The 54,165-nt window shown below is 74.1% G+C and carries 60 protein-coding genes and 1 pseudogene (2 of these 61 only partly in view); 18 read left to right on the plus strand and 43 right to left on the minus strand.

Going from position 1 to position 54,165, the window contains the following annotated elements; translation table 11 throughout:
* From ABZ479_RS05115 to ABZ479_RS05125, 3 genes are all read left to right on the plus strand, one after another.
* A protein-coding gene (locus ABZ479_RS05115; RefSeq protein WP_500459990.1) for a SpoIIE family protein phosphatase crosses the window boundary here: on the plus strand, positions 1-1,972 show its 3' portion. Its footprint begins 470 nt before the window's first position; the window shows 1,972 of its 2,442 coding nt (coding positions 471-2,442); the start codon falls outside the window, past its left edge; the stop codon is at positions 1,970-1,972.
* Positions 1,973-2,103: 131 nt separating this feature from the next.
* The gene (locus ABZ479_RS05120; RefSeq protein WP_500459992.1) at positions 2,104-2,703 is read left to right on the plus strand and encodes an ALF repeat-containing protein; all 600 of its coding nucleotides are present in this window, start codon (positions 2,104-2,106) and stop codon (positions 2,701-2,703) included.
* A gap of 84 nt (positions 2,704-2,787) precedes the next feature.
* Positions 2,788-3,468, plus strand: a complete 681-nt coding sequence (locus ABZ479_RS05125; protein ID WP_500459993.1) for a DNA alkylation repair protein — start codon at positions 2,788-2,790, stop codon at positions 3,466-3,468.
* Between the two features lie 124 nt (positions 3,469-3,592).
* Here ABZ479_RS05125 and ABZ479_RS05130 read toward each other — a convergent pair whose 3' ends face one another.
* Positions 3,593-4,225 carry a response regulator gene (locus ABZ479_RS05130; protein WP_500460212.1) on the minus strand — a complete coding sequence of 211 codons (633 nt, stop codon included), beginning with the start codon at positions 4,223-4,225 and terminating at the stop codon, positions 3,593-3,595.
* Positions 4,225-5,487: a sensor histidine kinase gene (locus ABZ479_RS05135; protein ID WP_500460213.1), complete on the minus strand. Its 1,263-nt coding sequence runs from the start codon at positions 5,485-5,487 to the stop codon at positions 4,225-4,227. Before ABZ479_RS05135 ends, ABZ479_RS05130 begins: the two co-directional genes overlap by 1 nt.
* 240 nt (positions 5,488-5,727) lie before the next feature.
* Between ABZ479_RS05135 and ABZ479_RS05140 the strand changes: the two genes are divergently transcribed.
* Positions 5,728-6,465: an ABC transporter ATP-binding protein gene (locus ABZ479_RS05140; RefSeq protein WP_500459995.1), complete on the plus strand. Its 738-nt coding sequence runs from the start codon at positions 5,728-5,730 to the stop codon at positions 6,463-6,465.
* The gene (locus ABZ479_RS05145; protein ID WP_500459997.1) at positions 6,459-8,951 is read left to right on the plus strand and encodes an ABC transporter permease; all 2,493 of its coding nucleotides are present in this window, start codon (positions 6,459-6,461) and stop codon (positions 8,949-8,951) included. Before ABZ479_RS05140 ends, ABZ479_RS05145 begins: the two co-directional genes overlap by 7 nt.
* A gap of 103 nt (positions 8,952-9,054) precedes the next feature.
* Here the strand turns inward: ABZ479_RS05145 and aceE (ABZ479_RS05150) are convergent, their stop codons facing one another.
* Both aceE (ABZ479_RS05150) and ABZ479_RS05155 read right to left on the minus strand, forming a co-directional pair.
* The gene (gene aceE / locus ABZ479_RS05150; protein ID WP_500459998.1) at positions 9,055-11,757 is read right to left on the minus strand and encodes a pyruvate dehydrogenase (acetyl-transferring), homodimeric type; all 2,703 of its coding nucleotides are present in this window, start codon (positions 11,755-11,757) and stop codon (positions 9,055-9,057) included.
* 117 nt (positions 11,758-11,874) lie between these two features.
* Positions 11,875-12,618, minus strand: coding sequence for an SDR family oxidoreductase (locus tag ABZ479_RS05155; RefSeq protein ID WP_500459999.1), 744 nt, complete (start codon positions 12,616-12,618; stop codon positions 11,875-11,877).
* 397 nt (positions 12,619-13,015) lie between these two features.
* Here ABZ479_RS05155 and ABZ479_RS05160 point away from each other — a divergent pair, with 397 nt between their 5' ends.
* Together ABZ479_RS05160 and ABZ479_RS05165 are read left to right on the plus strand one after the other, a co-directional pair.
* The gene (locus ABZ479_RS05160; protein WP_500460215.1) at positions 13,016-13,396 is read left to right on the plus strand and encodes a cupin domain-containing protein; all 381 of its coding nucleotides are present in this window, start codon (positions 13,016-13,018) and stop codon (positions 13,394-13,396) included.
* Positions 13,393-14,037, plus strand: a complete 645-nt coding sequence (locus ABZ479_RS05165) for a TetR/AcrR family transcriptional regulator (RefSeq protein WP_500460000.1) — start codon at positions 13,393-13,395, stop codon at positions 14,035-14,037. Before ABZ479_RS05160 ends, ABZ479_RS05165 begins: the two co-directional genes overlap by 4 nt.
* A 52-nt stretch (positions 14,038-14,089) precedes the next feature.
* Here ABZ479_RS05165 and ABZ479_RS05170 read toward each other — a convergent pair whose 3' ends face one another.
* The 6 genes from ABZ479_RS05170 to ABZ479_RS05195 form a co-directional block, all read right to left on the minus strand.
* Positions 14,090-15,064 carry an alpha/beta fold hydrolase gene (locus ABZ479_RS05170; RefSeq protein WP_500460002.1) on the minus strand — a complete coding sequence of 325 codons (975 nt, stop codon included), beginning with the start codon at positions 15,062-15,064 and terminating at the stop codon, positions 14,090-14,092.
* Positions 15,061-15,249, minus strand: coding sequence for a hypothetical protein (locus ABZ479_RS05175; protein WP_499611833.1), 189 nt, complete (start codon positions 15,247-15,249; stop codon positions 15,061-15,063). Before ABZ479_RS05175 ends, ABZ479_RS05170 begins: the two co-directional genes overlap by 4 nt.
* A 178-nt stretch (positions 15,250-15,427) precedes the next feature.
* Positions 15,428-15,955: a hypothetical protein gene (locus ABZ479_RS05180; RefSeq protein ID WP_500460003.1), complete on the minus strand. Its 528-nt coding sequence runs from the start codon at positions 15,953-15,955 to the stop codon at positions 15,428-15,430.
* Between the two features lie 107 nt (positions 15,956-16,062).
* A complete protein-coding gene (locus ABZ479_RS05185) occupies positions 16,063-16,401 on the minus strand; it encodes an ArsR/SmtB family transcription factor (protein ID WP_500460004.1) in 339 nt (112 codons plus the stop codon).
* A 99-nt stretch (positions 16,402-16,500) separates the two neighbouring features.
* Positions 16,501-16,959: a hypothetical protein gene (locus ABZ479_RS05190; RefSeq protein WP_500460006.1), complete on the minus strand. Its 459-nt coding sequence runs from the start codon at positions 16,957-16,959 to the stop codon at positions 16,501-16,503.
* A gap of 111 nt (positions 16,960-17,070) precedes the next feature.
* The gene (locus ABZ479_RS05195; RefSeq protein WP_500460216.1) at positions 17,071-17,742 is read right to left on the minus strand and encodes an ABC transporter ATP-binding protein; all 672 of its coding nucleotides are present in this window, start codon (positions 17,740-17,742) and stop codon (positions 17,071-17,073) included.
* Between the two features lie 191 nt (positions 17,743-17,933).
* Here ABZ479_RS05195 and ABZ479_RS05200 point away from each other — a divergent pair, with 191 nt between their 5' ends.
* Complete coding sequence (locus ABZ479_RS05200) at positions 17,934-18,719, plus strand: GNAT family N-acetyltransferase (protein ID WP_500460007.1); 786 nt, start codon at positions 17,934-17,936, stop codon at positions 18,717-18,719.
* Positions 18,720-18,758: 39 nt separating this feature from the next.
* On the opposite strand, the gene ABZ479_RS05205 is transcribed toward ABZ479_RS05200, so the two are convergent.
* Genes ABZ479_RS05205 through ABZ479_RS05215 form a run of 3 tightly spaced genes read right to left on the minus strand, consistent with a single transcriptional unit; the run spans position 18,759 to position 20,329 of the window.
* A complete protein-coding gene (locus tag ABZ479_RS05205) occupies positions 18,759-19,154 on the minus strand; it encodes a VOC family protein (protein WP_500460008.1) in 396 nt (131 codons plus the stop codon).
* A gap of 54 nt (positions 19,155-19,208) precedes the next feature.
* Complete coding sequence (locus ABZ479_RS05210) at positions 19,209-19,733, minus strand: GNAT family N-acetyltransferase (RefSeq protein WP_500460218.1); 525 nt, start codon at positions 19,731-19,733, stop codon at positions 19,209-19,211.
* A gap of 17 nt (positions 19,734-19,750) precedes the next feature.
* A complete protein-coding gene (locus tag ABZ479_RS05215; RefSeq protein ID WP_500460009.1) occupies positions 19,751-20,329 on the minus strand; it encodes a helix-turn-helix domain-containing protein in 579 nt (192 codons plus the stop codon).
* 244 nt (positions 20,330-20,573) lie between these two features.
* On the opposite strand from ABZ479_RS05215, the gene ABZ479_RS05220 reads away from it, so the two are divergent.
* Complete coding sequence (locus tag ABZ479_RS05220) at positions 20,574-21,602, plus strand: Gfo/Idh/MocA family protein (protein ID WP_500460011.1); 1,029 nt, start codon at positions 20,574-20,576, stop codon at positions 21,600-21,602.
* Between the two features lie 474 nt (positions 21,603-22,076).
* Here the strand turns inward: ABZ479_RS05220 and ABZ479_RS05225 are convergent, their stop codons facing one another.
* The 5 genes and pseudogenes from ABZ479_RS05225 to ABZ479_RS05245 all read right to left on the minus strand — a co-directional run bounded on the left by ABZ479_RS05225 (position 22,077) and on the right by ABZ479_RS05245 (position 27,246).
* Entirely contained in the window at positions 22,077-23,603 is a 1,527-nt protein-coding gene (locus ABZ479_RS05225; protein ID WP_500460219.1) for a glutamate synthase subunit beta, read from the minus strand.
* A gap of 137 nt (positions 23,604-23,740) precedes the next feature.
* Entirely contained in the window at positions 23,741-25,477 is a 1,737-nt protein-coding gene (locus ABZ479_RS05230) for an MFS transporter (protein WP_500460012.1), read from the minus strand.
* A gap of 31 nt (positions 25,478-25,508) precedes the next feature.
* Complete coding sequence (locus ABZ479_RS05235) at positions 25,509-25,988, minus strand: MarR family winged helix-turn-helix transcriptional regulator (protein WP_500460014.1); 480 nt, start codon at positions 25,986-25,988, stop codon at positions 25,509-25,511.
* Between the two features lie 119 nt (positions 25,989-26,107).
* Positions 26,108-26,439 (minus strand): annotated as a pseudogene (locus tag ABZ479_RS05240) (ISL3 family transposase); the annotation flags it as partial.
* Between the two features lie 12 nt (positions 26,440-26,451).
* Positions 26,452-27,246, minus strand: coding sequence for an alpha/beta fold hydrolase (locus tag ABZ479_RS05245; RefSeq protein ID WP_500460015.1), 795 nt, complete (start codon positions 27,244-27,246; stop codon positions 26,452-26,454).
* Positions 27,247-27,323: 77 nt separating this feature from the next.
* Here ABZ479_RS05245 and ABZ479_RS05250 point away from each other — a divergent pair, with 77 nt between their 5' ends.
* Positions 27,324-27,686: a MerR family transcriptional regulator gene (locus tag ABZ479_RS05250; protein WP_500460016.1), complete on the plus strand. Its 363-nt coding sequence runs from the start codon at positions 27,324-27,326 to the stop codon at positions 27,684-27,686.
* A 115-nt stretch (positions 27,687-27,801) separates the two neighbouring features.
* On the opposite strand, the gene aceE (ABZ479_RS05255) is transcribed toward ABZ479_RS05250, so the two are convergent.
* The 4 genes from aceE (ABZ479_RS05255) to ABZ479_RS05270 all read right to left on the minus strand — a co-directional run bounded on the left by aceE (ABZ479_RS05255) (position 27,802) and on the right by ABZ479_RS05270 (position 32,425).
* The gene (aceE, locus tag ABZ479_RS05255; RefSeq protein ID WP_500460017.1) at positions 27,802-30,477 is read right to left on the minus strand and encodes a pyruvate dehydrogenase (acetyl-transferring), homodimeric type; all 2,676 of its coding nucleotides are present in this window, start codon (positions 30,475-30,477) and stop codon (positions 27,802-27,804) included.
* A 135-nt stretch (positions 30,478-30,612) separates the two neighbouring features.
* A complete protein-coding gene (locus tag ABZ479_RS05260; protein WP_499609895.1) occupies positions 30,613-31,239 on the minus strand; it encodes a GntR family transcriptional regulator in 627 nt (208 codons plus the stop codon).
* 92 nt (positions 31,240-31,331) lie between these two features.
* Positions 31,332-31,484, minus strand: coding sequence for a hypothetical protein (locus ABZ479_RS05265; protein WP_500460019.1), 153 nt, complete (start codon positions 31,482-31,484; stop codon positions 31,332-31,334).
* A gap of 140 nt (positions 31,485-31,624) precedes the next feature.
* Positions 31,625-32,425 (minus strand): exodeoxyribonuclease III, encoded by an 801-nt coding sequence (locus tag ABZ479_RS05270; protein ID WP_500460020.1) that lies wholly within the window; start codon positions 32,423-32,425, stop codon positions 31,625-31,627.
* Between the two features lie 71 nt (positions 32,426-32,496).
* On the opposite strand from ABZ479_RS05270, the gene ABZ479_RS05275 reads away from it, so the two are divergent.
* The 3 genes from ABZ479_RS05275 to ABZ479_RS05285 are packed head-to-tail and all read left to right on the plus strand — an operon-like array spanning position 32,497 to position 33,785.
* Positions 32,497-32,997: a GNAT family N-acetyltransferase gene (locus tag ABZ479_RS05275; RefSeq protein ID WP_499609886.1), complete on the plus strand. Its 501-nt coding sequence runs from the start codon at positions 32,497-32,499 to the stop codon at positions 32,995-32,997.
* Positions 32,998-33,006: 9 nt separating this feature from the next.
* Positions 33,007-33,393: a PPOX class F420-dependent oxidoreductase gene (locus ABZ479_RS05280; RefSeq protein ID WP_500460022.1), complete on the plus strand. Its 387-nt coding sequence runs from the start codon at positions 33,007-33,009 to the stop codon at positions 33,391-33,393.
* On the plus strand, positions 33,390-33,785 hold the full coding sequence (locus ABZ479_RS05285; RefSeq protein ID WP_500460023.1) for a (2Fe-2S) ferredoxin domain-containing protein: 396 nt from the start codon (positions 33,390-33,392) through the stop codon (positions 33,783-33,785). Before ABZ479_RS05280 ends, ABZ479_RS05285 begins: the two co-directional genes overlap by 4 nt.
* Before the next feature lie 178 nt (positions 33,786-33,963).
* Here ABZ479_RS05285 and ABZ479_RS05290 read toward each other — a convergent pair whose 3' ends face one another.
* On the minus strand, positions 33,964-34,134 hold the full coding sequence (locus tag ABZ479_RS05290; protein WP_018560806.1) for a hypothetical protein: 171 nt from the start codon (positions 34,132-34,134) through the stop codon (positions 33,964-33,966).
* A 291-nt stretch (positions 34,135-34,425) separates the two neighbouring features.
* Positions 34,426-34,860, minus strand: coding sequence for an ATP-binding protein (locus ABZ479_RS05295; protein WP_500460024.1), 435 nt, complete (start codon positions 34,858-34,860; stop codon positions 34,426-34,428).
* Positions 34,861-34,985: 125 nt separating this feature from the next.
* On the opposite strand from ABZ479_RS05295, the gene ABZ479_RS05300 reads away from it, so the two are divergent.
* From ABZ479_RS05300 to ABZ479_RS05310, 3 genes are all read left to right on the plus strand, one after another.
* On the plus strand, positions 34,986-35,849 hold the full coding sequence (locus tag ABZ479_RS05300) for a Sco1979 family transcriptional regulator (RefSeq protein ID WP_500460025.1): 864 nt from the start codon (positions 34,986-34,988) through the stop codon (positions 35,847-35,849).
* Between the two features lie 5 nt (positions 35,850-35,854).
* The gene (locus ABZ479_RS05305) at positions 35,855-36,094 is read left to right on the plus strand and encodes a DUF397 domain-containing protein (protein ID WP_499609870.1); all 240 of its coding nucleotides are present in this window, start codon (positions 35,855-35,857) and stop codon (positions 36,092-36,094) included.
* 108 nt (positions 36,095-36,202) lie between these two features.
* Complete coding sequence (locus ABZ479_RS05310) at positions 36,203-36,442, plus strand: hypothetical protein (RefSeq protein ID WP_018560802.1); 240 nt, start codon at positions 36,203-36,205, stop codon at positions 36,440-36,442.
* A gap of 27 nt (positions 36,443-36,469) precedes the next feature.
* Here the strand turns inward: ABZ479_RS05310 and ABZ479_RS05315 are convergent, their stop codons facing one another.
* Complete coding sequence (locus tag ABZ479_RS05315) at positions 36,470-37,612, minus strand: glutathione-independent formaldehyde dehydrogenase (protein ID WP_500460026.1); 1,143 nt, start codon at positions 37,610-37,612, stop codon at positions 36,470-36,472.
* A gap of 140 nt (positions 37,613-37,752) precedes the next feature.
* Here ABZ479_RS05315 and ABZ479_RS05320 point away from each other — a divergent pair, with 140 nt between their 5' ends.
* The gene (locus ABZ479_RS05320) at positions 37,753-37,950 is read left to right on the plus strand and encodes a hypothetical protein (protein ID WP_499609863.1); all 198 of its coding nucleotides are present in this window, start codon (positions 37,753-37,755) and stop codon (positions 37,948-37,950) included.
* Positions 37,951-38,035: 85 nt separating this feature from the next.
* Here the strand turns inward: ABZ479_RS05320 and ABZ479_RS05325 are convergent, their stop codons facing one another.
* Both ABZ479_RS05325 and ABZ479_RS05330 read right to left on the minus strand, forming a co-directional pair.
* Positions 38,036-39,061: an MsnO8 family LLM class oxidoreductase gene (locus tag ABZ479_RS05325; RefSeq protein WP_500460220.1), complete on the minus strand. Its 1,026-nt coding sequence runs from the start codon at positions 39,059-39,061 to the stop codon at positions 38,036-38,038.
* A 62-nt stretch (positions 39,062-39,123) separates the two neighbouring features.
* On the minus strand, positions 39,124-39,702 hold the full coding sequence (locus ABZ479_RS05330) for a dihydrofolate reductase family protein (RefSeq protein WP_500460027.1): 579 nt from the start codon (positions 39,700-39,702) through the stop codon (positions 39,124-39,126).
* 141 nt (positions 39,703-39,843) lie between these two features.
* Between ABZ479_RS05330 and ABZ479_RS05335 the strand changes: the two genes are divergently transcribed.
* Positions 39,844-41,418 carry an MFS transporter gene (locus tag ABZ479_RS05335; RefSeq protein WP_500460028.1) on the plus strand — a complete coding sequence of 525 codons (1,575 nt, stop codon included), beginning with the start codon at positions 39,844-39,846 and terminating at the stop codon, positions 41,416-41,418.
* A 30-nt stretch (positions 41,419-41,448) separates the two neighbouring features.
* Here ABZ479_RS05335 and ABZ479_RS05340 read toward each other — a convergent pair whose 3' ends face one another.
* From ABZ479_RS05340 to ABZ479_RS05415, 16 genes are all read right to left on the minus strand, one after another.
* Entirely contained in the window at positions 41,449-41,910 is a 462-nt protein-coding gene (locus ABZ479_RS05340) for a DUF5709 domain-containing protein (RefSeq protein WP_499609854.1), read from the minus strand.
* Positions 41,911-42,150: 240 nt separating this feature from the next.
* Positions 42,151-42,612, minus strand: a complete 462-nt coding sequence (locus ABZ479_RS05345; RefSeq protein ID WP_499609851.1) for a hypothetical protein — start codon at positions 42,610-42,612, stop codon at positions 42,151-42,153.
* Between the two features lie 290 nt (positions 42,613-42,902).
* Entirely contained in the window at positions 42,903-43,274 is a 372-nt protein-coding gene (locus ABZ479_RS05350) for a low affinity iron permease family protein (RefSeq protein WP_500460030.1), read from the minus strand.
* A 92-nt stretch (positions 43,275-43,366) separates the two neighbouring features.
* Positions 43,367-44,356: a hydrogenase expression/formation protein HypE gene (gene hypE, locus ABZ479_RS05355; RefSeq protein WP_500460221.1), complete on the minus strand. Its 990-nt coding sequence runs from the start codon at positions 44,354-44,356 to the stop codon at positions 43,367-43,369.
* 79 nt (positions 44,357-44,435) lie between these two features.
* Positions 44,436-45,560, minus strand: coding sequence for a hydrogenase formation protein HypD (gene hypD, locus ABZ479_RS05360; protein WP_499609845.1), 1,125 nt, complete (start codon positions 45,558-45,560; stop codon positions 44,436-44,438).
* Positions 45,557-45,853, minus strand: a complete 297-nt coding sequence (locus ABZ479_RS05365) for a HypC/HybG/HupF family hydrogenase formation chaperone (protein WP_499609842.1) — start codon at positions 45,851-45,853, stop codon at positions 45,557-45,559. Before ABZ479_RS05365 ends, hypD begins: the two co-directional genes overlap by 4 nt.
* Positions 45,853-48,228: a carbamoyltransferase HypF gene (hypF, locus tag ABZ479_RS05370; protein WP_500460031.1), complete on the minus strand. Its 2,376-nt coding sequence runs from the start codon at positions 48,226-48,228 to the stop codon at positions 45,853-45,855. The genes ABZ479_RS05365 and hypF overlap by 1 nt, the downstream gene beginning before the upstream one ends.
* On the minus strand, positions 48,228-49,019 hold the full coding sequence (gene hypB / locus ABZ479_RS05375; RefSeq protein WP_500460032.1) for a hydrogenase nickel incorporation protein HypB: 792 nt from the start codon (positions 49,017-49,019) through the stop codon (positions 48,228-48,230). The genes hypF and hypB overlap by 1 nt, the downstream gene beginning before the upstream one ends.
* Positions 49,020-49,024: 5 nt before the next feature.
* On the minus strand, positions 49,025-49,423 hold the full coding sequence (locus ABZ479_RS05380) for a hydrogenase maturation nickel metallochaperone HypA/HybF (protein WP_500460033.1): 399 nt from the start codon (positions 49,421-49,423) through the stop codon (positions 49,025-49,027).
* 155 nt (positions 49,424-49,578) lie between these two features.
* Entirely contained in the window at positions 49,579-49,683 is a 105-nt protein-coding gene (locus ABZ479_RS05385) for a DUF6893 family small protein (protein ID WP_499609831.1), read from the minus strand.
* Positions 49,684-49,735: 52 nt separating this feature from the next.
* A complete protein-coding gene (locus ABZ479_RS05390) occupies positions 49,736-50,254 on the minus strand; it encodes a hydrogenase maturation protease (protein WP_500460035.1) in 519 nt (172 codons plus the stop codon).
* The gene (locus ABZ479_RS05395) at positions 50,251-51,615 is read right to left on the minus strand and encodes a hypothetical protein (protein ID WP_500460037.1); all 1,365 of its coding nucleotides are present in this window, start codon (positions 51,613-51,615) and stop codon (positions 50,251-50,253) included. Before ABZ479_RS05395 ends, ABZ479_RS05390 begins: the two co-directional genes overlap by 4 nt.
* Positions 51,612-52,262, minus strand: a complete 651-nt coding sequence (locus ABZ479_RS05400) for a DUF6084 family protein (RefSeq protein ID WP_500460038.1) — start codon at positions 52,260-52,262, stop codon at positions 51,612-51,614. The genes ABZ479_RS05395 and ABZ479_RS05400 overlap by 4 nt, the downstream gene beginning before the upstream one ends.
* The gene (locus tag ABZ479_RS05405) at positions 52,259-52,909 is read right to left on the minus strand and encodes a DUF5947 family protein (RefSeq protein ID WP_500460040.1); all 651 of its coding nucleotides are present in this window, start codon (positions 52,907-52,909) and stop codon (positions 52,259-52,261) included. The genes ABZ479_RS05400 and ABZ479_RS05405 overlap by 4 nt, the downstream gene beginning before the upstream one ends.
* Positions 52,906-53,427, minus strand: coding sequence for a NifU-related iron-sulfur-binding protein (locus tag ABZ479_RS05410; protein WP_500460041.1), 522 nt, complete (start codon positions 53,425-53,427; stop codon positions 52,906-52,908). The genes ABZ479_RS05405 and ABZ479_RS05410 overlap by 4 nt, the downstream gene beginning before the upstream one ends.
* Positions 53,424-54,165 carry the 3' end of a nickel-dependent hydrogenase large subunit gene (locus ABZ479_RS05415; RefSeq protein WP_500460042.1) on the minus strand. It continues 1,043 nt past the right edge of the window, so the window shows 742 of its 1,785 coding nt (coding positions 1,044-1,785); its start codon lies off the right edge, out of view; its stop codon occupies positions 53,424-53,426. Before ABZ479_RS05415 ends, ABZ479_RS05410 begins: the two co-directional genes overlap by 4 nt.

Genomic DNA, 54,165 nt, shown 5'->3' on the forward strand with positions numbered 1-54,165 from the left:
CGACGTGATGGAGGAGCACGACGGCGTCCCGAGCGACCGGCGGCTCGGCCGGCGGTTCGTGGACGTCCTGGCCGGCGCCAAGGCCGGCGCCCTCGAAGCGGTGATGCGGCAGGTGCTGAGGAGCGGCACCACCAAGGTGCACGAGTACCGGACGTGGCTGCCGGTGAGCAAGGGCCGGGAGCATCCGTTCGCGGCGTCCTTCCACTGCCTGCAGGGCGCCGACGGCGAGTCGCTCGGTGTCTGCGTCATCAGTGCCGACGTCGTCGAGAGCCGGCTGGTGCGCGAGCGCCTCGCCGCCGTCGGCGAGGCCAGCGCCCGTCTGGGCAGCACCCTGGACGTGATGCAGACCAGTCAGGAACTGGCCGACCTCGCCGTGCCGTTGCTCGCGGACTACGTGGCCGTGGACCTGGAGCAGTCGGTGCCCTTCAGCGAGGGCCCGCCGGCGCGCGTCGACCTGGCGCGCGGGCGCCTGCCCGTCCTGCGGAGGGCCGGTCTGGCCTCCGTGCACCCGGGTGCCCCGGGACTGGTGTGGGTGCGGGGCGAACCGGTGCCCGTGCCGCCCCGCTCGCCCTTCGCCCAGGTGATGAGCACCGGCAGGCCGCACCTGGAGCCGATCCTGGACACCGCGCCGGGAACGTGGATCGACCACGACCCGGCCGTGGCGTCGAGGATCCGCGCGAACGGCGTCCACTCGCTGATGGTCGTCCCGATCCGCGCCCGGCGCGCCCTGCTGGGCGTGGCCGTGTTCCTCCGCACCACGGACCCGGAGCCGTTCCAGGAGGTCGACCTGCTGCTGGCCGAGGAACTCGTCGCGCGCGCCGCCGTGGCACTCGACAACGCCCGCCAGTACGCCCGCGAGCACACCGCGGCCCTCACCCTGCAGCGCAACCTGCTGCCGCGCCGGCTGAGGGGCGGCACGGCCGTCGAGGCCGCCTCGCGCTACCTGCCGGCCGACATGGACCACGGCGTCGGCGGCGACTGGTTCGACGTCATCCCGCTGTCCGGCGCCCGGGTCGCCCTCGTCGTCGGCGACGTCGTCGGCCACGGGCTGCACGCCGCGGCGACGATGGGCACGCTCCGCGCCGCCGTGCGCACCCTCGCCGACATGGAACTGCCGCCCGCCGAACTGCTGGCCCGCCTCGACGACACGGTCCAGCGGCTCGTCGAGGAGGACACCGACCCCGCGGACGAGACGTCCGCCGTCGTCGGCGCCACCTGCCTGTACGCCGTCTACGACCCGGCCACCCGCCGGTGCGCCATGGCCAGGGCCGGGCATCCGCCGCCCGCGATCGTCGACCCCGGGGGCCGGGTGAGCTTCCCCGACCTCCCCACCGGGGCGCCCCTGGGCATCGGCCTCGGCGACCCCTTCGAAGCGGTCGAACTGGAGCTGCCCGAGGGCAGCCTGATCGCCCTCTACACCGACGGCCTGATCGAGAGCCGCGAGGGTGACATCGAGGAAGGGATGCACCGCCTGGGCACCGCCCTCGCGGAGCCGGGCCACTCCCTGGAGGAGCTCTGCACCCTTGCGACGGCGAGCCTCCCGGCGCAGGCCCCCTCGGACGACGTCACCCTGCTCCTGGTCAGGACGCTCTCGCTCAGCCCGGCGCAGGTCGCCTCCTGGTCCCTGCCCAGTGACGAGAGCTCCGTGCGCGACGCCCGGCGACTGGCCGCCGCCCAGCTGACCCGGTGGGGCCTGGACGGGCTCGGGCCCGCCACGGAACTGCTCGTCAGCGAACTGGTCACCAACGCCGTCCGCCACGGCGCCGGCCCGGTCGGCCTGCGCCTGATCCGGCACCAGGCCCTGACGTGCGAGGTGTCGGACACCGGTGCCTGTGCCCCACGGCTGCGCAGCGCGCGCGGCACGGACGAGAACGGCCGCGGTCTCTTCCTCGTCGGCCGGCTCTCCCGCCGCTGGGGGTCCCGCGCGGCGGCCCGCGGAAAGGTCGTGTGGGCCGAACTGGAACTGGCCTGACCGCACGACCGGGACGGGCCACCGCACGGCAACGACCCGGCGCCGAAGACTGCCGGGGCCTGGAAATGATCTCGCGCACGCGCGACGGCGAGAATCCGGGTACCGACAGTCCGACCCGGAGGCGACACACCATGAGGCCCACCCGCGTTGCCCTGCTCGCAGCGGCCACCGCACTCACCCCGGCACTGCTCCTCGCCACCCCTGCGTCCGCCACCCCCGCCCCCGTCACCGCGCCGGGTGCCCCGGCCGCGGCGACGACCGCGCCCGGAACACCGGTCGACGACATGCCGGAGGGCGAGCTCCGCACCGCGATCCTGCGCATCCTCGCGGACCCGGACTCCGGAAGGGCCGTCGTCCGCGAGGCCGACGAGGCCCTCGACGGAACCGCCGCCGACATGCGCGCTTTCCTTGAGACGGGTTACCGCCTGGCGCAGGCGGAGGACGACCGGGTCGCGATCTTCCGCATCCTGGCCGACGAGGACAGTGGCAAGGGTGTCGTTCGTGAGGCGACGCGGGCTCTTGAGGCGGACAGTCCGGAGGCGTTGCGCGCTTTCCTTGAGACGGGTTACCGCCTGGCGCAGGCAGAGGACGACCGGGTCGCCGTCTTCCGCATCCTGGCCGACCCCACCATCAGTGACGCGCTGCGCACCGCCGCCGAGGCGGTCGTCGACGGCACGCCGGAGGAGCTGCGCCACTTCCTGGAGGCAGGGCGGTACGAGCTGGCCGGCTGAGGACGGGGCCGCCGGCCGTGCCCGGCCGGCGGCCGCCTCCCGTCTCGTACGCTGGACCCCGTTCGTCAGGGAGAGGAGGCTGCGGTGACCGGGACGACGGCGGCAGAGGTGACGGCCGAGCTGGCCGCGCTCGAGGACCCGAGGACGCGCGCCGTGAACGCCAGGCACGGCGACGACCACGGCGTGAACCTCGGCAAGCTGCGCGCGGTCGCGAAGCGGCTCAAGACGCAGCACGAACTCGCGCTGCGGCTGTGGGAGACGGACGACACCGCGGCCAGACTGCTGGCGCTGCTGATCTGCCGCCCGAAGGCGTTCGGGCGGGACGAACTGGACACCATGCTGCGCGAGGCGCGCGCGCCCAAGGTGCACGACTGGCTCGTGAACTACGTGGTGAAGAAGAACCCGCACTCCGAGGAGCTGCGCGTGGCCTGGCTCGCGGACCCCGACCCGGTGGTGGCCTCCGCCGGCTGGGCGCTGACGACCGAGCGCGTCGCGAAGAGGCCCGACGGGCTGGACCTCACGGGACTGCTCGACGTCGTCGAGGCCGAGATGAAGGACGCCCCGGAGCGCCTGCAGTGGGCGATGAACCACTGCCTGGCGCAGATCGGGATCGAGCACGCCGGCCTCCGCACCCGTGCCGTCGGCATCGGCGAGCGCCTGGAGGTGCTGAAGGACTACCCGACCTCGCCGGGCTGTACGTCCCCGTTCGCGCCCGCCTGGATCGCCGAGATGCTGCGCCGCCGGGACGAGCCGGAGACCGCCTGAAGGACCGCCCGGACGCCGGGAGTCGGGCCGGCCGCCACCCACCGCCGGACGGGCGCGCACCACGACCGAGCCGCCGGGCCCGACCTGGCCCGCGCCGGCCGCGGCCCGGTCCGTCGCCCCGGACTCAGGCCCTCAGGTAGGCCAGGACGGCCAGGACACGGCGGTGCGTCCCGTCCGACGGGGGGAGGTCGAGCTTGGTGAGGATGCTGCCGATGTGCTTGCCCACGGCCGCCTCGGAGACCACCAGTTCGCGGGCGATCGCGCCGTTCGACTTCCCCTCCGCGACGAGCGCCAGCACCTCCCGCTCCCGCGCGGTGAGCCGTTCCAGCGGATCGCGGCGGCGGCGCAGCAACTGCCGTACGACCTCGGGATCGACGACGGTGCCGCCCGCCGCGACCTCGCTGAGCGCCGCGACGAACTCCTCGACCTGGCCCACCCGGTCCTTCAGCAGGTAGCCGAGCCCCGTTCCGTCGCCGGAGTCCAGCAACTCCGCGGCGTAGGCGCGCTGGACGTACTGGCTCAGGACGAGGACGGGCAGGGCGGGCCGCTCCCGGCGCATCCGCACCGCGGCCCGCAGGCCCTCGTCCTGGAAACCGGGCGGCATGCGGACGTCCGTCACCACCACGTCGGGGGAGTGCTCGGCGACGGCCGCGACCAGCGCGTCGGCGTCGCCCACGGCGGCCACGACCTCGTGCCCGCAGCGGCCGAGGAGGCCGGTCAGCCCGTCCCGCAGCAGCACGCTGTCCTCGGCCAGCACTACGCGGAGCGCTCGGTCCACTCGCAAGGGATCTCCACACGCAGCAGGGTCGGTCCGCCCGCGGGGCTGGACAGGGAGAGTCTGCCATCCAGCACGGACACCCGGTCGGCGAGCCCCGTCAGCCCGCTGCCCGCGCCCGGTTCGGCACCCCCGCGGCCGTCGTCGCGGACCTGGAGGACGAGCCGCCCGTCCCGGTGGCCTCCGCTCACCTCGGCGCGGCCGGCCGCGCTGTGCCGTGCGACGTTGGCGAGGGCCTCGCGGACCACGAAGTACGCGGCGGCCTCGACGGCCCGGGGCAGCCGCCCCGGCAGTTCCAGGTCCACGTCGACGGGCACGGCGGAGCGGTCGGCGGCGTCGGCGACGGCCGCCGCCAGGCCGTAGTCGGCCAGCACCCGGGGGTGGATGCCCCGGACGAGCTCGCGCAGTTCCTCCAGGGCCCGGCCGGCCTCCTCGTGGGCCCGGGCGAGCTGGTCGGCCAGCGGACCGGGCGGCGCGTCCAGCCGGGCCAGTCCCAGGGCCATGGTCAGCGCCACGAGGCGCTGCTGCGCCCCGTCGTGCAGGTCCCGCTCGATCCTGCGGCGTTCCGCCTCGAAGGCGTCCACCAGGCGCACCCGGGAGCGGGTCAGCTCGACGACGCGGGCGCCCAGCCCGCGGTCGCGCGGGGTGAGCAGGAGCCGGGTCAGCCCGGCCCGGGCGCCCGCGGCGACGCCCAGCAGGTACGCGCCGAGCACGAGCAGCAGCAGCCCCAGGAGGGCGGTGCCCCACGCCGCCGGCCACGTGGTGACCGTCCACTGCTTGAGCACCTTCGCCTCGTGCCCCGCCCCGACGCCCGCCATCAGCACCGGAGTCGCGACGAGCGAGAGCGGCACCGCCAGGGCGACGACGACGGCCAGCGCGTCCACCGGCCACAGCAGAACCGCCAACAGCAGGGCGTGGCCGAGCTCGCGCCAGGTCGCCCGCTCCCGCAGCCGCATCGTCAGCCACGCCCACAACCCACCCCTGGCGGGCGGCAGATGGGCCCCCGGTACGGGATCCCGGTCGACCAGGCGCAGCCGGGCCCGCTCCAGGGCGGCGACGGGAAGGCCCGCGAGCGCGGTGAGGACGAGCAGCGGCAGCCCCACCAGGACGACGGCGAGCGCGGCCCCGGCGGCCGCCGCGGTCACGATCGCCACAAGGGCGACGGCGCCCGCGACCACGCCGGTCAGCAGGTATGCCAGCGAGCGCCACGGCCACACGGACAGCAGGAAGCCCCGTCCGGACATCGCCTGCCACACATTCCCCAATTGCATGCGGATCACCGTAGGACGCGTACGTCGCCCCGGACCATCCGCCCAGGGCGAGGACGGGGGTATGCCTGGCCCTACCCCGGATTCTCGTCCCTGCCGCACTGCGCCGCGCCCGCTCCGCGGGATTTCGTGGAGTCGTCCGGGAGGCGTCGCTTCCCGGAGCGCTCCGACGCGCCGGCCGCGGCGGAGGACCGGCACCCGACCCAGTGGGGACAGATGAACGACGACGCCATCCGATTGCACGACGTCAGCAGGCGGCACGGCTCCGGCGACAGCGCCGTGACGGCCCTGGACGAGGTCTCCCTCGCCTTCCCCAAGGGCTCCTTCACCGCCGTCATGGGGCCCTCGGGCTCGGGCAAGTCGACCCTGCTGCAGTGCGCCGCCGGCCTGGACCGGCCCACCTCGGGGTCGGTGCTGCTCGGTGACACCGACCTGACCGCGCTCGGCGAGACCCGGCTGACCCTGCTGCGCCGCGAACGCATCGGCTTCGTCTTCCAGGCGTTCAACCTGCTGCCGACGCTGACCGCCGAGCAGAACGCCGCGCTCCCCCTGCGGCTGGCCGGCCGAAGGCCCTCCCGGGCCGCGGTGCGCGACGTGCTGGGCCGGGTCGGCCTCGCCGACCGGGCCGGGCACCGGCCCTCGGAGCTCTCCGGCGGACAGCAGCAACGTGTCGCGCTGGCCCGCGCGTTGATCACCCGTCCCGAGGTGCTGTTCGGCGACGAACCGACCGGCGCCCTGGACTCGCGGACCGGCCACGAGGTGCTGACCCTGCTGCGCGGCATCGTCGACAGCGAGGGCCAGACCGTCGTCATGGTCACCCACGACCCGGTGGCCGCCTCATACGCCGACCGCGTCGTGTTCCTCGTCGACGGCCGGGTGAACGGGGAGTCCGTCACGGCGGGCGCGGCGGACATCGCCGCGCGCATGGCCGGGCTGGAGGCCGCGGCGTGCTGAGCTTCGTCCTGCACACCCTGCGCACCCGCTGGGTCACCTTCGCCGGCAGCTTCGTCGCGCTGTCCCTGGGCGTCGCGCTGCTGACGGTGACGGGTCTGGTCCTCGCCTCCACCCAGGACGCGCCCGAGCGCGGGCCGGAGCGCTTCGCCGCGGCGCCCGTCGTCGTCCGCGGCCAGGACGCCCTGCGGGTGCCCACGCCGCGGGGCGAGCTGACGCGGTCCCTCGCCCGGCCGCGCGCGGTGCCCGCCGCGACCCTGACCGCGCTGCGGCGCCTCGGCAGGGTCGTGGAGGACCGCGCCTTCCCCGTACGGGCCGAGGGCGGGCCCGGCGACCTCGTCGGGCACCCCTGGTCCACCGCCGCGTTCGCCCCTTACGGGCTCACCTCGGGACGAGCGCCGCGTGCGGCCGACGAGGTCGTCGTGACGGGCGGCTGGGCCGCGCCGGGCGAGCGCGTGCGCACCGACCGGGGGACCGTCCGCGTCGTGGGAACCGCCCGCGCCGCGGGGACCGCCCGGGTCACGGGCACCGTCCCCGGCCGCGGGTTCGAGGACGCCGTGTTCTACACCAACGCCCACGCCGCCCGGCTGTGCCCCTTCAGCCCGCAGTCGGTGGTCGACGCCGACGCCTCCGCGGTACGGGACGCGGTCCGCGGCAGCGGCGCCCGGGTGCTCACCGGGAACGACCGCCGGTACGCCGACGCCGACCCCGGCCGGGACGACGAGGCGGTGACCGCGATGAACGCCCTGTTCGGAACCGCCGGCGGCGTCACGGCCTTCGTGTCGGTGTTCGTCGTGGCGTCCACGTTCGCCTTCGCGGTCGACCGGCGCCGCCGCGAGTTCGGGCTGCTGCGCGCCGCGGGCGCCACCCCGGGCGGAATCCGCCGCATGGTGCTGGCCGAGTCCCTGCCGCTCGGCGTGCTCGCCTCGGCGGCGGGCTGCGTGCTCGGTGGCTGTGCGGCACCGCGGCTCGCCGCGTCCGTGGTCGACGGCGGACTGGCACCGGCCTGGTTCACCGTCGGCGACCACACCTGGCCGTACCACGTCGCCTTCTGGACGGGCCTGCTCGTCGCGCTGGCCGGAGCGGCCGCCGCGTCGTGGCGGGCCGGCCGCACCGGCCCCGCGCAGGCCCTGCGCGAGGCCGCCGTGGACACCGGTGCGATGACGCCCGGCCGCCTGCTGTGCGGCGTCGGCCTGCTGCTGACCGCCGCGGTCACCCTCGGCCTCGCGCTCGCCGGCGACCCCGGCGACCTGCTGCACCGCAAGACGTACGTGAGCCGCCCGATGCTGCTGATCACCGCGACCGCGCTGCTCGCGCCCGTCCTGCTGCGCCCGCCGGCCCGCCTGGTGGCCCGGGTCCTCGGCCGGCTGCCGGGCGCGACCGGCATGCTGGTCGGCGAGAACGCCGCCGCGGGCGTCCGCCGTACCGCCGCGGTCGCCTCGCCGGTGCTGGTCGTGGTCGCCCTCACGGGCTCGCTGCTCGGCGCCACCGCGACCCTCGACCGGGCCGCGGCCCAGGAGGCACGCGAGCGCGTCACCGCCGCCTTCGTGGTCACGGCGCCGGGCGGCGGCACGGGCTTCGGCGCCCGGACCCTGGAGCGCCTGCGCGCGGTCCCGGGGACGGAGGCGTCACCGAGCGCGTCGAGCGAGGTGTACGTCCTGGAGGACGGCCCGGCCCTCGTCCGGTCCCCGGCGCGCGCCGCGGACCCGGAGGCGCTCGCCGCCACCGCCCGAGTGCCGCTCGTCGCGGGGACGCTCGCGGACCTCGACGACGGGTCGGTCGTCGTCAACGAGGAGTGGGAACACCACTCGGTCGGGCAGAGCGTCCGGGTGTGGCTCGGGGACGGTACGAGCAGGACGCTGCGCGTGGCCGCGGTCATGCCCACCGGCACCGGCGGCAACGGCGTGTACGTCACCCCGGCCAACGCCCCCGGCGCCCCCGTCGACCGCGTGGACGTCGCCCTGCCGGACGGCGCCGACCCCGGCGCGGTGGCCGCGGCGCTGCGGGAGGCGGTGGCGGCGGACGGCGGCCGGGTGCTGACCCGCGACGAATGGCTCGCGTCCCTGCGGCCGCGCAATGACGGGACGACCCGGCTCGGCTTCCTGCTGGTGCTCGGCATCGCCCTGCTCTACACCGCCATCTCCCTGGTCAACACCATGGTGATGGCCACCTCCGACCGGGTCCGCGAACTGGCCGCGCTGCGGCTGGCCGGGGCCACACGGCGCCAGGTGCTCTGGCTGGTGGCCGCCGAGTCCCAGGCGGTCGTCGCGGTCGGCGCGCTGCTGGGGCTGGCCGTCGCCGTGCTCAACCTCGCCGGCATGAGCTGGGCACTGGCCCTGCTGTCCGCGCCCGGCGCCCTCGAACCACCGTGGGCGGCCCTGGGCGCGGCCGTGGGGGCGTGCGCGGTGCTCGCGGTCGTCGCGTCGACGCTCCCGGCGTGGGCGGTCCTGCGGGGACGTGCGGCGGCACTCGCGGGGTCGTGCGACTGAACCCCCGCCCCGCGCGGCTTCCGCCGCGGGGCACAGGCCCCCGGCGGTGTCGGCGCCGGGGGCCCGAGGGGACACGCGGGGTGGGCGTGTCCCCTTGCGGGCTTCAGGCCTGCGGGCCGTACCGTTCGCGCGCCCGCTCCACCGTCTGTGGGGTGACCGCACCGGTGCGCGCCAGCCGGTCCAGGGCGGCCACCGCGATCGAGCCGGCGTCCACCCGGAAGTAGCGGCGCACCGCCTCCCGGGTGTCCGACAGGCCGAAGCCGTCCGTGCCGAGCGACGAGTAGTCCTGTTCGACCCACTGGCTGATCTGGTCGGGCACCTGCCGCATCCAGTCGCTGACCGCCAGCACGGGCCCGGGTGCCCCCGACAGCGCCGACGTCACATAGGGGACGCGCCGCTCGCCGTCCAGTTGCCGGCGGTCGGCGTCCAGCGCGTCACGGCGCAGCTCCGTCCAGGACGTCACCGACCACACGTCGGCCGCCACCCCCCAGTCGGACGCGAGGAGTTCCTGCGCCTCCAGCGCCCAGTGGATCGCCGTGCCGGAGGCCAGCAGCTGGATCCGCGGCCCGGCGCCCGCCTCCGCCGCCTCCTTGAAGCGGTAGATGCCGCGCAGGATCCCCTCCTCGACCGACGGCCCGTCGGGCATGGCCGGCTGCCGCTTCGACTCGTTGTAGACCGTCAGGTAGTAGAAGACGTCCTCCGGCCGGTCGCCGTACATCCGCCGCAGCCCCTCCCTGACGATCACAGCGATCTCGTAGGCGAACGCGGGGTCGTAGCTCACGGCGGCGGGGTTGGTGGACGCCAGCAGCTGCGAGTGCCCGTCCGCGTGCTGCAGGCCCTCGCCCGTCATCGTGGTGCGCCCGGCCGTGGCGCCGACCACGAAGCCGCGCCCCAACTGGTCGGCCAGGGCCCAGAACTGGTCACCCGTCCGCTGGAAACCGAACATCGCGTAGAAGATGTAGAACGGGATCATGGGCTCGCCGTGCGTGGCGTACGAGGTGGCGGCGGCCGTGAACTCCGCCAGCGAGCCGGCCTCCGTGATGCCCTCGTCGATCAGCTGACCGTTCTCGGCCTCGCGGTAGTGGAGCAACTGGTCGGCGTCCACCGGCTCGTAGGTCTGGCCGTCCGGGGAGTAGATCCCGGCCGTCGCGAAGAGCGACTCCATGCCGAACGTCCGCGCCTCGTCGGGGACGATCGGCACCCAGCGCCGGCCCGTGTCCGGGTCGCGCATCAGGTCCTTGACCAGCCGCACGAGTGCCATGGTGGTGGCGACCTCCTGCTTGCCGAAGCCCTTCCGCAGCGCCTCGAAGGGGGCCGCCGGAGGCTGCTTCAGCGGCATGGCGACCACCCTCCGCTGCGGAGCGGGGCCGCCCAGGGCGGCCCGCCGCTCCCGCAGGTACCGCACCTCCTCGGAGTCCTCGCCCGGGTGCCAGAACGGCACCTGGTCGCCGCTCAGCGCGCTGTCCGGGATGGGCAGCTCCAAGGTGTCGCGCATCCTGCGGAACTGCGCCATCGTCAGCTTCTTCATCTGGTGGTTGGCGTTGCGCGACTCGAAGTCGGACCCCAGGGTGTGCCCCTTCACGGTCTGGGCGAGCACGACGGAGGGCCCGCCCCGGTGCTCCACGGCCGCGCGGTAGGCGGCGTACACCTTCAGGGGCTCGTGGCCGCCCCGTGACTCCGTGAACAGCTCGGTGATCCGGCTGTCGGTCAGCCCCGCCGCGATGCGGGAGAGCGCGTCGCCGGTGAAGAAGTGCTCGCGCACATAGGCGGCGTCCCGCGCCGCGTACGTCTGCATCTGCGCGTCGGGCACCTCGCCGAGCCGCCGCACCAGCGCCCCGTCGGCGTCCTGCGCCAGCACCGGGTCCCAGGCCGCGCCCCACAGGGACTTCACCACGTGCCAGCCCGCGCCGCGGAACCGGCCCTCCAGTTCCCGCACGATGCTGGAGTTCGACCGCACCGGCCCGTCCAGGCGCTGCAGGTTGCAGTTGACGACGAAGGTCAGGTTGTCGAGGCCCTCGCGCGCGGCGAGCGCCAGCGCGGCCAGCGACTCCGGCTCGTCGACCTCGCCGTCGCCGAGGAACGCCCACACGCGCGACCCGGAGGTGTCCTTGATGCCCCGGGCATGCAGGTAGCGGTTGAACCTGGCCTGGTAGACGGCCGCGAGGGGGCCCAGCCCCATGGAGACCGTGGGGAACTCCCACAGCCACGGCAGCCGCCGGGGGTGCGGGTACGACGGCAGCCCGTGCCCGTCGGCCTCGCGGCGGAAGCCCTCCAGCTGCCTCTCGGTCAGCCTGCCCTCCAGGAACGCCCGGGCGTAGATGCCCGGTGAGGCGTGCCCCTGCACGTACAGCTGGTCGCCGGAACCGCCCCCGGGGGCGTCCTTGCCCCGGAAGAAGTGCTGGAAGCCGACCTCGTAGAGCCAGGCCGCCGACGCGTACGTCACTATGTGCCCACCGAGGCCCAGGTGCGAGCCACGGGTGACCATCGCCGCCGCGTTCCACCGGTTCAGCGCGGTGATCCGCGCCTCCATGGCGAGGTCGCCCGGGTAGTCCGGCTGGGCGGCCGCGGGGATCGTGTTGACGGGTTCCGAGGAGAGCAGCCCCGGGACCGGCACCCCTGACGCGGACGCGTACGCGTGGACGCGGCGCAGCAGATAGGCGGCGCGGTCGGCTCCGGCGTGCCGGATGACGGCGTCGAGCGACTCACGCCATTCCGCGGTCTCCTCGGCGTCGGGGTCGGGCAACCCGTCGGGCGTGCCGGACGTGGGGGAGTGCGCGAACTGTGCGGACTGCGCCGGATCACTCATCGGCGGCCTTCCTGTCGGCGTGTGCGGAGGGGAGGGCGGCGACCGCGGAGCGGAACTCACGGACGGCGGCCGCCGCAGGGGAGTCGTCTCGGCGGAGGTCCGGACGGCTCGCGGGCGTCACCGCCGGGCGAGCCAGTCGCGGAACGTGGTGCGGCCCAGGTGGGCGTCCGCTCCCGGGAGCAGCGCGCGGCGCTGCAACTCGGCGCCGAAGAACCACGCGTGCTCGTCGCCGACGACGCGCCTGCCGCCGCCGGTGGCGGCCAGCAGCTCGGCGGTGAGCTCGTCGAGCCCGAACTCCTCGGGCCCGGCGACCTCCAGGGTGCCGAACAACGGCACGCCCACCGCCACGTGCGCGACCGCGGCCGCGACGTCGTCCGCGGCCACGGGGCGCACCAGGGCGGGCGCCACGCGCACCTCGCCGTCCTGGTGCGTGTCCGCCAGGGCCATCGCCTCGACGCACTCGAAGGACAGCGCGGCCCGGACGATCGAATGGGGGACCGGAGAGCGCCGCACCCGGTCCTCCAGCAGGAGCTTCGCGCGGAAGTAGCCCGACGGCAGCCGCTCGGCCCCCACGAAGGACAGGACGACGTGGTGCTCGACCCCCGCCGTCTCTGCGGCGGCCAGCAGGCCGCTCGTGGCCGTGCGGAAGAACTGCAGGCTGACCGGCTCGGCGGGTGAGGGCGCGTCGGTCGCGTCGACGACGATGTCGGCCCCGCGCAGCGCCTCGGCGAGGTCCCCGTGCGCGGTCCCGCCCGAGGGGTCCCCCTGGGGCAGGGCGACGACCTCCACACCGTGGTCGCGCAGCCTCGCGACGGTCCTGGAGCCGACCGTCCCGCCGGCCCCCGCGACAACGACTCTCATCCGGGTCCCTCTCGTCCGCGGGGCCGGCGGCCCCGGTGGTGTCCTCGTGGCGGCGCAGCCGGCCGCTCCACCTGCTGTGACCACGGCGGCGCCGCGGTTGTGACAGCACCGCGGTGCCGCGAGGGCGGGAGGACGGGGGGAGGGGCCGGGGATGAGGCGGACGTCACAGAAGCGCGTGCTGTCCGGTCGTAGGTGTGAGCAGTCACGTCCGCCCGGAAGGGACGGCGACGGCCGCCGCCCGCCGATGTCGGTCCATCGGCCCGGCGCATCGGCGGCATACCCTCATTTCGTCGCATTCCGGGCAAAACCATGGAGGTGCAGCACAGTGTCGGACAAGGAGACACAGGGCGGCAGCAACGAGCAGCCGCGGTCGGAGGTCTGGAAGACGGCGGTGACGATGCTGCTGGAGGCCAAGCCGCCCTTCATCCCCGAGGACGCCTCGGGGATGACCATCACCGTCGAGTGGCCCCCCGGCGACCCCGGGACCCCGCCGCACCGCCACTCGGGGCCGGCCTTCGGCTACGTGATCGAGGGCGCCGTACGCTTCGAACTCGAAGGCGAGCCCGAGCGGATCGTCAAGGCCGGCGAGACGTTCTGGGAGCCGGGCGGCGACGTGATCCACTACCAGGACGGCAACGCCCTGCCGGACGCGCGGACCCGGTTCGTCGTGACCATGCTGTGCGCGCCAGGGCAGCCGATGCTCACCCTGGTCGAGGACGAGGAACTGGCCCGGCGCGCCCACCTGCGAGCCCCGCGCCCACCGCGGACCGGCGCGTGACCCTTCCCGCGCAGGACGGCGGAACGCGGCAGGACTGCGGGACGCGCTGCGGCCCGCTGCGGGCCGACGCGGTGCGCAACCGGCGCCGGATCCGTACGGCCGCCGGCGACCTGCTCGCCGACCAGGGCGCGACCGTCTCGCTCGACCGGATAGCCCGCCTGGCCGGGGTCAGCAACGCGACGCTCTACCGCCACTACGGGAGCCGCGAGGAACTGGTGGCCGACGTCGCCGAGGGGATCGCGGGCGTGGCCGCCGCCGCCGAGGCCCGGCTGGCCACGAGCGACCCCCTGGTCGCGCTGCGCGGCTTCCTGGAGTCCCTGGCGCCCGCGCGTCCGGCTGCGCTGTACTGCCTGCCCGAGACCCCCGGCGACGATCCGGCGGCGGCAGCCGGACCCCGGGCCCGGGTGGTCGCCGCGACCAGGCGTCTGCTGACCCGCGCGCAGCGGGCGGGCCGGGTGCGGGACGACGTGACCGCCGAGGACGTCCTCGCCGTCGTGTCGCAACTCGCCCGCCCCCTCCCGGGAACCACCTGGCGGGCCACCGAGGAGAGGTGCCCGCGCCTCGTCCGCGGTTACGTGGACGGACTGGTCGTACCCGCCCCCCGGGGACCGCGCGAGCCCTACCACCTGCCCCGCGGATGAACCGGCCGCGGAGGGCGCACCCGCGCCCTCCGCGCGCCGCCCCGACGCCGGGTCAGTGCCGTGGCTGCGGCGGGACGGTGTGTTCCCGTACGAAGGCCGTCACCACGTCGGTGAAGCGCTCGGGGCGTTCGACGTGGGCGAGGTGGCCCGTCTCCTCGAGGACGGTGAGCCGTGCACCGGGGATCCCCTCGTGGATCATCCGTGCCCAGCGAGGTCCGCAGATGAAGTCGTCGGCACCGACCAGCACCAGCGTGGGCGTGGCGATCCCCGACAGCCGCTCGCGGACGTCGAAGGGCGGGCCCTCGCCGAGCGACGGTTCGGCGAACATGCGCAGGGACCCGCGCGCCGGGCCGAACTCCGCCTCGCGCCCCCAGTAGTCGGCGACGTAGGCCGGCATGATCCTGCGGAGGCACGCGGTGGCGCCCTCGTCGTCGAGCCGGCCGAGCGGGGTGGTCAGCGTCTCGGCGTAGCCGGACACTTCGGGGTGCTCCGCGGCGTGACGGCGCGCGAAGCGCTCCATGTTGGCCACGGCGGACGCCCAGAACTCCTCGCCGGTCACCGGGGACGTGTCGTACAGCACCAGTGATCCGAGGCGCTCCGGATGGTCCAGCGCGTACTGCTGGGCGACGAAACCACCGTGCGAATGGCCGAGCAGCGTCACCGCGGGCTGCGCCAGGTGCTCGACCACACCGTTCAGGAAGTGCGTGTACGTCGCCAAGGTGTAGTCGCGAGGATCGGGCAGGCGCCCGGACCCGCCGGTGCCGACCGGTTCGACGTACACCATCGTGAACACGCTCTCCAGGAGCGGCATGCGCAGGTACTCCCAGCCGATGCCGGGCCCGCCCGAGTGGGCGACGCACACCGGGCCGCCGGACCCGGCGACGTGGTACCGCTGCGCGACGGCGGTGCCCCGGTGGTCGACGGTGATCGTGTGCGTACCCGGGGCGAGAGGCCCGGCGCCGTCCGCGGCGCGGGGGAGGACGGCGGGCACGGCGGATGCGTCCACACCCTCCACATGCTGTGTCACGGTGTCTCCGTGGGAGGGAGGCCGGGCAGACCGCGGAGGGCGTCGTGGACGGCGTCCAGCCGGGCGTCCACCGCGGATATCTCCTCGCGCAGCCGGCGGACGTACGCGTCCAGTGAAGCGGCCTCGGCGGTCAGTGACGTGACGATCGCCCGCACGTCGGGGGCGTCATCGGTGTTCGGGAGCATCGTTGCCCTTCCAGGCGGATCGGCCGGTCGAGAACGGAGCGGCCGGAGACGGGAGCAGGGGAACCCCGTACTCCGGCCGCCCACCCGGCGCGGAGCGCCGGTCGAGCACAGTCTCGACAGTCCGGCCGCCCGGAACGTGACAACGACCCGCGGCCGGGGGCCTCGCGGCCCCCGGCCGTCACACCGCGGCCCGGTACAGCCCGCGTCCGGCCCGCTGGACCCTGGAGGCGCCCACCAGCCGGTCGAGCGTGCTGCGCACCGCGTTGATGCTCCCGGAGCTCTCGTCCCGGCCGAGGGCGGCCGCGACGTCACGGGCCCGCACCTCCGACCCGCCCGTGGTGGCCAGGTACTCGAGGATCTGCTCGGTGAGCCTGCCGTAGCCGCCCGGCAGGGAAGCGGCGGTCCCCTCCGCGGGGCCGTCCCCGGCGCTCTCCTCGTCCGGGTCCCCGGTCTCCTCGGCGGCCTCGTCCTCGACGGGGGGAGACGGCCGTTCCGCGTCACGGCCGCCGGGGGCCGGGACGGAGGCACCGTTGACCGACAGGTGGCTGAGGGCGCCGAGAGCCCTGCGCACCGATCCCAGATGGGCGACGACCGCCGCCAACTCCCGTTCGAGTGCCTGCTTCTGCAATTCCAGGCGCTGCAGTTCTCCCTGCAGGGCTCCGGCCGTGACCTGGAGATCCTCGGTCGTGCGCGCTGCTGAGACCATGTGTCCTCTCATTCCCGCCCCTTGGGGGCCGACGTCCGCGCACACAGATTAGTACGGCGAACACACGCGGTGACCACGCTGTGCACCGACAACGACGGTGCCCGGTCCTACGACTCGTCCACGGAGACCTCGCCGACGTCCTCGGCGTCGGCCGCCGCGAGCAGCGCCCGGGTCAGGTCGGGGAACCGTTCGTCCAGCTCGGCGCGACGCAGCGTGACGTAGCAGCGCGTCCCCTCCTGGCGGGTCCGGGTGATGCCGGCCTCGCGCAGGATCTTCAGGTGGTGGCTCAACGTGGACTTGGCGACCGGTGCCCGCAACTGGCCCCACCCGCGTTCCCTGCCGTCGGCGAGCACGCGCACGATGCCGATCCGCGTCGGATCGCTCAGCGCGGCGAGGACGCGGGGCAGGCTCATCTCGCCCGCCTCGTGGGAATGCTGGTCCGCCATACGGTCACGATAACCCGAACGTTCGAAGAATGTGGAACCCCGGACCGCCGGGAGGCCCGCATCACACCGGTCACCGTCCCGCCCCCGCCCGGGCGCCCGTCAGGGCCGGCGCGCCCGGTACAGTCCGCGGCCCGCCCGGTCGACACGCGAGGCGCCCACGAGGCGGTCCAGTGTGCTGCGGACGGCGTTGATGCTGCCGCTGTCGCCGTCACGGCCGAGGGCGGCGGCGACGTCACGGGCGCGTACCTCGGCGTCGCCGGCCCGCTCGAAGAACTCCACGATCTGCTCGGTGAGCCTCCCGTACGTCCGGTCCGCGCCAACGGTGAGGGCCGCGGGGTCCGCGGGAACGGGGGCGGCGGCGGGGGCGGGCGCGTGCCCCGAGGGGTGGATGACCGCCTGGAGCGCGCCGAGCGCCCGCTGCACCGAACCCAGGTGTGCGACGACCGCGGCGAGCTCCCGTTCCAGGGCCTGCCGCTGTGCCTCGAGGCGGATCAGGTCGTCCTGGAGGCTCTCCGCGGTGTGTTCGACGCTCCGCGCCTTCCGGGTCACCGACGCCATGCGATCCCCCTCGACTCCGCGCGCTCCGTGTTCACACGGACCGGCACCTTTCACATCCCAATTTACGCGCGGAGGGACGGGATGTCCGCACTTTTCGAGGGCGGTGGCGGGTCAGTCGGTGGTGAGGATGTGGCCGTCGCGGAGTTCGAGGACGCGGTCGGCGAGGGCGAGGAGCTGGGGGTCGTGGGTGGCGACGAGGGCGGTGACGCCTTCGCTGTGGACGACGGCGCGCAGGAGTTCCATGACGGCGCGGCCGGTGTCGGCGTCGAGCTGGCCGGTGGGTTCGTCGGCGATGATCAGGGCGGGGCGGTTGGCCAGGGCGCGGGCGATGGCGACGCGTTGCTGCTGGCCGCCGGACATCTCGCCGGGGCGCTGGCCGGCGTGGCCTTCGAGGCCGACCAGGGAGAGCAGGAGGGCGACGCGTTCCTCGCGTTCGCGGCGGGGGGTGTTGCGCAGGCGCAGGGGGACGCCGACGTTCTCGGCGGCGGTGAGGATGGGCAGCAGGCCGAAGGACTGGAAGACGAAGCCCATGCGGTCGCGGCGCAGGGCGAGCAGTTCGCGTTCGCCCAGGCCGTCCAGGGCGGTTCCGTCGACGGTGACGCGGCCGGCGTCGGCGCGGTCCAGGCCGCCGATGATGTTGAGCAGGGTGGTCTTGCCCGAGCCCGAGCGGCCCTTGAGCGCCACCAGTTCCCCGCGGGCCACGGAGAACGACACCCCGCCCAGGGCGTGCACCGCGGTGTCCCCGGCGCCGAAGGTGCGCACCAGGTCCTCGACCACGACCATCGCCTCGGAGGCCGCCCCGTCGCCCGCCGGGCCCTCACGCCGTTCCAGCAGTCCCTCACTCATGCCGGTCAGCATAATGGGGGGTCCCCGCCTGCGAGGAAGGGCTTTCGCACGCGGGTGCGGAAGCCCCGGCGCCTGACACGTGTGACAGCGTGCTCGCGCGCGGGACGGCGGCAGGCGAAGGAGACGCGTTGAGCACGGCGAGCACGACCGGTACGGCGAGCACGGAGGCACTGGCGGCGGTCACCGCCAACTTCCGCCAGTATCTGATGGGCTGGGGCGGGACCCGGCGCGAAGACGGCGGCCTCGACCGCTACCGCAGCGGTCTCGCCACGCCGCAGTTCAACGGCGTGGTCCGGATACGGTCCCTGGAGGCGCTCGACGGGGCGGTGGCCACCGCGCGCACCGAACTCGCGGGCGTCCCCTGGTGGTGGTGGGCCGGCCCCGACAGCCCCGAGGGCACTTCCGCCGCCCTGGCCCGGCACGGCGCGGTCCCGCTCGGCGCCCTGCCCCTGATGGTGCGGCCCGTCGACCACGCACCGGCCCCCCAGGACCCACCGGCCGGCCTGCGCGTCGAGGCGGTCGCGAGCCCCGACCGGCTGGCCGGGCTGGTCGGCACGTACCGCACCTCCATGGGCATCGCCGGCGAACTCGAGTCCGGGCTCGTACGGTCCGAGGCCGAACGCGCCGACAACGCGGACATCGTGCGCCTCGCCGCCGTGCTGGACGGTGACGTCGTCGGGACCACGGTGGTGATCACGGCGCACGGCGTGGCCGGCATCTTCCTCGTGCACGTCGCCGAGTCCCACCGCCGTCGCGGCATCGGCGCCGCACTGACCACGGCCGCCCTCCGCGTCGCCCACGAGCGCGGCACCGGCCTCGCCGCCCTCCTCGCCAGCCCGGCCGGCGAGCCCCTCTACCGCCGCTTCGGTTTCACGACGGTCGCCGAGTACCGGCTGTTCGCCCTGCCCGACTGACCCCCGGCGCGGACAGGGCCCAGGATCCGGCGCCGGTCCTCAAGCGGACGGTGCCAGGCTCCGCAGGACGTCGAACTCGTTGCCCTCGGGGTCGGCCATGACCACCCAGCTCCGGCCGGGGCCCTGGCCCACGTCCACCTTCGTGGCGCCGAGGGCGAGGAGCCTGGCCACCTCGTCGTCGGTACTGCCGTCGACCGGGCTGACGTCCAGGTGGAGCCGGTTCTTCACGGCCTTGTCCTCGGGGACCCGGATGAACACCAGGGTGGGCGGCATCTGGCGGGCCCGGACCTCCTCGGCGGTCGGCACCCAGGAGCCGATCTCGACCTTGTCCCCGCCCCGGTCGATGACCTCGAAGTCCAGTACCGCGCACCAGAAGGCCGCGAGGCGCTCCGGATCGCGGCAGTCGACGGTCAACTCGGTGAACCTGCTGGTCATTTCTCCCCCAAGCGGTGCGGACGGGTGCTCAGCCTAGGGGGTCGTCACGACGGGTCACGCGGACGCCGGCGCCTTGAAGAAGAAGGTCGTCGGCCTGAGCACGCCCGCGGGGTCGGCTGCGTGGCCGGGAACGGTGCCGTAGGGGGTCCAGCCGGCGGCGCGGTAGAGGCGTTCCGCGGGGCTGTCCGTCTCGGTGTCGAGCAGCAGAAGCGCCGCGCCCGCGGCCGCCGCGGCGTGTTCGGCGGTGGTGAGGAGGGCGCGGCCGAGGCCGAGGCCGCGGGCGCGGCGGTGGACCATGAGCTTGAGCACCTCGGCGCGGTGGCCGCCGTTGGGCTTCGCCTCGCGGGCGAGGCTGACGGTGCCGGTGACGCCGGCGGCGTCGCGGGCGGCCCAGACGACAAGGTTGCCGGACGCGACGGCGCGGGCGCGGGTGCGCCACCAGGCGGCCGCCTCGGCGTGGGTGAAGGGGGCCAGGAAGCCGAGGGAGGCGCCGCCCTCGACGGCGTCCACCAGGAGGGCGGCGAGGCCGTCGACGGCGTCCGGGAAGGCCGCGGCGGACAGCGGGTCGATGGTGGGCACGGGGGCGGGGGCGTCCTTCACGGCAGTACGACCACCACGGCGTACCGCGCGCGATCCGGGCCGGGGCAGCGGAAGCGGGAGGCGCCCCAGAGGTGGTAGCGGAGGCAGTCGCCGGGGGCCAGGCGGTGTGCCCGGTCCTGGACGGTGACCTCGAGCGTGCCCTCGCGCAGCCACACGTGGTGCTCGAGCCCGGCGACGGGCGGGCCCTCGTACGCGATGTCCGCGCCGGGGTCCAGCACGCCCTCGACGATCTCGGCGCGCAGCCCCGGCTGCGGTGGGGAGACGGAGCGCCGCTCGAAGCCGGAGGGGGCGTCGGTCCAGACACGCTGGTCCGCGGCGCGTACGAGCTGGGCGGGCGCGCTGCCGCTCTCGACCTCGGCCAGCAGCCGCGACATGGTGCGTTCGTACGCGGTGCACAGGCGCCCGAGCAGGGCGGCCGTGGGGCTGATCTCGGCGCGTTCGAGGCGGGAGAGCGTCGAGCGGCTGATTCCGGTGCGCGTGGCGAGCTCGTCCAGGGACCAGCCGCGTTCGTCGCGCAGCTCGGCGAGGCGTGCGGCCAGGCGCGCGTCGACCGATGCGGGATCGATGTCTCTCACATCCGGGACGATATCCCGGATACGGGACGCCGTCGAGCGGGAGCCGGTCCTCCGCCCGCGACGGCGCCCCGGACCCTACCCCTGCCCCTACCCCTGCCCAGGCCCTTGCCCGGGGCCGTCACGGGCCGTTCGCCCGCGCCGTGTACCGTCGCCGACGGGGTCGAGGCCGGATGGATCGGGCCGAGGCCTGCAGGTTGTCCCTCGGGGACCACCGTCCCGTACGCATGGAAGAGGTACGCACCGCATGACCACCGAACCGTTGCGCATCGGCGTGCTCGGCGCCGCCCGTATCGCCGGGGCCGCCATCGCCGGCCCGGCCCGCACCACCGGCCACCGCCTCGTCGCCGTGGCCGCCCGCGACCGCTCCCGGGCTGCGGACTTCGCGGCCGAGCACGGCGTGGAGCGCGTGCTGGACACGTACGCCGACGTCATCGCCGACCCCGAGGTCGAGGCCGTCTACAACCCGCTCGCCAACGGCCTCCACGGTCCTTGGAACCTGGCCGCCATCGCCGCGGGCAAGCACGTGCTCAGCGAGAAGCCCTCCGCGAGCAACCTCGAGGAGGCCGTCGAGGTGCGCGACGCGGCCGCCAAGGCGGGCGTGGTCGTCATGGAGGCGTTCCACTACCTCTACCACCCGGTCGCCCGCCGCATGATCGAGCTGCTGGAGTCCGGGGAGCTCGGCGAGCTGCGGCACGTGGAGACCGTGGTCAACATCCCCGCCCCCGCGGCCGAGGACCCGCGCTGGTCGCTGCCGCTGGCCGGCGGCGCCATGATGGACCTCGGCTGCTACTCCCTCCACGCGGTCCGCGCCCTGGCCCCGTTGGCCGGCGGCGCCCCGCGCCTGGTGGCGGCGCGCGGCGGCGAGCGCGCCGTGGCGCCCGGCGTGGACGAGTGGCTGGACGCGGACCTGGAGTACCCGGGCGGCGCCACTGCCTCGGCCCGCTGCCACATGGACTCCGAGGCCCTCGAGATGACCTGGCGCATCGTGGGCAGCCGGGGCGAGGCCACCGCGCCCTGCTTCGTGCTGCCGCACAACGACGACCGGGTCGTCGTCCGCACTCCGGACGGCGAGCGGACCGAGGAGCTCGGCAGCCGCCCGTCGTACGCCTACCAGCTCGAGGCGTTCGCGGCGACCCTGCGCGACGGCGCGCCGCTTCCGACGGACGCCGACGACGCCGTCGAGACGATGCGCATGATCGACGACTGCTACCGCGCGGCGGGCTTCGAGCCCCGTCCGCGTTCCGCCGCCGTCACGCCGCCGGCGGCCGGCTGACCGGCCGCCCGCGTCGATGGGGCTCCGGCCGGATCGCCGTATCCGGCATGGAGCCGCGTCCGCGTTCCGCCGCCGCCGGTCACCTGCCGGCGGCGGACGGGCGGCGCACCCCGGCGGAGAACGGGGACGGTCACCTGCCCTGACTCCGTGCGGGGTTCGCGTCCGCGGCCACGCTGCCCGGCGTGGGAGTGATCGGCGACCGGTGCCTGCGCCGGGCGGCCCCCTGCGATCGACCGGACGCGTCGTCCGCGACGCGGACCTCTGCCGTCCCGGTGGCGAGGTGGGTGACGCGGACGGTGTGCCCTGGCCGGGTCACCGGCCCTGGCGTCGTGCCGCGTCCATGTCGCCGCCGTCGGGCGACCGCCGGGTAGCCGGCGTGTTCGGTGTCGGCAAGCCCGCGCCGCTGGCGAACCGCTGACCGCCGCGGGCGGCGCGTCCGGGCCGAGTAGCGGGCCGAGGCTCCCGTGGCCGTCGTCAGGCGACCAAGGGCCGGGTCGTCGGTGTGATGGGGGCGGGCAGGCACGTGCTGCCGGTGAGCCATCGGTCGACCGCCGCCGCGGCCGAGCGGCCCTCGGCGATCGCCCAGACGATCAGCGACTGACCGCGGCCCGCGTCGCCCGCGACGAAGACCTTCTCCACCCCGGTGGCGAAGCAGGCGTCGCGGACGAGGTGGCCGCGCCGGTCGAGTTCCAGGCCGAGCCGGTTCACCAGCCCGCAGTCGCGTTCGACCCCCGAGAACCCCAGGGCCAGCAGCACCAACTGGGCCGGGATGACGCGTTCGGTGCCCCGCTGCGGGTGGCGGTGCCGCGGCTCGACCCCGACCAGGTGCAGTGACCGTACGTGCCCCTCGGCGTCGCCCTCGAAGCGGAAGGTCGAGGCGGAGAACACCCGGATGTCGCCCTCCGGGCCGGGCAGCGGCACGCCGCCGTGCTCCGCCGGGTCCCAGACGCCCCGCCGGGCCAGTTCGCGGGCCTCCTCGTGGGCGGGGGAGACCCGGTAGACGTGCGGGTACACCGGCCACGGCTGGTGTTCGGGGCGGCACTCGCCCGGCAGCGGGTTGATGTCGAGCTGCACGACGGAGGCCGCGTGCTGCCGCAGCACCGTGCCCAGGCAGTCGGCGCCGGTGTCGCCGCCGCCGACGATGACGACGTCCTTGCCCTCGGCGCTGACCGGCGACTCGGCCAGGTCCCCCTCCTGGACCCGGTTCGCCAGCGACAGGTACTCCATCGCCTGGTGGATGCCCGCCAGTTCCCGTCCGGGCACCGGCAGCTCGCGCCAGGCCGTGGCGCCCACCGCCAGCAGCACCGCGTCGTGCTCGGCGACGACCCGCTCGGCGTCGAGGTCCGCCCCCACCTCGACCTCGGTGCGGAAGAGCGTGCCCTCGGCGCGCATCTGCGACAGGCGCCGGTCCAGATGGTGCTTCTCCATCTTGAACTCCGGTATGCCGTAGCGCAGGAGCCCGCCGAGCCGGTCCGCCCGCTCGTAGACGGTCACCGTGTGGCCGACCCGGGTGAGCTGCTGGGCGGCGGCGAGTCCGGCGGGCCCCGAGCCGACCACCGCGATGCTGAGGCCGGAGCGCCGCTCGGGGGGACGGGGGCGGGCGAGGCCTTCCTCCCACGCGCGGTCGGCGATGGCGACCTCGACGTCCTTGATCGTGACGGGGTCGGCGTTGATCGTCAGGACGCAGGCGCTCTCGCAGGGCGCCGGGCACAGCCGGCCGGTGAACTCGGGGAAGTTGTTGGTGGCGTGCAGCCGTTCCGCGGCGGCGGCCCAGTCCTCGCGGTACACCAGGTCGTTCCAGTCGGGGATCATGTTCCCCAGCGGGCAGGCCTCGTGGCAGAACGGGATGCCGCAGTCCATGCACCGGCCGGCCTGTGCGGAGACGATCGGCAGCAGGCTCTGGCCGGCGTAGACCTCGTGCCAGTCCTCCACACGTTCGCAGACGGTGCGGCGCGCCTGGGTGCGGCGGGGGGTGGTGAGAAAGCCCTTGGGATCGGCCATGGCCGCCTCCGGCGCCGCCGTCACGATCATGGGGTGTCACGGTGACCGCGTCCCCCGGCACATGGCACCGTCTGGCCACCATACGTCGGGTTCGTCGTTATTTCGACGGCGCGGTCACCGTGCTCTCCCACCGTGTCTCAGGCCGCGGCCCCCAGTTCCGCCGAGCGCGGGTTGATCAGTACGACGTCGCAGGTCGCGTGCCGCATCAGGGCCTGTCCGGCACTCGCGTCCAGCAGCGCCGACAGCCCGCCGTGGGTGGGCGCCCCGACGACGATGGCGCGGGCCCCGGTGCGCTCCGCGTGTTCGGCGACGAGACGGCCCACCTCCCCGTGGCCGGTGGCGTTCCGCAGCACGTGGCCGACGGCCGGGATGCCGAGGGCGGCGAGCCGGTCCAGGTGCTTGCGGACGGCGGTCCGGGCGGCCTCCAGGTCCTCCGCGACGGCGGCCGCGTCACCCGCGACGGCGGACTCCTCGGCGTGGACGACGTGCACCGTACGGCCGTTGATCGTCGCGAGGCGGCCGGCCGCCTCGGTGACCCGCTCGGCGTTCGCGGAGCCGTCCACGGCGGCGACGATGGCACCGCGGCCCGTGTCGCCGGACACCACGGCGTCGTGCTCGACCGGCACCAGCGACGGGACGGCACCGGCCCCGGGCGCAGGCTCCGCCGTGGCGTCGACCTGCTCGGCCTGGACCTTCTCGGCCTCGTTGAGCAGCCCGTGCGCCGTGGAGAGGATGACGATGCCCAGCACGAGCGCCCCGGCGCCGATGTAGAACGGCACGTGGATGCCGAACGCCTCGACCAGCTTGCCCGCGGCGAACGGCGCCAGACCGCCGCCGATGAAGCGGACGAAGCCGTAGGCGGCGGAGGCGACGGCACGGTCGACCGGCGCGACGGTCATGACCGCCTGGGTGGTGACCGTGTTGTTCACACCGATGAAGACGCCGGCGACGATCACGCAGACGATCAGCACGGTCCGCTCGTTGGTCCAGATCGCGATGGCCAGCACCGTGAGGGCGAACAGCGCGAGGTTGGCGTAGAGCGTCCGCGCGATGCCCAGCCGGGCCTGCAGGCGCGGGGCACCGAAGACGGCGAAGACCGCGACGAGGGCGCCCCAGCCGGTGAAGACCAGGCCGAGCTGGATCGCGCCGAGCCCCATCGGGAAGGGCGCGTAGCCGAGCACGGTGAAGAACGCCCAGTTGTAGCAGAGGGCGGTGAGCGACATCGTCAGCAGGCCGCGGTGGCGCAGCGCGCGCAGCGGCTCGCTCAGCCCGGTCTTGCGGGCCGGCAGCGGGATCGGCTCCACGAGGACGACGGTGGCGACCAGGGCGATGGCCATCAGCACGGCGACGCCGTAGAACGGGCCGCGCCAGCTCACGTTGCCCAGCACTCCGCCGAGCAGCGGGCCCACGGCGATGCCGACGCCCAGCGCGGTCTCGTAGAGGATGATCGCGCCCACGAAGCCGCCGCTGGCGCTGGCCACGATCACCGCCAGCGAGGTGGCGATGAACAGGGCGTTGCCGATGCCCCAGCCCGCGCGGAAGCCGACGATGCCGCCGATGCTCCCCGAGGTGCCGGCCAGGGCCGCGAACACCACGATCAGGGCGAGGCCCGCGATCAGCGTCCGCTTGGCCCCGATCCGGCTGGAGACCCAGTTGGTGATGAGCATGGCGACCGCGGTCACCACGAGGTAGCTGGTGAACAGCAGCGTCACCTGGCTGGGAGTGGCGTCCAGTTGATCCGATATCGCGGGCAGGATCGGGTCGACCAGCCCGATCCCCATGAACGAGACCACACAGGCGAAGGCGACCGCGAACACGGCCTTCGGCTGTTTGAAAGGATTCACGGAACGGGACGATTGCGCGTGCGCGGTCATGTGGCTGCTCCGACGTAGAACCGATGCCTGATCAATTGCTCCGCTGGGCGGGGCGCGACGGGGCCGGGGGTTGCCCCAGCCGGGTCAGTGCCTCGACGGCCGGCAGTGCGGCCACGAGGGCCGACCGCTCGTCCGGGCTCAGCTGTTGCAGCAACTCCCCGAGCCGCTCGGCACGCACGGCGCGGCGCCGGGCGATGGCCTCCCGGCCCGCGTCGGTGATGTGGACGAGCACCACGCGCCCGTCCGCCGGGTCCGCCGCGCGACCGGCCAGGCCCGCGTCGGCCAGCCGTGACACCACCTGGGTCATCGCCGGCTGCGTGACGCCCTCCAGAGCGGCCAGTTCGGTCAGCCGGAGCGGTCCGGACTGCTCCAGCGTGGACAGCGTGGCCACGGTGGTCAGGGACAGCTCGCTCGGCTGGCTGAGCCTGCGCAGCATGCGGTAGAGCCGCTCGAGTGCCCGCGCCACGTCGACGGCGTGGCCGTGGTCCAGGTCGTCACCGGGAAGATGCATAAGACACTTATATCACTGCCTTATGTATCTGGGGAGGGGCGTCCCCGGGGCGTGTCCCTGGGGCCCGTCGTAGCACGGGAGGCGCGAAGCGGAACTGGAGAGCTGTTCCCATCGGCCGCGGTGACGCGCGCGCACTGTGCCGCCGCCTTGGTGGTGTCGTGGCGCCACACGTGTCCGCGGCCGGTGCACCGGTAGCGGCGGACGGTCACCTCAGGGTCGTGGGTCGCCGGCCCAGCGGCTCGTGGGCCAGCTGCCGAGTGACAGTGTCGCGCGGAACGCCTTCGCAGCCGCAGCGGCGGCACCACTGATCGGCGTCGACGACCCGGCGCGCCAGGATGGCGCGACCAGGTTCGAGTTGTTGCCCGACGACTTCGAGGCCGAGCTCGTCGAGGCAGCAGAACCCGGTGAGGTCAGGGCCGGCGAACTCGGCGCCAAGGGTCGTGCCGCGCACGTCGAGAGACCCTCACGACATCCTCCTGAGCCAGTCGGCGAAGAGCGCGCGTGTGATGGCTGGTTGGTCGAGGTGCGCGTTGTGACCGGCACGGTCGAGGGCGACGTAGGTCATCCGAGGGTAGGTCGTCAGTAGGTCGAACTGGTCGTGGTACCCGACGGCGTCGTCTTGGCGGCCGGTGATCACCAGTGCCGGGCGCTCGAACGTTCGGAACCTTTGTTCAGGGGCAACTGTGAGGTCGAACGACTGGCGGAGTCGCTGCGCGAAAGCCCGGTCGTAGGTGGCCAGGCCGGGTGCGACGTATCGATTGAAGTCGGCCCAGGCTGTCGCGGTGTGTTCAATCGCGGTCTCGGTGAACTCGGCGACCACCTCCGGGTCCTGCGCGGTGAGGTCAAGGTCCGACTCGACGTCATGGAACGTACGGTGGACGCCTCGCCGGCGGTGTTCTCGTGGCGTCACGACCGGGGCGATCAAGGCCAGCCCCAGGACCCGGTCGCCGAACCGCGCGACCAGGTCTCGTGCGATCTGTCCACCGAAGGAGTTCCCACAGACCGCGAACGGGACGTCCCCGAGCAGCCGATCGACCGTGTCGGCGACGGCGGCCGCGACGGCATCGGCCGTCGCAGCGATGGAGCCGGCCGGCGTACGCCCGTGCCCGGGAAGGTCCAGATAGATCCGGCGCCACCGAGGATGGTCGGTGAACGCGGACTCGAACGGCAGCAGTAGGTGATGGTCCACGGTGTAACCGTGGATGAAGATCAGCGGCGTTCCGTCGCCGTACTCGACTCCGTGCAGTTGGTGGCTCATACGCTGCAGCATGCAGGGTTGTCACTAGTGGCAAGGTCAACTCCGTGCCCACGATCCGCCCCAGAGACAATGGCGTCATGTTGATCGGGGAATTCGCTTCACACGCTGGTACGACAGCTCGGATGCTGCGTCACTACGAGGACACCGGGCTTCTCCTGCCAACTGGGCGTGACGCCAACGGGTACCGGGTGTACGCACAAGAGCAGCTGCCTCGGGCGCGGCAGATCCAGGCACTGCTGGCCTCGGGCCTGCCGGCAACGCTTGCGCGTCAACTACTGGACGCACTGACCGACAACGACGGCATCTATCCCGAGCATGTCGACCCGGCAACGGTGACCGCCGTCGAAAGCGAGTGGGAACGCATGTGCCGATGCGTCGACTGCATGGCCGCCCGCCGCGACGCGCTCCGCGTCTACCTCGACCAACTGAAGACGGAGTGAGCGGCGAAGTACACGTCGACCACGCGGGCGGGAACGGCGCAGGGCCGGGCGCGCCTGTGGCGGCGCGCCCGGCCCTCGTGGCCCCACCCGGGGCGGGGTGGGAGTTCGGAGCGGCTCAGAGGCCGTAGCGTTCCCGGGCCTCCTGGACGGTCTCCCGCTTCACCTCTCCGCGGCCGGCCAGCGCGGCCAGCGCGGCGACGACCACCGACCGGGGGTCCACGCCGAAGTGGCGGCGGGCCGCCTCACGGGTGTCCGACAGGCCGAAGCCGTCGGTCCCGATCGAGTGCCAGTCCTGCGGCACCCACTGGCTGATCTGGTCCGGCACCGCGCGCATCCAGTCGCTGACCGCCAGGACCGGGCCCGGGGCGCCCTCCAGCACGCGCGTGACGTGGGGGAGCGGTGCGTCCTCCCCGCGCAGCCGGGCCGCGTCGTACTCCAGGCCGCCGCGCCGCAGCTCGCTCCACGAGGTCGCCGACCACACGTCCGCCGCCACGCCCCACTCCGCGGCCAGCAACTGCTGCGCCTCCAGGGCCCAGTGGATCGCCGTGCCGGAGGCCATCAGCTGCAGCCGCGGCGCGTCGGCGGACAGCCCCGCGGCGTCGGCGGCGCGGAAGCGGTACAGGCCCTTGACGATGCCTTCCTCGACGCCCGGCTCCGCCGGCATGGCCGGCTGGATCTTGGGCTCGTTGTAGACCGTCAGGTAGTAGAAGACGTCCTCCGCGTCGGGGCCGTACATGCGCCGCAGGCCCTCGCGGACGATGACGCCGATCTCGTAGCCGAACGCCGGGTCGTACGAGAGCGCCGCCGGGTTGGTGGACGCGATCAGGTGCGAGTGGCCGTCGGCGTGCTGCAGGCCCTCGCCCGTCATCGTCGTACGGCCCGCGGTCGCCCCGACCAGGAAGCCGCGGCCGAGCTGGTCGGCCAGGGCCCACATCTGGTCGGCGGTCCGCTGCCAGCCGAACATCGAGTAGAAGATGTAGAACGGGATCATCGGCTCGCCGTGCGTGGCGTACGAGGTCGACGCGGCGGTGAAGGAGGCCATCGAACCGGCCTCGGTGATGCCCTCGTTGAGGATCTGCCCGTTCTCCGCCTCCTTGTAGTACAGGAGCATGTCGCGGTCGACCGGGTCGTAGGTCTGGCCGAGCGGCGAGTAGATGCCGGCGCTCGGGAAGAGCGACTCCATGCCGAAGGTGCGCGCCTCGTCGGGGACGATCGGCACCCAGCGGCGGCCGCTCTCCTTCTCCCGCATGAGGTCCTTCAGCAGCCGGACCAGGGCCATCGTGGTCGCGATCTCCTGGCCGCCGGAGCCCTTGGCCAGCGCGTCGAAGGGCTTCGCGGACGGCTCGGGGAGCGCCACGGCGTGCACCCGGCGGGCCGGCGCGGGGCCGCCGAGCTCCGCGCGGCGCTCCTGCAGGTAGCGGACCTCGGGGGAGTCCGGGCCGGGGTGGGCGTACGGCACCAGGTCGCCGGAGAGCGCGCTGTCCGGGATGGGCAGCTCCAGCAGGTCCCGCATGGTGCGGAACTCGGGGACCGTGAGCTTCTTCATCTGGTGGTTGGCGTTGCGCGACTCGAAGCCGCGGCCCAGCGTCCAGCCCTTGACGGTCTGCGCGAGGACGACGGTCGGCGCGCCCTTGTGCGTGGTGGCCGCGCGGTAGGCGGCGTACACCTTGCGCGGCTCGTGGCCGCCGCGGGAGGTGTGGAAGCACTCGGTGATCCTGGCGTCGGTCAGCAGCTTCGCCATCTCGGCCAGCGCCGGGTCGGCGCCGAAGAAGTGCTCCCGGATGTAGGCGGCGTCGCGGGTCGCGTACGTCTGGAACTGCCCGTCGGGGACCTCGCGCAGCCGCCGCACGAGCGCGCCGGTGGTGTCGAGGGCGAACAGCTCGTCCCAGGCGCTGCCCCACAGCGACTTGACGACGTTCCATCCGGCGGCGCGGAACTTCGCCTCCAGTTCCTGGACGATCTTGAAGTTGGCGCGTACCGGGCCGTCGAGACGCTGCAGGTTGCAGTTGATCACGAAGGTGAGGTTGTCCAGCCCCTCGCGGCCGGCGAGGCCGAGGGCGGCGGTCGACTCGGGCTCGTCCATCTCGCCGTCGCCGAGGAAGGCCCATACGTGCGAGCCGGAGACGTCCTTGATGCCGCGGTGGGTCAGGTAGCGGTTGAAGCGCGCCTGCTGGATCGCGGCGAGCGGGCCGAGGCCCATCGACACGGTCGGGAACTCCCACAGCCAGGGCAGTCGCCGCGGGTGCGGGTAGGAGGGCAGGCCGTCGCCGCCGGCCTCCTGGCGGAAGTTGTCCAGCTGCCGTTCGGTGAGCCGGCCGTCGAGGAAGGCGCGGGCGTAGATGCCGGGGGAGGCGTGGCCCTGGACGTACAGCTGGTCGCCGGAGCCGTCGCCCTCCTTGCCGCGGAAGAAGTGGTTGAAGCCCGTCTCGTACAGCCAGGCCGCGGAGGCGAAGGTGGCGATGTGGCCGCCCAGGCCCAGGCGGCTGCCGCGGGTCACCATGGCGGCGGCGTTCCAGCGGTTCCATCCGGCGATGAGCCGCTCCATCTCCGGGTCACCGGGGAGTTCTGGCTCCGCGGCGGTCGGGATGGTGTTGATGTGCTCGGTCTCCAGCAGCGAGGGCACCGACAGTCCGGACGCCTGCGCGTGGTCGAAGGTGCGGCGCATCAGGTAGGCCGCGCGCTCCGGACCGGCGGCACGGCTGACCGCGTCGAGGGAGGCGGCCCATTCACCGGTCTCCTCGGGGTCGGGGTCCGGCAGGTGGCCGAGTGCGCTCAGCGTGGCGTCGGTCATGGTGAACGCCTTCCAGATGGTTCCGTGCGGGCAGGGTGTCCCCGTCTCTCACAGGGTAAGTCTGATCGATGATCGATCAAATACCCTGTGACGAGGGTCACACGTAAGGGGAACTCCGGTGCCTCCGGGGCGGCGTCAGCCGCCCTGTGGGGCACAGCCGAGCACGTGCTCCTTGACCAGCTCGCCGACCCGCGGATCTTCCCTGCGGAAGGCCTCCACCACCGCCTGGTGCTCCTCCGCGTACAGCCGCTGCCGGGTGCCCAGCCAGCGGATGGACAGCGCCGTCCACACCTCGATGCCCAGCGACTCCCAGGTGTGCAGCAGCACGCTGTTGCCCGAGGCGCGCACCAGCTCGCGGTGGAACGCCACGGTGTGCCGCACCTGCGCCCCGGCGTCGCCCGCCGCGTCCGCCTCCTGCAGCAGGGCGACCTCGGCCTCCAGCGCGGACAGGTCCTGCCGCAGGCGCGGCGCGGCCAGCTCCGCGGCGATCTGCTCCAGGCCGGCCCGCACCGGGTAGATCTCCTCCAGGTCCGCGGCGGTCAGCCGGCGCACCCGCACGCCCTTGTTGGGGGCCGACTCGATGAGCCGCATGACCTCCAGCTCGCGCAGTGCCTCCCGGACCGGCGTCTGGCTGACCTCGAGCTCGGTGGCGATGCCCCGCTCGACGATCCGCTCCCCGGGCTTCCAGCGGCCGCTGACGATGCCGTCCACGATGAACTCGCGAATCTGCTCGCGCAGAGAGCGGACGACGGGCGGCGCCATGGTTACTCCTCGGGAAAACGGCAGCTGACTAGACGATACGGCGACGGCGGCCCCGGCGGTCCCGGACGGTGGCACCGGGTGTCGCGGCGGCCTCAGGCGAGGACGACCTCCACACCGCCCTCACCCAGCACCTCCAGGACCACGCCGAACCGGCTGTCCGGCTCCCCCGGGTCGTTCGGCGTCGTCCCGAGGGCCCGCCGGGCGACGGCAGAGTCCCGCCACACCAGGGTGCAGGGCGTGGTCACCCCGAAGCCGCCGCGCAGGAGTCGGCCAGGGCGTCGGCCGGACCGGCGGGGCGCGGCGCAGCAGTGGCCGCGCAGCCGCGTTCGACGTCCCGCGGCCACTGCCGCCCCACCGTGCTCCCCCCGGAAGAACCGTCCGCCGGCTAACCGAGATCGTAGGTGACCGTCACCGGCGCGTGGTCGGACCAGCGCTCGGGGTGGGTGTCCGCGCGCTCGACCCGGGTCTGCGATGCCCGGGCCGCGAGGCCCCGGGTGGCGACGTGCAGGTCGATGCGCCAGCCGCTGTCGTTGTCGAAGGCGCGACCGCGGTAGGACCACCACGTGTAGGGGCCCTCGCCCTCCGGGGTGAGGTGGCGTACGACGTCGGTGTACCCGGCCTCGTCGTAGACCCGGGAGAGCCAGGCCCGCTCCGTGGGCAGGAAGCCGGCGTTCTTCTGGTTGGCGCGCCAGTTCCTCAGGTCGCGCTCGGTGTGCGCGATGTTCCAGTCGCCGCAGATCAGCACCTCGCGGCCCTCGGCGGCGGCCTTCTCCCGGAGCTTGACCATGTGCTCGAGGAACGCCTCCATGAAGCGCTCCTTCTCCTCCTGCCGCTCCGTGCCCACCTCGCCGGAGGGGAGGTAGAGGCTGGCGACCGTGACGCCCGGCAGTTCGATCTCGGCGTAGCGGCCGGAGCCGTCGAACTCCTCGGAGCCGAACCCGATCCGGCTCGCGGACGGTTCCCGCCGCGAGTAGAGCGACACCCCGGCCCGCCCCTTGGCGGCCGCGGGCGCGTGGAGCACGTGCCAGCCCTCCGGGGCGCGGACCTCCTCGGGCAGCTGCGCGGCCTCGGCGCGGACCTCCTGCAGGCACACCACGTCGGCCGTGGTCGCCTCCAGCCAGGGGAGGAAGCCCTTCTTGGCCGCGGCGCGCAGCCCGTTCACGTTCACGGTGGTCACGGTGAGCATGACGGGGACGATACCGGCCGCCGGAGGGTGCCCGTACCGGGGCGTAGGCCGCACACCAGTACGATGTGCGGGTGGAGATCCGGAAGACGCGCTACGACCACCCCGACGCCGTGCAGCTGACCGCGCAGGTGCAGCAGGAGTACGTGGAGCGGTACGGGGGCCCCGACGAGACCGCGATGGACGCCGACCACTTCGACGGCCCGCAGGGCCAGTTCATGGTCGGCTACCTCGGCGACGCCCCCGTGGCCACCGGCGGCTGGCGCGGTCAGGACGCCTCCCCGGAGGGCTTCGAGGACGGCGACGCCGAGGTCAAGCGGATGTACGTGGTGCCGGACGCCCGGGGCCGCGGCTTCGCGCGCCGGATGCTCGCCGCACTGGAGGCCGGCGCCACCGCGGCGGGCCGCACCCGGATGGTGCTGGAGACGGGGCAGATGCAGCCGGAGGCGATCGCCCTGTACGCCTCCTGCGGCTACACGCCGGTGACCAAGTTCGGCCACTACAAGGACAGTCCGCTCAGCGTGTGCCTCGGCAAGTCGCTTCCCGCACCGGCCGTGGAGGCCGTTCCCGCGTAGCCTTGGTCCATGATCGAGGACAGCGCGTCCGCCCGCCTCGCGGCGGGCAAGTACCTACTGGTCACCACCTACCGGCGGGACGGCCGTACCGTGCCCACCCCGGTCTGGGTGGTCCGCGACGGCGACGCGCTCGGCGCGTGGACCGCCGCCGGCTCCGGCAAGGTCAAGCGGATCCGCAACCGCGCCGACGTGCTGGTCGGCCCGTGCGACGTGCGCGGCAACCCCACCGGGGAGCAGGTGCCCGCGCGCGCCGAGCTGCTCGGTCCCGAGGAGACCGAGCGCTACCGCTCGCTGGTCGCCCGCAAGTACGGGCTGTTCGGCCGGCTGACCCTCCTCGGCAGCCGGCTGCGCCGCGGCCGCGAGGGCACCGTGGGCGTGCGGATCACCCTCACGTGAGCGGCGGTGTGCCGCGGCAGGGCGCGTGCACGGTGAGCGTCTGCCGCGACTGCTGCTGCGGTACGGAGAAGGTCCCCGGCGTCGACCACGACGCCCAACTCGACCGGCTGCGGCGGGAACTCGCCGGGGTCTGCCGGGTGCGCGTCACCGAGTGCCTCGACGTGTGCGAACAGGCGAACGTGGTGGTCGTCCAGCCCTCGCCGGAGGGCCGCGCGGCCGGCGGGCGGCCGGTCTGGCTGGGTCTGGTCAACGACCCGGGCGCCGTCGGCGACATCGTCTCGTGGGTGCGCGCCGGGGGACCGGGCCGCGCCGCGCCGCCCGTTGTGCTGGACCTCTACGCCATGGACCCGCCCGGTGGCCGCGCCGTGGACGCGGCGGACGCGGCGCCCTGAGCGACGGCGCGGCGCCCCGGGCCGCCGGTCGTGAGGCCGAGCCCCCGCCCGGTCACGTCCGCCCGGTCACGTCCGCGCGGGACACCTCGCCCGGCCGCCCGCGGAGTTGCCGCCGGCACGGCAGGGGCCGTACGGGCTTCGTCGCCCGTACGGCCCGTGAACCGGCCGTGCCTGAGGGTCAGTCGATGCTGCGCAGGATGTGCGGCTCGTTCAGGTCGTCCTCGTAGCCGGCCAGTCGGATCGGTGCCGACCTGGCCCAGACGTCCAGGTTCCGCACCTCCCGCTGTTGTGCGGGCTGATCGTCGGGCTCCTTGGGGAGCTGGTTCCGCTTGGACTTCTCGGGTGTCACCGCGCACTCCTTCGTGTCGGGTGAGCCGGACGCCGGCCCGGCCGCTGCCGGACGCCGACCGCCCGGTCGGGCTGATGGCTGAGCGGACGCGGTGGCGCCGGTTGCGGAACCGGGCGGGGACCGCGGTGGGCGGTTCCTCCCGGGGCGGAGGCAGGGGGTGTTGGTGCGCCCCCGAAGGCCTTTCCGTCGGGAGAAGCCTATGCCCGCAGGCGGGGTGGCGGCATCCCGATACCGGCGCGCTGGGGCGACGGCCACCCGTCCCGCGTGCGCCGGCGGTACGTCACCCGGCGCTCAACCGCTGCGCCTGGCCGCCTCGGTACGGGCGCAGGAGAGGGTCGCCCACACGGCGCGACCGGTGCCGTGCGCCGGCGGGCGCACGCCCCACCCTTCGGCCAAATGGGCGACAAGGGCGAGCCCGCGGCCGCTCTCGTCGCCGTCGGCGGCCGTGCGGGACAGCGGGCCGGCCGGCTCGCGTCCCTCGTCGACGACCTCGATGTGCAGGGTGCCGCGCGCCGTCCAGAGCAGGCATGCGACGTGGTCGCTGCCGCTGTGCACCACGGCGTTGGTGAAGAGCTCGCTCACCACGAGGCCGGCGTCGTCGCCCAGCCCCGCCAGGCCCCACCGGCTCAGCGCGGAGCGCACCTGGCGGCGCGCGACGCCGACCGACGAGGGCTGCGCCGGCAGTCGGAGCCGGAAGGTGTCCCGGGCGCTGATGGCATAGAGCACACAGGCAACTATGGCCACTGCTTACACAGAAGGCAAGGGTCATTCTGCAAATTGCACAATCGCCAGTATCAGGGTGTGGGTTCCATTCGTGACATGGCACACTTCTGCCATGCGGGAGTTGCAGCATGGCTGAGACGAGGGCGAGCGGGGCGCCGACCGTCCTCCGCGTGATCCTCGGCAAGCGCCTCCACGACCTGCGGGAGAAGGCGGGTTGCTCGTACGAGCGGGCCGCGCGGGAGCTGGACGTCACCCACGCCACCGTGCGCCGGATGGAGAAGGCCGAGGTCGGCCTGCGCATCCCGTACGTGGAGAAGCTGCTGGCGCTGTACGGCGTCGACCCCGCCGAGGCGGCGACCTTCATCGACCTCGCCCGGCAGGGCAACCGTCCCGGCTGGTGGCACCGTTACCGCGACGTGCTGCCGTCCTGGTTCAGCGCCTTCGTCAGCCTGGAGGGCGAGGCGGCCATCATCCGCGCCTACGAGCCGCACTACGTCCCCGGGCTGCTGCAGACCGAGGAGTACGCGCGCGCCGTGCTGAGGGCCGGCCGTCCCGGAGCCACCGACGACGAGCTGGAGCGCCTGGTCGCGCTCCGCCGGGAGCGGCAGGCGCTGATCGCCCGGCCGGACGCCCCGCTGCTGTGGGTGGTGATGGACGAGACCGTGCTGCGCCGCCCGATCGGCGGCCCCGAGGTCATGCGCGCCCAGCTGGACCGGCTGGCCGAGGCGTGCGAGCAGCCGCAGGTCAGACTGCAGATCATGCCCTTCGACGCCGGGCCGCACCCGGCGATGTACGGGCCGTTCCACATCTTCCGGTTCCAGGTCCGCGAGCTGCCGGACGTCGTCTTCACCGAGAGCCTGGTGGGCGCCGCCTACCTGGACGACGTGGACGACGTCTCGACCTACCTCGAGGCGCTGGACCGGATGTGCGCGCAAGCCGCGCCCGCACACGGCACCGCAGCCATCCTCGATGGCATCCGCAAGGAGATCTGACACACATGGACGACCGCATATACAACGGCATGCGCGCCCGCGACCTCGGCACCGAGGGCTGGCACAAGCCGTGGAGCGGCGGCAACGGGGGAAGTTGCGTGGAGGCCATGAAGCTGGCCGACGGCAGGGTCGCACTGCGGCAGTCCACCGACCCCGAAGGGCCGGCACTCATCTACACGGACCACGAGATCAGGATGTTCATCCAGGGCGCCAAGGACGGGAAGGCCGACTTCCTGTTGTCCTGAGCCCCGGACTGACATCTTCGAGTGAACACGGCCCGCGCGGGCAACCGCGACGACCGACGGGCTGTCTCCAGCGGTAATCCGCCGGACGGACGGGACAAGGGGAGCAGCATGACCGGACAACTCGGACCGCTGTACGAACCGGGCGTGGCCTACGTGCGCATCGCCGCGGCGGACGCGGCGACCGCCCACAGGGTCGCCGACGTCATCGCCTCCCGGTATCCCGGGACCCGTCCGCCACGGGTGACCACGAACGCGGACGGGCTGGTCGAGTTCGACCTGTACACGTACACCCTGGAGGAGGTCAGCCCCTCCGGGCCGTACGACGCCCAGGGCCCGGAGAGCTGCTGACCGGGCCCCGGGCGCGTTCGTGGCGGATCAGCCCTGGCCGGGGTGGAGGACGACCTTGGTGTAGCCCTCGATCCGCTTGTCGAACTTCTCGTACGCCGACGGCGCGTCCGCCAGGGGCAGCTCGTGGGAGACCACGAAGCTCGGGCGGGCGCGGCCCTCGATGATCATGTCGCGCAGCTGCCGGTTGTAGCGCTTGACGTTGCACTGCCCGGTGCCCAGCCGCAGGCCCTTCTCGAAGAGCCGGCCGATGGCGACCAGCAGCCGCCCGCTCTTGGCCTGCTCGTCCGGGCCGCCGGGGTCGGACGGCACGTACAGGCCGGGGATGCCGAGGGCGCCGGTGGGGCGCACGGTGTCGATCAGCGAGTTCAGCACCGCCGCGGGCTCCTCGCGGCCCGCGCCGCCGGCCTGGGCCTGGTAGCCGACCGCGTCGACGCCCTTGTCGGTGCCCTCGCCCTTCGTGTGCTCCTTGATCTGGTCCACCGGGCTGCCCTTGGTGAAGTCGACCGGGATCGCCCCGATCTCCTCGGCCTTCTGCAGCCGCTCCGGCACCCGGTCCACGACGAAGACCTTGGCCGCCCCGCGCAGCATCGCCGAGTAGGCGGCCATCAGCCCGACCGGGCCGCCGCCGTACACGGAGACGCTCTCACCGGGGGAGACCTGGGCGAGTTCGCACCCGTGGTAACCGGTCGGGAAGATGTCGGCCAGGAGCACGAAGTCGGACTCGTTGGCGGTGCCCTCCGGCAGTTTCAGACAGTTGAAGTCCGCGTACGGTACGCGCACGTATTCCGCCTGACCGCCCGGCCAGGGGCCCATGGCCACATAGCCGTAAGCGCCCCCGGCGAACCCCGGATTGACCGTGAGGCAGTAACCGGTGAAACCCGCCGAGCAGTTCTTGCAGAATCCGCAGGCGACGTTGAAGGGCATGACCACGCGGTCGCCCTGCTTGAGGGTGGTGACCCCCTCGCCGACCTGGTCGATGATTCCCAGGTTCTCGTGGCCGAAGACGATGCCGGGCTCCGCGGCGGTCCGGCCCTCGTACATGTGCAGGTCGGAGCCGCAGATCGCGGTGGAGGTCACCCTGACGACGACGTCGTTGGGGTGCTGCAGGCGCGGATTGTCGACTTCTTCGACGGCTACTTCGAACGGTCCTTTGTAGACGACGGCCTTCACGTGGACACCTCCGATTGGTGTCTGATTCGTGGCTTACGTGACCTATTTCTCATGCTCCCTCCTTGGGCACCGCGAGACAAGCCAGCTACTCTTCACGTAAATATGCCGATTTGTGGTTGACCGCGAGGAAAGTGGGAAGCATGGCCCAGCGCTCAGGAACGCTGCTCGTCCCCGTGCCCGGTCTGTCCGGCACGCTGTACCCGGTCGGCACGCGCGTGGCCATCAGCGGTCTCGGTTCCTCCGTGGACGCCTTCGTGGACGGCGACTGGCTGCCGCTGTCGTGGTGGGAGTTCGCCGAGGGCCGCAACGACGACGTGTACGAGGGCCCCTCGGTCTGACGGGTTCGCGATCCGGGCCCCGCGAGCGTAGTTGACGGACCATCAGGCAAGCGGCGCCGCCGCCCCCGCGCCCGCTGACGCTTCGTCAGCCCGCTGTCACGGCCCGCGTGTCCAGCCCCGCGAGCCGGGCCAGGCGGCGGTGCGAGTCCAGCAGCGCCGACCGGTCGTGGCCGGCCGTGGTGACCAGCACCTCGTCCGCCCCCGTGCGGGCGACCAGCCCCGACAGCGCGGCCGTCACCTCGTCCTCGGTGCCGTGGACGCCGTTCGACAGCGTCCCCTCGAACACCTCGCGCTCGCGCGCCGTCATCCGCCTGGCCAGCACCTCCTCCGGCGGCGCCAGCGGCGGGAACTCACCCCGGGTGCGCGCGTGCGCCAGCGACCAGGCCTCCGACACCAGCAGCCGCCGGGCCGCCTCCGTCGTCTCCGCGACGGACACGGGCGCCGACACCACGACGTACGGCCGAGCCGCCCACGCCGACGGCCGGAACGCCCCGCGGTAGCCCTCGATCGCCTCGCGCATGCGCTGCTCGCTCCGTACGCCCGCGATCACCAGCGGCAGCCCGAAGGCCGCCGCCGTGGCCGCCCCCGCGCCCGTCGCCAGGACGAAGGCCGGGACGCGCATCCCCTCCGGCGGCCTGGGGTGCACCGCTCCGGGGCCCGTCGTGCCGGTGAAGTAACCGAGCAGTTCGGTCAGCAGTTCCTCGAAGTCGTCGGCGGCGCGGGCGTCACGCCCCAGCGCCCGGCGCACCCCGTCCGTGAATCCCACCGACCGCCCCAGCCCCATGTCGATCCGCCCCGGGAACAGCGACTCCAGCACCCCGAACTGCTCCGCCACCACCAGCGGACGGTGGTTGGGCAGCATGACCCCGCCGGTGCCGACCCTGATCCGCGACGTGGCCGCCGCGACCGCCGCGGCCAGCACCGCGGGCGCGGACCCCGCCACGCCCGGCACCCCGTGGTGCTCCGACACCCAGAAGCGGTGGTAGCCCAGCTCCTCGGCGTGCCGCGCCAGCCACACGGTGTCCCGCAGCGCCTGCGCGGGCCCGGCGCCCGCGCGCACGGGGGAGCGGTCGAGGAGGGAGAAGGGGACCGGGGGCAGCTGCGGTGCGATCACCTCTTGTGCAACGCCCACCGCGGTACGGGATTCCCGCACCGCGGAGCCCCGGCGGCCGCTCAGTCCTCCCGGCGGGCGTAGGTCACGATCAGCACGCCGCTCTTGTACGTCCGCGCCTCGGTCACCTCGTACGCCTGCGGGACGAAACCGCCCGCGAACAGCGGCACACCGGTGCCCACGGCCACGGGGTTGATCTTGACGACCAGCTCGTCGACCTCCGGCCGCAGCGAGCCCGCCAGCCGCCCGCCCCCGCACAGCCAGATGCCCGCGCCGTCCTGCTGCTTCAGCCCGCGCACGAACTCCACCGGGTCACCGGTGACCAGCTCCACCGCGGGGTCCGGGCTCGCGCCCATGCTCCCCGACACGACGTACTGCCGCAGGTGCGGGTACGGGCTTGTCAGCCCGAACGGAAGCCCCACCTCGTAGGTGGCCCGGCCCATGAGCACCGTGTCGAACCGCCGGTTCGGCGCGTCGGCGACCCCCAGCGGACCCCGGGCCTGCACCGGCAGGGTCTCCGGGTACTCCGCGAGGACCGTCTCCATGTGGTCGCCCACGGCGGCGAGGAAGTCGTACTCGCCCCCAGGCCCGGCCACGAACCCGTCGATCGTCGACGCCACGAAATACGTCAGCTTGCGCATGCATCCCCCCGGTACGCGATGATCGTCGGCCGGGGCCAAAACAGCGTGCGCGGGTACCCCACCGCCACGCGCTACCACGGCCCCCGGAGTAGATTCTCGGTTGACGACCGACGGGCACGGCGGGGGATGGCGGAGGCTGCGATGACGGAAGCCGCGGGCGCGACGGGCCGGGCCGGGACGCTGACGCTGAGCGGGGCGAGCGGGCGGTGGGTCCTCGCGGCGGTCGTCCTGGGATCGGGCATGACGCTCCTGGACGGCACCGTCGTCAACGTCGCCCTCCCGACCATCGGCAAGGACCTCGGTGCCACGCTCGCCGGCCTCCAGTGGACGATCAACGCCTACACCCTCACCCTCGCCGCGCTGATCCTGCTCGGCGGCTCGCTCGGCGACCGCTTCGGCCGCCGCAAGCTCTTCGTGATCGGCACGGTGTGGTTCGCCCTGGCGTCCCTTCTGTGCGGCATCGCGCCCACCATCGAGGTGCTGATCGGCGCCCGCGCCCTGCAAGGGGTCGGCGGCGCGCTGCTCACCCCCGGTTCGCTGGCCCTGATCCAGGCGTCCTTCGCCTCCCAGGACCGGGCCCGCGCGATCGGGGTGTGGTCGGGCCTGGGCGGCATCGCGGGGGCGCTGGGGCCGCTGCTCGGCGGCTGGCTGGTCGACGCCGTCAGCTGGCGCTGGGTCTTCTTCATCAACCTCCCGCTGGCGGCCGTGGTCGTCGCGGTCGCGTCCCGGCACGTCCCGGAGAGCCGCGACGAGAGCGTCAGCGGCGGCTTCGACGTCACGGGCGCGGTGCTCGGCGCGGTCGGCCTCGCCGGGGTCACCTACGCCCTGATCGCTGCGGGCGGCAACCACCCGGACATCGCCGCCGTCTGCGTCTCCGGAGTGGTGGGTGTGGCCGCGTTCGCCGGGTTCGTGGTCACCGAGCGGCGCAGCCGGCACCCGATGCTGCCGCCCAGCCTCTTCGCGAACCGCCAGTTCACCGCCGCGAACCTGGTCACCTTCGCCGTCTACGCGGCGCTCGGGGGGCTGTTCTTCTTCCTGGTGCTGGAGTTGCAGACCGAGGCCGGGTACTCGCCCCTGGCCTCCGGGACGGCGCTGCTGCCCATCACGGTCATCATGCTGGCGCTGTCCGAACGCGCGGGCCGGCTCGCCGAGCGCATCGGGCCGCGCATCCCCATGACCGTGGGCCCGGCGGTCTCCGCCGTCGGCCTGCTCCTGATGCTGCGGATCGGCGCCGACGCGTCCTACGTCGCCGACGTCCTGCCCGCGGTGTGCGTGTTCGCCCTCGGCCTGGCGGCCACCGTCGCCCCGCTCACCGCCACCGTCCTCGGCGCCGCCGACGTACGGCACGCCGGCACGGCCTCGGGCGTCAACAACGCCGTGGCGCGCGCGGCGGGCCTGCTCGCGGTGGCGGCCCTGCCGCTCATGGCCGGGCTCTCCGGCGACGACTACGAGGACCCGGCCGCCTTCGGCCACGGCTTCCGCGTCGCCGTCGTGATCTGCGCGGGGATGCTGGTGGTGGGCTCGCTGCTGGCCTGGTTCGGCGTCCGCTCCGACGTGCTCCGCGAAACCCCCGAGGAGCCGGTGAAGCCGGTCCCGCCGTGCAAGCACTACTGCGCGATCGGCGCCCCGCCCCTGCAGAGCGACGTGGAACCCGTCCAGGGGAAGGCGGCCGGCGCCGGGCCCGGGAGCCGCGAGGAAGGCCCCCCTGCCGGCTGACCCGGCTGCGTCGTGTGCCCCCGCCGGGGGTCAGTACTCCTCGGACTCCGGTACGAGGTGCATGGCGGCCTCCTCGGCGGAGGCCGCCGCCCCGTCGATGCCGATGTCCTGGGCGACCATGCCGTCGGTGTCGTAGTGCGCCCCCTCGTCGGGGGCGACCAGCCGTCCGGCGCGCGGCCCGCCGACCTCGCCGTCGATCAGTTCGCCGTCGGTGTCCCACGCGTCCCCGATGCCGTCGCCGTCGGGGACGGGCAGGTCCGGGAGTTCCTCGGCCAGGCGTTCGTCGAGCGTCTCGCCCCGCAGCCGGCCCGCCGCGGTGATGGCGGGCTTGTTCACCGCCCAGGGCCGCTCCGGCGGCGAGTAGCCCTCGTCGAGTATCTGGTCGACACCGTGGTAGTCCAGGGTGTCCTCGGGCTCCAGCAGCCCGGCGTCGTCCTGCACCTCTGACCCGTCCGGCTGGTAGACCTCGTCACCCATCTCGTTGTCTCGCATGTCCGTCTCCTCGCTCACGCGCCGGCACCGCCTAGGCGCCGCCTCGCGGGCCGCGCGCCCCCTCTCCCCTCCACACTCTTCCGTCCGGACGCCGATCGCCACCCGGAAGCGTGAAAAGGGCCGGTGCGGGAACGTCCCCCGGACCTTCACCCGCGGTCCCGTGCGGCGCCGCCCCGGCCGCGCCGCAGTCGTGCTGCACGGCGGCCGGGGCGGCGGTCCGGAGACCCGGGCTCCGGGGGGTCAGCGCCCGGAGGACCGGCGGCCGGAGGAACCGGAGTCGCCGCAGTCCAGGTCGGCGAACCCGCGGCCGAAGTCGGAGAAGCCGCGGTCGAAGCCGGAGAACCCGTGCCCGGGACCCCGGACCACCCGGAAGGACGCGGTGGTCTGGATGCGCGGGGGGCACCGCAGCGTCACGGTGTACCAGCCGGGACGGGTGTGCTTCGGCACCCGGAAGGTGCCCGCCAGCAGGCCGCTCCTGCCCAGGGGCAGCAGGTTGATCTGGCCGCCGGCTTCGGACTGGCCCTTGGAGTAGTTGGCGTCGCGACCGCAGGCCGTGGTCGTGACGGTCAGCCGCATTCCGGGGACGGCGTAGTAGGGGGTGACCCAGGCATCGGAGATGTCATTGGCGGAGGCATTGGGGATGGTGAGACCGATGACGGCCGCGGCCATGGCGACGCCGCCAAGAACGCGTGTTGTAGGCATGAGGCAGCTCCAGGTCGAACGGGCAGGGTGGGCGAGCGGTCCCTGGCGGTCCGCTCCACGCGGAGCAAAACAGCACCCCGGGGGGCCTGCCACCCGAAGCAGCCGCCTGTGGTGCCGCACCTGGCCGTAACCGGCCACTTGTCCGGCACGTCACCGCAGGTCAGGTGGGATGCGCCCACCGCTCTGGGTTCAGCGTCGCGCCTACCCGCAAACAGGTGACGAACCGACAGATCGCGGACCCCAAAAGTAGATTGACGAATCGTCAGAAACAGGGGCGGTCGGGCACGCGCTCAGGCCTCCTTGTGGAGGCCGATCACCTCGCGCAGCGCGTCGCGGGCCTCGTGCGAGCTGCCGCCCTGCTCCAGCAGCGCCGCGGCGATCGCGTCCAGTTTGCGCTGGACGGCGTGCTCGGCGCGGCGTTCGGCGTTCTTCAGCAGCGCGAGCAGCAGCAGGGTGACCGCCGTCATCAGATCCGCCGCGAACAACTGCCAGTTCAGGGGCAGCCCGAGGGCGTGCACGACGAGGAAGCCGGCCACCAGGAGCAGGCAGACGGCGTAGAAGAGCGGCGATGCCGTGAAGTTGGACGCCGCCTCGGCGAGCCGCTCGAACCGGCCGCGTCCGGTCTCGTCGTCGGTCCGTTCGGCGGGATGCCGGAACGTCACACCGTCCTCCCGGGGGGTGATCGCCGGCGATGCGGCGGTGCGGCGCGCGGGGCACCCGGCCGGCCCGCGTGGGCCGGCCGGGTCGCGCGCGGTCAGCAGATGCGGGGCAGTTGCTCACCCAGCGGCAGGTCCACCACCCGCGTCCCGCCCAGCCCGGTACGGGCGACGACCATGCCCGCGTGGTCCGTCACGCACTCGCCGACGACGGCCGCGCCGGCGCCCAGCGGATGCGCGCGCATCGCGGCCAGCACCTCGTCGGCCACGGCGCGTGGCACGAAGGCCACGAGCCGGCCCTCGTTGGCGACGTACATCGGGTCCAGGCCCAGCACCGTGCAGGCGTTGGCCACCGCGGGCGGCACGGGCACCGCCCGCTCCTGCAGGACGACCCCGACACCCGCGGCCGCGGCGATCTCGTTGAGGGCGGCAGCCAGACCGCCGCGCGTGGGGTCGCGCAGCACGTGCACGTCCGTCGTGACGCGCAGCACGGCTTCGACGAGCCCGCCGAGCGCCGCCGTGTCGCTCTCGATCTCGACCCCGAACTCCAGGCCCTCGCGCACGCTCATCACGGCGACGCCGTGCGCCCCGATCTCCCCGCTGACGATGACCACGTCGCCCGGCGCGGCGCGCTGCGGACGGATGTCGACCCCGTCGGGGACCAGCCCGATGCCCGCGGTGTTGATGTACAGCCCGTCCCCGTGGCCGGCTTCGACGACCTTGGTGTCCCCGGTGACGACCTCCACCCCCGCGGTGCGCGCGGCCGCGCCCAGCGCCTCGGCGACCCGCCCCACCAGGGGCATCTCCACGCCCTCCTCCAGGATGAAGCCGCAGGAGAGGTAGAGGGCCCTGGCACCGCTCATCGCCAGGTCGTTGACGGTGCCGTTGACGGCGAGGTCGCCGATGCTGCCGCCGGGGAAGAACAGCGGCCGCACCACGTAGGAGTCGGTGGAGAACGCCAGCCGGGCCCCGCCCAGCGTCACGACCGCGGAGTCGGCGAGCCCGGACAGCACCTCGCCGCCGAACGCCGGGGCGAAGACGTGCCGTACGAGTTCCGCGGACAGCGCGCCCCCGCCGCCGTGGCCCATCACCACCCGCGGCTGGTCGCGCAGCGGCGCGGGGCACGTCCAGCCGGAGAAGTCCGGCGCGGCGAGGGTCTCGGTGAAGTCAGCCAACGGGGCTCGCCTCCAGGGGTGCGCTGGTCCCGCCGAGCCGGCGGTAGAGGTAGTACGCGGCGCAGGCCCCCTCGCTGGAGACCATCGTGGCGCCCAGCGGGGTGCGGGGTGTGCAGACACCGCCGAACGCCTCGCACTCGTGGGGCTTGATCAGGCCCTGCAGCACCTCGCCGCTGCGGCACTCCGCCGGCTCACGCGTGGTGATGCCGGTGACGGAGAACCGGTGCTCGGCGTCGTACTCCCGGTAGCGTTCCGACAACCGCCACCCGCTGTCGGGGATGACGCCGATCCCGCGCCACGCGCGGTCGGTGATCTCGAAGACGTCCGCGAGCATCGCCTTGGCCGCGGGGTTGCCCTCGGGCCGCACCGCGCGCGGGTAGGCGTTCTCCACCCGGTACTCGCCGCGTTCCAGCTGGCGCACCGCGCGCCGGACGCCCTCCAGGATGTCCAGCGGCTCGAAACCGGTGACGACGATGGGCACGCCGAAGCCGTCCGCCAGCTCCGGGTACTCCTCCGTCCCCATCACGCTGCACACGTGGCCGGCCGCCAGGAACCCCTGCACCCGGCAGTCCGAGGAGCGCATGATCGCCTCGATCGCCGGCGGGACGCGGACGTGGGACACCAGCAGGCTGAAGTTGGGGATGCCGAGCCTGCGCGCCTGGTACACCGTCATCGCGTTGGGCGGGGCGGTCGTCTCGAAGCCGATCCCGAAGAACACGACCTCGCGGTCCGGGTTCTCCCGGGCGATCCGCAGCGCGTCCAGCGGGGAGTAGACGACGCGTACGTCACCGCCCTCGCCGCGCACGCCGAACAGGTCGCGCCCGGTGCCGGGGACGCGCAGCATGTCGCCGAAGGAGCAGAAGACCACCCCGGGGCGGGAGGCGATCTCCAGTGCCTTGTCGATGACCTCCAGCGGTGTCACGCAGACCGGGCAGCCGGGGCCGTGGATGAGTTCCACCTCCTTCGGCAGGAGCTGATCGATGCCGTGCCGGATGATGGTGTGGGTCTGGCCGCCGCACACCTCCATCAGCGCCCAGGGCCTGGTCACCGTCGCGTGGATGTCGTCCAGCAGTCTCCGGGCCAGCTCCGGGTCCTGGAACTCGTCGATGTACTTCACCGCTCCGCCTCCGCCGTCGTTCCCGCGTCGGCGGCCGCCTGCTGCCAGGGGTCGCCGAACTCCTCCTCCAGCAGCCCGAGGTTCCCGAAGAGGGCGAGCGTCTGCCGGGCCGACTCCTCGTCGAGCCGCTGCAACGCGAAGCCGACGTGGACGATGGCGTACTCGCCGACCTGGAGGTCGGGCAGGTACTCCAGGCACACGTCCTTCACCACGCCGCCGAAGTCGACGACCGCCATCTTGGTGCCGTCACGTTCCTCGATCTCCAGCACCTTGCCGGGTACCGCCAGGCACATCAGCTGTCTCCTCGCTGTGGATGGTGGGGGATGCCGCGGGCGGCGGCAGCGACGACGAGCTGGCCGAGCGCCAGGCCCCCGTCGTTGGGCGGCACGAGCCGGTGGCGCAGCACCGTGAACCCGTCCGCGTGCAGGTCGCGGGCGCACGCGGAGGACAGCAGCGCGTTGGCGAAGACGCCGCCGGTGAGCGCCACCGTGCCGAGGCCGTGACGTTCCCGCAGGGCGCCGCACACGCCCCGGACGAGGTCGGCCACCGCCCGGTGGAACCGTCCGGCGATCACCCCGGCGGGCACTCCCGCGGCCAGGTCCGCGACGACGGCCGCCAGCACCGGGCCCGGGTCGCAGGCGGTCGCCCCGCCGGCACCGGCGCCCTCGCGCGGTACGAAGGCGTAGCCCTCAGCGGGCACACCGCCCGCCGCGACCGCCGCCGCCTCCAGCTCGACGGCGGCCTGCGCCTCGTACCCCGCCACATGGCACACCCCGGCCAGCGAGGCGACCGCGTCGAAGAGCCGGCCCATGCTGGAGGTCGGGACGCAGTGCAGCCCGCGCGCCAACTGCACGTCCAGGACGACTCGTTCGCCCTCCGGGCAGGCGTCTGCGCACGGCAGGCCGGGCGTCCAGGGGAGCCCGGCCGCCCTCAGGTGCGCCAGCGCCATCCGGTAGGGGCGGCGTACGGCCGCGTCACCGCCGGGCAGCGGGGTGTACGCCAGGTGCGCCGCCCGCCGGAAGCCCGCGTAGTCGGCGAGCAGGAACTCACCGCCCCACACCGCGCCGTCGTCGCCGTGGCCCGTGCCGTCGAAGGCGACGCCGATCACCTGGCCCGTGCCGTCCAGTCCGGCCTCGGCCATCGCCGCCGCGACGTGTGCGTGGTGGTGCTGCACCTGCCGCAGCGGCCGGCCGCCCGCGGCGCGCACCGCCCAGGCCACCGAGCGGTAGCCGGGGTGCCGGTCCGCGGCCAGCAGTTCGGGCCTGACCCCGGTGATCCGCTCCAACTGCCGTTCCGCGTCGCTGAAGGCGGTCAGCGTCGCCAGGTCGTCCATGTCGCCGACGTGGGCCGACAGCCAGGCATGCCGGCCCTCGCCCACGCAGAAGGTGTTCTTCAGGTCGCCGCCCACGGCGAGCGCGGGCGTCACCGGGACGGGCAGCGGCACGGGGAGGGGCGCGTAGCCGCGCGAACGCCGCACGGGCAGTTCCTCGCCGTCGCAGATCCGCACCACCGAGTCGTCGCAGGGCACATGGATGGGCCGGTCGTGCGTGAGCCAGGCGTCCGCCAGCCCCGCCAGCCGCTCCAGGGCCTGCCCGTCGTCGGTGACGATGGGCTCGCCCCCCAGGTTGCCGCTGGTCATCACCAGCAGCCGGGGCCCCGGCGGGTCGCCCGGCAGCCCCAGCAGCAGGTGGTGGACGGGTGTGTACGGCAGCATCACCCCGAGGTCGGCCACCCGCGGCGCCACGGCGTCCGCCACCGCGCGCACCCCCGCGCGGCGCCGCAGCAGCACGATCGGCCGGCGGTTGCCGGTCAGCGCCTCCCGCTCGGCCGGGCCGAGGTGGGCCAGCGGTTCGACGTCCGCGACCTCCCGGGCCATCAGGGCGAACGGCTTGTCACCGCGGCCCTTGCGCGCCCGCAGCAGCCGCACGCTCTCCTCGTTGCCCGCGGCGCAGGCCAGGTGGTAGCCGCCCAGGCCCTTCACCGCGAGGATCGCGCCCGCCGCGAGCAACCGCCGTGCCCCCGCGAGCGGTTCACCCTCCAGCCCCGCGCGCAGGCCGCCGGGCACGACCAGCCGCAGCCGGGGACCGCAGTCGTGGCAGGAGACCGGCTGCGCGTGGAAGCGGCGGTCGGCGGGATCCTCGTACTCGGCCCGGCACGCCGCGCACATCGGGAAGCGGGCCATGGTGGTGTTGGGCCGGTCGTAGGGCAGGCCGGTGACGATCGTGAAGCGCGGCCCGCAGTGCGTGCAGGTGATGAACGGGTGCCGGTGGCGGCGGTCCGCGGGGTCGCGCAGCTCGGCCAGGCACGCCTCGCAGGTGGCCGTGTCGGGGGAGACCAGGGTGCGGGAGGCGGTGTCGCCGGGGCGGGAGGGGCTGATCGTGAAGTCCGTGCCGCCCGCGAGGGGCACGGGGCGGTGGGACACCGACTCGACCACCGCCAGCGGCGGTGCCTCGGGTCCGATCCGGTCGCAGAAGGCCGCGACCGCGCCGGGGGCGCCCTCGACCTCGGCGACCACCCCGTCCCCGGTGTTGCCGACGTGCCCCGCGAGCCCCAGTTCACGGGCGAGGCCGAACACGAACGGCCGGAAGCCGACCCCCTGCACAACCCCCCGGACCAGCACCCGGCGGCGCTGCGCGGTCCGGGCCGCGGGCCCCGGCTGACCCGGCATCAGTGCGTGTGGCCCACGGAGCGGGTGAGCCCGGCGGCGTCCTCGTGCGGGTGTCCGTGCGCGTCGGTGGGCCCGTGGTCGTGCCCGTGCCCGTGTTGGACCGCGGTGCGCGCCATCACCGGACGGTGCACCGCGGCGCCGGCGTGCACGGCCAGCGCCCGCTCCAGCAGCACGCCCGCGCCGTCGCCGTCCCGCGAGGAGGTACGGACGACCTCCACGCCCGGGTTGACCTGCGCCACGGCCGCGAGGAAGGCCGGCTCGTCGAAGCCGACCGCCTCGGCGATGTCGTACTTCGTCACGAGCACCAGGTGGGCCAGCCCGAAGGCCGTCGGGTACTTCAGCGGCTTGTCCTCGCCCTCGGTGACCGAGGCGAGCACGACGCGCAGCGACTCACCGAGGTCGTACGAGGCGGGGCACACCAGGTTGCCGACGTTCTCCACGAACAGCAGGTGCGTGCCCTCGGGGAGCCAGGTGTCGACGTGGCGCCGCACCATCGCCGACTCCAGGTGGCACAGCCCGTCGGTCAGCACCTGCCGCACCGGGGCGCCGGAGCGGGCCAGCCGGGTCGCGTCGTTCTCGGTGGCGAGGTCGGCGGTGAGCGCCGCCACCGGCACCCCGCGCAGCCGGGCCAGCCCCAGTTCCGACTCCAGCAGCGCCGTCTTGCCGCTGCCCGGGCTGGACAGCAGGTTCACCATGACGGCCCCGCGTGCGGCGAGTTCCTCCCGCAGGTCCTGTGCGCCGCGTTCGTTCCTGGCCAGCACGGACTGCCGCAGATCGGTCACTTTGCACATGGCTCTCAGCGCTCCTCGGGGAGTGTGGCGGCCGGCCGCCGCTGCCCGGCCCACCGCACCTCGGTGATCCGCAGTTCACGGCCGGACAGCAGCTCCGTCGCCGCGCCGTCGCAGCCGGGACAGGTCAGCCGCGGGGGCATGCCGGTGGGCCAGTCCCGCGCGCAGCGCGCGCAGCGGGCCCGGCCGGGGACGGTCTCGGTGGTGAGGGCCGCGCCCTCCAGTACGGTGCCGGTGCAGGCGAGGTCGAAGCTGAAGGCGAGGGCGTCCGCCACGACACCGGCGAGTTCGCCGACCTCCAGGTGGACGGACTCCGCGCAGGGCGCCGCGCCCGTGCCGTCCGCGAGCCGGGCGGCGGCCTCCTCGACCTGCTCCACCACCGCCACTGCGATGGACATCTCGTGCATCGGCCTCTTCTCCGGTGTGCGGGTACCGGCCGGGCCCCGGCTGCCGGCGGGCCGGCGGGCGGCGCCGGCGGCTCACGCGGCTCCATTGAAGGCCCGGCTCCCGGGACACCCGGCCCGCCACGCCGCCGGGCCGGCACCGGCCTACCCGTTCGGCCTCACATGGACCGGATGTGCAGGTACCGCTTCACGTCCGGCAGGACGCGGGACATGGCGAGGGCGGCCACGGCCGCGCCCACCGCGCTCAGGGCGATCTTCCACATGGCGGGGTGCTCCTTTCTGCTCGTCGCTGCGTGCCGCGGCGCGGCGGGCCGGTCAGGCCACCGCGTGCGGGTCGGCGGGCCGGTCGCTCTCCTCGCCGACGACGCGCAGCACCAGGCGCACGGCCTCGTCCACGGCCGCGGCCACCGGAGCGCTCAGGCCGATGCCCTCCTCCAGGCAGGCCGGCTCGCAGCCCACCACCAGGACCCGGGAGGGCCTGGGGGCACCCGTCCCCGCGCTGAGGGTGTCCAGGAGTGCCAGCACCGTGTCCGGGGTCATCCGGTGCCCGTCGACGAGGGCCGCGCCGGGCCCCTCGCCGCCGGGCGGCGGCGCCTCGATCAGGTGCAGCGTGCCGGGGGAGCCGCCGCGCGCGACGGCGTCGACGAGGACCACGCTGCGGTAGCCGTCGAGGAGCTGGTACGCCAGGTGCACGCCCCGGACGCCGGTGTCGGTGACGTGGACGCCGTCGGGCAGCGGGTGCCCCGACAGCCGGCGCACCACCTCGACGCCGAAGCCGTCGTCCCCCAGGAAGACGTTGCCGATGCCCGCGACCAGCACGCCTCCCGTGCTCACGCGTCCTCCAGGGGGGCGAGTTCGTCGGGCTGGAAGTACAGGAAGCGGCCCTGCTCGCGGCGGATCTCCGCGCCGGGGTCGCCGTCCACCGTGACCGCGAGGTGCACCCCGCCGTCCACGTCGTGCAGCACCGCCTCGACCTGGGCGCTGCGCCCCTGCAGGAACAGGTCCTGCGCGTCGGTGCGCCGTCGTCCCGGGCGCAGTACGACGCGGCTGCCGGCGGCCACCCAGGTGTCGCCGACCATGACGCGGTCCCGGGCCGGGTCGACGGAGGCGTCGGCGCCCGGGTCCCACCAGGGCGTCGCAGGCGCCTGCGCGGGCGGGGCCTGCGGACCGGTGACCTGGCGCAGTTCGCGCACCGCGCCGTGCAGACGCTCCATCACCTCCGGCGGCATGGAGTCCGCCAGGTCGATCACCGCCGCGGCCCGTTCGTCCGTGCCGCGCGCCTGCCGCTTCTCCTCGTCGGTGAGGGCGGCGGTGCGCAGCGCCAGGATCTCGTCGATCTCGGTGGCGTCGTAGAGCGCGCCGGGGCTCTCCGGGGCGATCCGCGGATGGTCCTCCAGGATGATGGGGGAGGACAGCACCACGTTCGCCGCGGCGTGGTCGCCCGCCAGCACCGGCCAGGTGTTCTCGTTGCGGCACTCGGCGACGGCGGCCTTCGCCCACTCCGGCGGGTCGGTCATGGACACGAAGTAGCCGGCGGTCAGCCGCAGCATCAGATGGGCCGAGACCAGTGCGTGCGGCAGTGCCTCCTCCCGGTTCGAGGCCAGGGCGCTCCCGGTGTTCTCCGCCACGGCGGTCAGCCGCAGCACCCGGTAGGGGCCGGGCAGTTCCTCCGCCGACAGCCGCAGGGCGCCCTCGAGGCGTGCCCGGCGGCGCACGACGCGCCCGGCGGGGAGACCGTCCTCGCCGGTGACGATCTCGCTGTCCTCGCTCGCGGGGACGGTGAACGGCAGGACCAGGTCGTCGGCGGTCAGCGCCGTGACGTCCACGGACAGCTCGACGCGCTCCTCCACGCCCTCGTCCCACGGGACCAGCACCCGGTCCGGCAGCGGGAGTTCGTCGACGGGCTCGAACTCGCCGTCGAGCAGGACCCGTTCCACGGTGCGCCGCTGGGCGTGCAGGAAGCGCAGCTCCGCGTGGAGCGCGGAGTCCGCGCGCGGCTCCATGAGGATCTCGGTGCGCTGCAGCACGGGTTCGCCGGACGCGGCCGCCCACACCGGGGGCACCAGCACCCCGAACTGCCAGCGCATGCGGTTCTTCGCCGAGGACGCCCGGTAGGGGTAGAGCACGTAGCCCTCGAACAGGACGGCGTCGGCGGCCTGACGGGCGGTCGCGAAGTGTTCCGTCGCTGCCGTCACCGGGCACCCCCCGCCGGGGCGGCGGCGCCGGCGAGCAGGGCCTCGACGGTCGCCTCCCACGAGGGCAGGGCGTGGGCGCTGCGGAAGGACCGCAGCGACTCCAGCGCCGTGCGCGGCAGCCGGATCCAGCCGCACCCGGGGAAGTGGGCGTCGATGGCCTCGCGCCACACGGTCACCGGCATGCGGCACACGGCCTCCTTGTCCCAGGGCACCGGCCGCACCTGGAAACCGCCCGGCCCGACGAAGGCGGTGCCGGAGAAGAGCAGCAGCAGCGGCGCCTCGCCGTCCTCCAGGGCCTCGAAGTACTTCGCGGAGGCGACGTCCATGTCGTAGGTGCACGGCACCGGCAGGTCCACCTCGGTCTCGCCGGTGAAGCCCGGCACCATCAGCGGCACCTGCGCGAACTGCAGGGGCTGCAGGGTGCTGCCCCAGCGCGCCCGCTCGCCGAAGAGGTCGCCGAGGCCCCGGGCCTCCGCGTCGTCGCCGTAGGCCCGCTGTGCCGGTTCGATGCGCAACTGGCAGCGCAGCGCGAGGGCGTGCACCCGCTCCCCGCCGGAGGCGGTGATGCGCAGCCGGAAGACCAGCGTCGGTCCGGCGGCGTACGGATCGGCCCGTACGCCCGTGCAGCCGAAGTCCAGCTCGGTCACGTCGGCAACCCCTCCCGCGGCGCCGCGGTCGCGGCCCGCTGTCGCACGTCGTCGAAGAAGGCGGCCAGTTCGGCGCGGGCGCCGGAACCGCCGTCGAAGCCCTGCCAGTTCAGCCGGAGCCGGCCCACCAGTTCGTAGGCGCGGTCGACCGGCAGCAGGAAGCACTCGCCGCCGTCCTGCGCGCCGTCGTCCCGGCGGACCAGCAGGGCCTCCACGTCCGGCCGCAGGGTGCCGGCCAGCGGTGAGCCGCCGAACACGGCCTGCCAGGTGGCCGGTTCGACCTCGCTCTCGGTGGCGCCGGCCGGGCTCGGGTAGAGCACCACCGGCCGGCCGAGCGCCGAGTTGTGGAAGAAGAAGGCGACCGAGACGGGGATGCGCAGCTGCTGCCAGGTGGCCGCGTCGGGCACCGACCCGGGGTCGCTCAGTACCCGGTCGGGCACGGCGGCGAAACGGCCGCCGCCCGCGCCCGGCCGTTCGAGGAGCAGCGCGCACGGTACGCAGGCGCAGGCCAGCGCCCGCTGTCCGGCGTCGACCAGGTGCCGGTGCGGGCCCGTCAGCTCCACCCCGCACAGTTCGCAGCGTTCGGGCGTGGGTTGCCGGGGCGCCACGAAACGGCGCAGTCCGGCTCCGGTGGTACGGGGGCTCACGGCGCCCCCGGCGGACGGTTGCCGATCTGCAGCAGCGCGGGCTCGCCCGCCGCCGGGCCGGAGGCCGGCATCTCGACCACCGACACCTCCGGGGCGAAGCAGGACAGGGCCGCCTCGATGCGCTGCCGGGTGGCGTCCATGGTGCTGGGGCAGCCGCAGCCGCCGTCCTCGCGGGCGCTCAGCCGCAGCGTGCCGGTGTCGGGGTCGAAGTGCTCGACGCCCACCGTCGCCCCGGCGCGGGCGGCCTCCACGGCGCGGCCGACCCGGGTGAGGGTGTCCTCGGGGTGCAGGTCGTGGAGGGTCAGCAGGCCCGCGACCATCTCGTCGGCCATCAGCACCGCGAGCGGTTCCGTCGACCCGTTCTCGAGGAGGGTGACCGCACGGGCCAGGCCGGCGCCGTAGAACTCCATGAGGGTGCGCACCAGTTCCTCGGCGGCGCGTGCCGTCTCGCCGTCGCCGGAGGCCGCGAACGCGTCGAGGATCTCCTCGACGCGACGCGCCGTCTGCTCGGCGCTCATCCGGCCATACCGCTCAGGCCGGTGGGGACGTGGAGCTTTTCGACCGTGCGTCCGCCGCCGACGTACATGTGGACGCCGCACGGCAGGCACGGGTCGAAGCTGCGCACGGCCCGCATGATGTCGATGCCCTTGAAGTTCTCCGGGGAGTTCTCCTCGAAGATCGGGGTGTTCTGCACGGCGTCCTCGTACGGGCCGGGGGTGCCGTAGGTGTCGCGCACGCTGGCGTTCCACGGGGTCGGCGGGTACGGGTGGTAGTTGGCGATCTTGCCGTCGCGGATGACCATGTGGTGCGAGAGGACACCGCGGACGGCCTCGGTGAAGCCCACGCCGATGCTCTCGTCCGGGACCTCGAACTTCTCCCACGTCTGGGTGCGGCCCGCGCGGACCTCCTCCATCGCCTTCTCGCAGAAGTACAGGGCGCAGGCGGCGGAGTAGGCCTGGAAGTAGGTGCGGGCCCGGTTGCGCTCCAGGGCGTTGCTCCACTGCGGGATCTTCCACTCGAAGGTGGTCTCCGGCTTGGTGAGCGTCCTGGGCAGGTTGATCACCACGCTGTGCCCGGTGGCCTTCACGTACCCCATGTCGACCAGGCCGTTGAGGGCGGTGGACCACAGACGGGCGAGCGGGCCGCCGCCGGTGTCCAGCGCCAGGTGGTCCTTGCCGTCGAACCAGCGCGGGGACATCACCCAGCTGTACTTGTCGTCGAAGTCGCGCTTCTGGGGCGCGGGGATGGTGTGCTGG

The sequence above is a fragment of the Streptomyces sp. NPDC005722 genome (genome assembly GCF_040630935.1).
Taxonomy (GTDB): domain Bacteria; phylum Actinomycetota; class Actinomycetes; order Streptomycetales; family Streptomycetaceae; genus Actinacidiphila.

Excerpts from the sequence above, each read along its gene's own strand:
- aceE (WP_500460017.1), bottom strand. The coding sequence starts at position 30,477 with ATGACCGACGCCACGCTGAGCGCACTCGGCCACCTGCCGGACCCCGAC.
- ABZ479_RS05320 (WP_499609863.1), top strand. The coding sequence starts at position 37,753 with ATGGCCCAGCGCTCAGGAACGCTGCTCGTCCCCGTGCCCGGTCTGTCC.
- ABZ479_RS05195 (WP_500460216.1), bottom strand. The coding sequence starts at position 17,742 with ATGGTCGTGGTCGAGGACCTGGTGCGCACCTTCGGCGCCGGGGACACC.
- ABZ479_RS05380 (WP_500460033.1), bottom strand. The coding sequence starts at position 49,423 with ATGCACGAGATGTCCATCGCAGTGGCGGTGGTGGAGCAGGTCGAGGAG.
- ABZ479_RS05345 (WP_499609851.1), bottom strand. The coding sequence starts at position 42,612 with ATGCCTACAACACGCGTTCTTGGCGGCGTCGCCATGGCCGCGGCCGTC.
- ABZ479_RS05120 (WP_500459992.1), top strand. The coding sequence starts at position 2,104 with ATGAGGCCCACCCGCGTTGCCCTGCTCGCAGCGGCCACCGCACTCACC.
- ABZ479_RS05385 (WP_499609831.1), bottom strand. The coding sequence starts at position 49,683 with ATGTGGAAGATCGCCCTGAGCGCGGTGGGCGCGGCCGTGGCCGCCCTC.
- ABZ479_RS05330 (WP_500460027.1), bottom strand. The coding sequence starts at position 39,702 with ATGCGCAAGCTGACGTATTTCGTGGCGTCGACGATCGACGGGTTCGTG.
- ABZ479_RS05305 (WP_499609870.1), top strand. The coding sequence starts at position 35,855 with ATGGACGACCGCATATACAACGGCATGCGCGCCCGCGACCTCGGCACC.
- ABZ479_RS05410 (WP_500460041.1), bottom strand. The coding sequence starts at position 53,427 with ATGAGCGCCGAGCAGACGGCGCGTCGCGTCGAGGAGATCCTCGACGCG.
- ABZ479_RS05235 (WP_500460014.1), bottom strand. The coding sequence starts at position 25,988 with ATGCATCTTCCCGGTGACGACCTGGACCACGGCCACGCCGTCGACGTG.
- ABZ479_RS05310 (WP_018560802.1), top strand. The coding sequence starts at position 36,203 with ATGACCGGACAACTCGGACCGCTGTACGAACCGGGCGTGGCCTACGTG.
- ABZ479_RS05180 (WP_500460003.1), bottom strand. The coding sequence starts at position 15,955 with ATGGTCTCAGCAGCGCGCACGACCGAGGATCTCCAGGTCACGGCCGGA.
- ABZ479_RS05270 (WP_500460020.1), bottom strand. The coding sequence starts at position 32,425 with ATGCTCACCGTGACCACCGTGAACGTGAACGGGCTGCGCGCCGCGGCC.
- ABZ479_RS05365 (WP_499609842.1), bottom strand. The coding sequence starts at position 45,853 with ATGTGCCTGGCGGTACCCGGCAAGGTGCTGGAGATCGAGGAACGTGAC.
- ABZ479_RS05140 (WP_500459995.1), top strand. The coding sequence starts at position 5,728 with ATGAACGACGACGCCATCCGATTGCACGACGTCAGCAGGCGGCACGGC.
- ABZ479_RS05335 (WP_500460028.1), top strand. The coding sequence starts at position 39,844 with ATGACGGAAGCCGCGGGCGCGACGGGCCGGGCCGGGACGCTGACGCTG.
- ABZ479_RS05300 (WP_500460025.1), top strand. The coding sequence starts at position 34,986 with ATGGCTGAGACGAGGGCGAGCGGGGCGCCGACCGTCCTCCGCGTGATC.
- ABZ479_RS05280 (WP_500460022.1), top strand. The coding sequence starts at position 33,007 with ATGATCGAGGACAGCGCGTCCGCCCGCCTCGCGGCGGGCAAGTACCTA.
- ABZ479_RS05175 (WP_499611833.1), bottom strand. The coding sequence starts at position 15,249 with ATGCTCCCGAACACCGATGACGCCCCCGACGTGCGGGCGATCGTCACG.
- ABZ479_RS05135 (WP_500460213.1), bottom strand. The coding sequence starts at position 5,487 with ATGTCCGGACGGGGCTTCCTGCTGTCCGTGTGGCCGTGGCGCTCGCTG.
- ABZ479_RS05185 (WP_500460004.1), bottom strand. The coding sequence starts at position 16,401 with ATGGCGGACCAGCATTCCCACGAGGCGGGCGAGATGAGCCTGCCCCGC.
- ABZ479_RS05230 (WP_500460012.1), bottom strand. The coding sequence starts at position 25,477 with ATGACCGCGCACGCGCAATCGTCCCGTTCCGTGAATCCTTTCAAACAG.
- ABZ479_RS05205 (WP_500460008.1), bottom strand. The coding sequence starts at position 19,154 with ATGACCAGCAGGTTCACCGAGTTGACCGTCGACTGCCGCGATCCGGAG.
- hypE (WP_500460221.1), bottom strand. The coding sequence starts at position 44,356 with ATGGGCCACGGCGGCGGGGGCGCGCTGTCCGCGGAACTCGTACGGCAC.
- ABZ479_RS05225 (WP_500460219.1), bottom strand. The coding sequence starts at position 23,603 with ATGGCCGATCCCAAGGGCTTTCTCACCACCCCCCGCCGCACCCAGGCG.
- hypF (WP_500460031.1), bottom strand. The coding sequence starts at position 48,228 with ATGCCGGGTCAGCCGGGGCCCGCGGCCCGGACCGCGCAGCGCCGCCGG.
- ABZ479_RS05245 (WP_500460015.1), bottom strand. The coding sequence starts at position 27,246 with ATGAGCCACCAACTGCACGGAGTCGAGTACGGCGACGGAACGCCGCTG.
- aceE (WP_500459998.1), bottom strand. The coding sequence starts at position 11,757 with ATGAGTGATCCGGCGCAGTCCGCACAGTTCGCGCACTCCCCCACGTCC.
- ABZ479_RS05155 (WP_500459999.1), bottom strand. The coding sequence starts at position 12,618 with ATGAGAGTCGTTGTCGCGGGGGCCGGCGGGACGGTCGGCTCCAGGACC.
- ABZ479_RS05160 (WP_500460215.1), top strand. The coding sequence starts at position 13,016 with ATGCTGCTGGAGGCCAAGCCGCCCTTCATCCCCGAGGACGCCTCGGGG.
- ABZ479_RS05220 (WP_500460011.1), top strand. The coding sequence starts at position 20,574 with ATGACCACCGAACCGTTGCGCATCGGCGTGCTCGGCGCCGCCCGTATC.
- ABZ479_RS05340 (WP_499609854.1), bottom strand. The coding sequence starts at position 41,910 with ATGCGAGACAACGAGATGGGTGACGAGGTCTACCAGCCGGACGGGTCA.
- ABZ479_RS05190 (WP_500460006.1), bottom strand. The coding sequence starts at position 16,959 with ATGGCGTCGGTGACCCGGAAGGCGCGGAGCGTCGAACACACCGCGGAG.
- hypB (WP_500460032.1), bottom strand. The coding sequence starts at position 49,019 with ATGTGCAAAGTGACCGATCTGCGGCAGTCCGTGCTGGCCAGGAACGAA.
- ABZ479_RS05260 (WP_499609895.1), bottom strand. The coding sequence starts at position 31,239 with ATGGCGCCGCCCGTCGTCCGCTCTCTGCGCGAGCAGATTCGCGAGTTC.
- ABZ479_RS05250 (WP_500460016.1), top strand. The coding sequence starts at position 27,324 with ATGTTGATCGGGGAATTCGCTTCACACGCTGGTACGACAGCTCGGATG.